Source organism: Orenia marismortui DSM 5156, from assembly GCF_000379025.1.
In the GTDB taxonomy this organism is placed as follows: domain Bacteria; phylum Bacillota; class Halanaerobiia; order Halobacteroidales; family Halobacteroidaceae; genus Orenia; species Orenia marismortui.
Window position 1 is genome coordinate 345,324 of the sequence record NZ_KB900618.1, and the last position, 57,671, is coordinate 402,994.

A 57,671-nucleotide genomic window follows, 5' to 3' on the forward strand; every position below is an offset into this window, starting at 1 on the left:
AGCTCGATAATCATCTAATCCTAAATTACCAGCTACACTTTTAGCAACCTTCTCATTATCTCCTGTTAACATCACTATCTGTTCTATACCAAGCTCTCTTAAACCTTTGATTGCTTCTTTAGCATCTTCTTTGATACTATCAGAGATTAAGATATAACCTAAATATTTATTAGATACAGCTACATGAACTACTGTTCCAGCCTTATCAGGCTTAATATATTCAACCTCTTCTCTTTCCATAAGTTTATGATTCCCTGCTAATACCTCTTTATCATCAACAATTACCTTTAATCCATGACCAGCAATCTCTTGATAATTGCTAAATTGACTATTATCAATTTCACCATCATAAGCCTCTAAAATAGATTTAGCAATTGGGTGATTAGAATTACTTTCAGCTTTAGCTGCGACTTCCAAAAGTTCTTCTTGATCAATGCCCTCTGCTGAAATAATATCTGTCACCTTAAAAGTACCCTCAGTTAAGGTACCAGTCTTATCCATCACTACTGTTTTAACACTATTTAACGCCTCTAAATAATTACCACCTTTAACCAAAACACCTCTTTTTGAAGCTGCTCCAATCCCCCCAAAAAAGCCTAAAGGAATAGAAACCACCAAAGCACAAGGACAAGAAACAACTAAGAATACTAATGCTCGATATAACCAATCACTGAAGCTAGCATCTGTAATAAATAAAGGTGGTAATAAAGCCAAAGCTAAAGCAGAAAATACAACAACTGGTGTATAATAACGAGCAAACTTAGTAATAAAATTCTCCGTAGGAGCCTTTTCACTGGCAGCATTCTCTACCAACTCTAAGATCTTATTAACGGTAGATTCACCAAAGTTTGAACTTACCTTAACGATTAATAAACCTTCCTTATTAATAAATCCACTTAAAAGTTCCTCACCTTCTTTAACCTTACGAGGAACAGATTCTCCTGTTAAAGCAGAAGTATCCACCATAGACTCTCCTTCAATAACCTCACCATCTAAAGGAACCTTCTCCCCAGGTCTAACTACAATTATATCTCCAACCTCAACCTGATTTGGATCAACCTTCTTAACCTCACCATCAAACTTTAAATTAGCATAATCAGGTCTGATATCCATCAAAGACTTAATAGAACGGCGAGAACGATTAACAGCTATATCTTGAAATAACTCTCCAACCTCATAAAATAGCATTACTGCTACCCCTTCAGGAAACTCCTTAATTGCAAAAGCCCCAATAGTGGCGACACTCATTAAGAAATTTTCATCAAAAATCTGCCCTCTAGAAATATTCTTAGCAGATCTAGCTAATACCTTCCCTCCAATAGTTAAATAGGCTATTCCATATAGAGCTAGTTCGCCCCAAAGATTCAACTTTAATAATAAAGCAGCTATAAAGAAGATCGATCCAATCCCTAATCTAATAAATTCAGCTTTCAAATTACCATTATCACCGTGTGAATGACTATTAGACTGATCATGACTACCACTTATCTCTTCTTCAACTCCTACACCAGGCTCTACCTGCTGAATTATTCTTTTAGTTTCTGCAACAGCAGACTCTAGCTGACTAGAATAATGTACTTTTATTTTTAATTTTTGAGCTGCAAAATTTAACTGAGCTTGACTAATCTCTTCTAATTTATTAAGCTTTCTCTCAATTTTAGCTGCACAATCAGCACAACCTAAGCCTTGTAAAACTAATGTCTTTTCATTCTTACTACTTTGACCTTTAATCTTAGCCTTAACTCCTGGTTCTATCTCATCAACTAATTTAGCTATCTTTGTGGCAACCTTATCTATATCACCACTAATTTCAACTTCTAAAGTCTTCATAGCAAAATTCATCTTACTGCCCTTTACCTCTGCTAATTCTCCAACCTGTTTTTCTATCTTATTAGCACAGCTAGCACAGTTTAGTCCTTCTAATATAAATTTTTCTTTACTTAAAGCTCTTGCTTCCATCGCCTAATCACTCCCCCTACAAAAATATCTGAGTAACCACTCATATATTAAATAAAAATATATAACACTCTTCTATATTCTTAATAAAATATCTGAGTGTTTGTTCATATTTATATTATATTCTTATTTGCTTATAATGTCAACTTAATAATATTTAATTTAAATTTTTATATTATGCTTCATTGTAAAATCAAATTGAACAAAATAAAAATAGCCATAGGGCACCAACCTGTAATATAATTAAATCACCACAAAATAACCAGTTACAGGAGGGTGCACACTATGACTTACTTAAATGATACACCAAAATCCCGAAAAAATAAACACCTAAATGCTTATGAACGTGGTCAAATTGCATTATTACATTCCGAAGGAATGAATCCAAATGCTATTGCAAAACGTTTAGGTAGAGCTTCTAATACCATTAGAAACGAACTAAAACGTGGTACAGTTTCTCAAATTAAAGCTAATAAAAAGATTATGGTCTATTACCCTGACACTGGTCAAAGAGTTTATGAATCTAATCGCAAGAATTGTGGTCCTAAATTTAAACTTTTGCAATGTGAAGAGTTCATTGATTATGTTATAGAACAGTTCTACGAAAAAGGACATTCTCTTGATGCTATATGTGGTGCAGCAAAACTTCATAATAAATTTCCAAAGCCAGAGATGGTATCTACTAAAACGCTTTATAACTACGTCAACGCTGGATTATTGACAATTAAAAACATTGATTTACCTTTGAAGCTTAAGCGTTCTTCAAAAAGAAAGCACACTAAAAATAATAAAAAGAAGCTTGGTACAAGTATAGATCAACGCCCTGAAAGTATTAATAATCGTAGTGAGTTTGGTCACTGGGAAATTGACACTATGATAGGCAAAAAGACTAAAAATGAATCAGTTTTACTTACTATGACAGAACGTATGACTCGTAAAGAAATTATTCGTAAAATCCCTGCCAAGACTGCTCAAGCAGTTCAAGATGCTATTTTAAAGCTCGTTAATGAAGCAGGAGATTGTTTTCCAAAAGTATTTAAAAGCTTCACTTGTGATAATGGCTCTGAGTTTGCTCAAATGTCATTTTTAGAGCAAATTAGTGATACTAAAGTATACTTTGCACATCCATATTCATCATGGGAAAGAGGAACTAATGAGCGTCATAATGGTCTTATAAGACGCTTTATCCCTAAAGGTAATAGTCTAAACCAATTCTCTATTGAATCTATTGCTAGAGTCCAAAACTGGTGCAATACTTTACCAAGAAAAATCTTAGATTACCTAACCCCTGATGAAATATTTGAAGATAAATTAAAACAAATTCTTTATGACTAAATAACCAAATTATTACAGTTTGAAAATGTTCAATTTATTATTGCAATTTAAGATTTTTATATTATTATCATATCACTCCCTTAATGAATAAGTACAAAATCATAACAGAAAAAGACTACTTAATAGAAGTAGCCTTTTAAAAGACTTAATTTAAAATTCATTTAATAAATTTAAGTTCATTTGCCTATCCAACATCAACTAGATGTAATCCTTTATCATTTCGAGGTTTTACACTACTACCACTTGTTATTAATACTTCATCACCAAAGTCGCTTTCACCTATATAAGGGCAGACTCTACAATTAAGTCCAATCTTAATATTACTAGGAATTTTAGCCCCTTTTCCTATTACAGTTAAACCTGATTTATATAAATTAGGTTTATCGTGATTAGAAGTTAATTCTTGGCTATAACCAATATATGAATTAGGACCTATTACTACATTTTTATCCACTATCACTTTATTTAGAGTTGCATCCGCTTTTATACGTGTATTATTAAAGATAATTGAGTCTTTTACTTTGGCTCCTTCTTCAATAAACACTCCAGAAGCAATTACTGAATTTTCTACTTCCCCATTAATAATTGAACCATTTGCAATAATACTCTGCTTGGCACTACCACTACCTCCAAATTTAACTGGGGGTTCTTCTTGGCTTCTAGTATGAATCCTCCAATTCTGGTCATATAAATTCAACTCTGGCATAGTAGAAGCTAAAGCTAGATTTGTCTCCCAAAAAGATTGTACTGTTCCTACATCTCTCCAATATCCCTTATATTCATAGCAATAGGAAGGTGCTTTTTCAATCATCTGTGGAATAATATGATGACCAAAATCTGAATTTTCTTGATTACAGTGTTCTTCTAGAATATCGATCAAAGCTGCTGTATTAAATACATAAATACCCATAGAAGCTAGATTATTTGGAGGACTCTCAGGCTTCTCAATGAAATTTCTAATTTCCATATCCTTATCTGTTTCCAAAATTCCAAATCTATTTGCTTCTTCTAGTGGTACAGCTTGAGCTGCAATTGTTAATTCTCCCTTTTTTTCTTTATGGTAGTCTATCATCTGACTATAATCCATTTTATAAACATGGTCTCCAGATAAAATAATGACATATTTAGGATTACTTTCTTTAATATAATTAATATTTTGACAGACAGCATGGGCTGTTCCTTGATACCAACCATATTTTTTGTCCTTGCCTGTATATGGTTGTAATAATTTAATTCCACCTATCTTACGATCTAAATCCCAAGGCTTGCCTATCCCAATATGATCATGTAAAGACATTGGTAAATATTGTGTTAAAACTCCTACATTATAAATCCCAGAATTAACACAATTACTTAAAGCAAAATCTATTAACCTAAATTTACCAGCAAAAGGAACACTTGGTTTAGAACGATGATCTGTTAATAGATCTAACCTTGTACCTCTACCTCCTGCTAAAATTAGTGCTAAGGTCTCCACTATATTCCTCCTTAGAATTTAAACTTTAGATTATCTTATGCTTCAACAAATACATTCTTTAGTCTAATCATAAACATCTTAAAATATTATAGTAATCTATATTTTTATTTAATTTTCTAAAATATAAAAGACAAAATTAATATATGTTTTAGGAATGGTATGTATAGGGAATGGTCGCGACCATTCCCTGCAAAATCATTCCCTGCAAAATGATCACTTCTTATAAAGATGGTCACCTCTATAATTAAATAACCTAGAAATCGTACTGTTTTGTAGTACTTTATTTCAATAAATTTTTTTAAGATTTGGTTATTAGTAAGATCTTCCTATCCCCTAATAACTATCTCCTAACCCCAAAACTGTCGCAATATCTACTTAATTTATCTTTTTTTCTATCAGCAGATAAAAAATTCCCTCTTTTTTATACCTCTAAAAACAAAAGAAGCTAGGCTTATAAAATATTTTATAAGCCTAGCTTCTTTTGATTAAATTTTAGAATTATTATCTAAGACTTACTTATCCATACAACTTAGTAACAGTATCTAAAACCATTTCTGTCATTCTATCTACACCTTCTGCAATCTTTGACTTATCTGCTCTAGTCTTCTTAAATACATGATCTGATACTGTAAGTACTGTAGCTGCTCTTAATCCATATTTAGCTGCAATATTATATAATGCAGCAGTTTCCATTTCCACTGACAATACTCCTAAGCTAGCTAATTTTTTCAACTCTTCAGTATACTCTTCAGACTTGCCATAAAAATAATCAGATGTTGCTATCTGTCCTACATGAACTGGCATCTCTAAATCAATAGCACTATCATATAAATTTTTAATCAACTCAAAATCTGCTGGTGGAGCTAAGCTAATATCTGGATTTATCTGATTAATGGTAGTTCCAATTGTAGCTGTAGACTGAGCAATTATCAAATCTGCTTCTTCCATATCATCTGATAAAGCCCCACAGGTTCCTACCCTAATCAAAGTCTTAGCCCCTAGCATCTTTAGTTCTTCTAAGACAATAGAGATAGATGGTACCCCCATTCCAGTAGTTTGAATTGATACATCTACTCCTTTAAACTTTCCAGTATATCCATACATCTTTCTATAATCTGTATATAATTTTGGATCATCCAAGAACTTTTCTGCCATATATTTAGCACGCTCTGGATTTCCCGGTAATAATACAATATCTGCTACTTGTCCTTTCTCTGCTTCTACATGAATTGGCATAGTGTAAATCCCCCTTATATAGTTTTAATAACATTAATAGCTTAACTAATTTAGGCTATTTTAAACTTATTTTTGCTAAAGACCAGAAAATATATCATTAGACGTCAGACAACTTCCAAATATATAATTCTTGACCCAGAAAAAAATTCCTTCTTTTTATTAAAAATTAAATTAATATCACCCTAAACTTATCTGATTAAATGTTTTTTATGTATAATATAGTTTTTATTTTATCCACTTAGAACAAATTTAATCAATAAGTTTATATTCTTAATAAATAAAGATATCAACTGTGAATTCACAGTTGATATCTTTATTTATTAATCTATAATTTTGTCTAAAGCTAAATAATATATCCTATTATGCTTGATAGAAAATCTAAATATATTACAATTGTAGAATTATTGATTTTCTATTACTTCTAAAAGTTCATCAACATCAGGCAAAGTTCCTATCTCATAAACTTTAGCAAAGATTACCTTACCTTCTTCATCTAATATAATATTTGCTCTTTCAGAAAATCCATCATTTTCTCTAAAAATACCTAATTTTTTAGCAAATCCACCATGAGGCCAAAAATCTTCAGCTAATAAAACTCTCTCTACACCTAATTGCTCACCCCAAGCTTTTTTGCTCGGCATAGCATCAACACTAATGCCTAAAACTTCAGTATTTAACTCCTCAAATTTATCATAATTAGCTTCTAAATCCTTCATTTGAGTTGCACAGACTGATGTAAATGCAAGTGGATGAAAGGAGAGTACTACATTCTTTCCCCTAAGATCACTTAACTTTAACTCTTCATCAGTTGTTATTTTAAAGGCATAATCCTCAATGCTTGTTCCAACTTCTACTAATTGATCCACCTTTACCCCTCCTTAATAATTAAGATATTATTAATTGTTATTAATGGTAATGGTTATTATTATCTTTATTGCTATTATACTAATTTATACCAATTATGTCAAGTAAGTCGATGATATAATCTCTATCTTATTATAATCGAAACTCTAATCTATTATTAATTTAAAAATCATTAAGAGTTAATACCCTAAAAATTATATTCACTAACTTCAGACCTAAACTCAAAAAATTCAATTAAGTAAAAGTAATTAAAATAAAAATTTAATAAACTATTGAAGATGTATTGCCTTCTTTGTCTATCTTAACTATATATCCATCCCTTTCACCTTTACCAAAGGAACTTGTATAGCCTATTAATAAATAACCTCCATCATCAGTTTTAGAAGCATCCATAAACTCATCATGGTCAATCCCCCCATAACGAGAAGACCATTCTTTTTTAGCTTTAGAATTTATCTTGACTACATATCCATCATAATCTCCTTTGCCAGCTGAATTCGTATAGCCAACTAAGAGATATCCTCCATCTTCAGTTGCTATTACAGACCTAAAACCATCATCACTCTTTTTATTACCATAAGAATGAGAAAAGATTTGATTCCCTTGGCTATCTATCTTAACTATATACCCATCATAAACCCAACTTTCAGTAGATCCTATTGATCCTACTAATAGATATCCCCCATCTTCTGTCTGACAGACATCCTGAAACCTTTCGTCTAAATCATCTTCACCATATGTATACTCAGCAAGTTTATTAAGTTTTTCATCTAATTTAACTACTAATCCATCGCCACTACTTTTATCAAAACGACTAGTATATCCAACTAATAAGTAAGAGTTATCACCCTCTACAACTGATTCAAAATAATCATTACTACCAGATTTAGTATCATGATCATAAGTATATTCTAGTTCTTGTTTACCTTTAGCATTAATTTTGACTAAATAGCCATCATTACTACTATCATTAATATAGCCAATTCCTAAATTATCTTTAGTAGATGATTGATACAAATTATATAATTCTTGGTTCTTATAGTTAGAGCCTATTATTTCAGACATTTTATTTCCATTATTCTTGTTAATCTTAACTAAATAAGAATCTTTACTAAGATTATTTTCATTACTCTTATAACCACTTAATAAATAATTTCCATCATCAATAATGGTAGCCCCAAAAAAAGAATCTTCTCCACCAAGATAATAATCATAATTATACCATTCTTCTTTTCCTTGGCGATTTATCTTAACCACATAACCAGCCGGATAAGACCAATCTCTTGTAAAAGAATTACTGTAACCTACAAGTAAATATCCATCTTCTGTTCTAACTACTCTTTCAAAGCCATCATTACTAATTCCACCATAACTTTTCTGCCAAACTTCTATTATCTTAATATCAGCCTCTTGACTAATTTCTTGACCATAATCATCTGAAATTACTACTTTTATAGTATCAGTTGTACTATAAGTTGGTGACAGATAAGTAACTTTACTTCCTTCACCTATAATCTTCCCTTTATTTACTTGCCAATTGTAATTTAATTTGTCCCCATTTAAGTCTCTAGCATTTACACTAAATATAGCCTTGCCTCTTTTTTGATCTTGGTTAATAGCAATTGAACTGAAGTTACTTGATAAATTATCAAGAATTTCAGGAGCATAATCCTTGACATTAACTTCTATACTATCCTCTAACTCTATTCCTTCACTATTTCTAACTCTAAGCTTAATTTTATACTTGCCTTCTTCTTTAGGGCAGATATAATTTACTCTATTAGTTTTTCCAATAATCTCTCCTCCATCAGCTTCCCATGAATAAACTATACCTTTAGTTTCCATATTTGTCTTAGCATAGATCTTAATACTATCACCTGGATGGAGATTATTTCTTTCACGTTCTATTCCTATTTTGAAATCTTTAACAGTAACTTCTTGATTAGCAATTACTTGATGACCCTTACTATCTGATATAAGTACTCGAACCTGATAAATCCCTTCCTTTTCAGGCGGAAGATAAATTATATCCTTCCCCTTTCCTGTAATAATTCCTTGATCTACTACCCATTTATAATTCAGCTGGTCTTGATCAATATCACTAGCTTCAACACTTAACCTTAGTTTTTCACCTAAAGGTACCACATTTTTATCTAGCTTAATTAAGTTAATTACCGGTGCGTGATTAGCTTTTTCTTTTACATTACAACCACCTACTAATATTGATATTATAATAACTAAACATAATAACAATGGCTTCTTCCTTATCATTCTGCCTTTCACCCCTATATCTACATTTGTTTTATATAATTTTTTTAAACTATCTGAAAATTTTAAATTATATTTTTATAAATCATATATATTTTTCTTTAATATTGTGCTAATACCTTTTATTTTGCAAAATAAAGAGATTATAACATCTTATAATCCTATTTTATCAGCACCTTAAATAAGTAATTTCCAATAATATAATCAAAAATCTAATTAATTTCCCTCATCAAAATTTATAAACTCTGTCTATTTTAATCGAAAGCCACAGGCCTTTTAGTTATTATATCAAATTATAGAATTTTTTTCTATAAAGATCATAGCTTTTTAAATTTAAAAAGGTGTCACGAATATTCGTGACACCTGAGAATTATAATTATTTTAAAGTCTATTATGCCTTTTTGTCATCTCTTTAAGTGTAGTTGCCCTCTTTTCTGTTAACATCTCTACTCTATATTTCCAATCCCAGTTACCTCCCAATACTCCCGGAGTATTAAATCTTGCATCACTATCCAAACTAAAGACATCTTGTAAAGGAGCTAAAGATATTATAGCCCTAGATTTCCAAGCCAATTCCATCAAGTCCCAAGAAATATCATCATGTCTATGGCTAAGATGCTGATTTAAATATTGACACAAATCTGCTTTATCCTGCTCAGTAGCATCCTCATTATACCAACCTAAAGTTGTATTGTTATCATGTGTTCCTGTATAAACAACACAATTATCAGTAGTAAACTCATTTGGAGGTAGATTATTATCTTCATTAGCATCAAAAGCAAATTGTAAGATTTCCATACCTGGGAAATCAAAACATTCTTTTAATTCTTCTACATCCTTAGTAATAGTACCTAAATCTTCAACAATAATAGGTAGCTCACCAAGTTCATCTTTAATAGTCTTGAATAGTTCCATACCTGGAGCCTTCTTCCATTCCCCATTAATTGCAGTCTTATCTCCATAAGGAACAGCCCAATAAGCTGCAAATCCTCTAAAATGATCAATTCTAACAATATCTGCAACTTCCAACAAAGCTTCTATTCTCTTAACCCACCAGCTATAGTTAGTCTCTTTTAATTTATCCCAATCATAAAGTGGATTTCCCCATAATTGACCAGTTTCACTAAAGTAATCAGGTGGTACTCCTGCTACTTTAGTAGGCTTCATATCTTCATCAAATAAGAATACCTCTGGATTAGCCCAGGCATCTGCACTATCCATAGCTACAAAGATCGGAATATCCCCAATAATCTTAATTCCTTTATCATTGGCATACTCTTTTACTTTCGTCCATTGTTTAAAGAATATATATTGGATAAATTGTTGAAACTCTATATCTGTAGATAACTCTACTTTATATCTATCCATAGCTTCTTTATTTCTTAGCTTAATATCTTCATCCCATTCATGCCATGGTCTTTCATCAAAGCTAGATTTAACAGCCCTAAATAATGCATAATCTTCTAACCACTCTGAATTATTTTCGCAAAAAGAATTATACTCTCCCTTATCTGCCTTAGCTTTAAATCTGCTAAATGCTTTTTTTAGTAAGGGTAGCTTAAAATCAATTACTTTACCATATTCTACTTTATCTTGATCAAAATCAAGATCATTATCTAAATCTTCTTGACTTAAAAGTTTATCTTCAACTAAGCTTTCTAAGCTAACTAACATATGATTTCCTGCAAAAGCTGAAAAACATTGATATGGTGAATCTCCATAACCTGTCGGTCCTAAAGGACATATTTGCCATAAATTTTGTCCAGCTTCAGCTAGAAAATCTATAAATTGATAAGCCTCATTTCCTAAAGATCCTATACCATATTTTCCTGGTAAAGAAGTTGGATGTAAGAATAAACCACTCTGTCTTTTAAATTTCATTTCATAACTCCTCCTTAATTTTCAATATAAAAGCTAAGCATATATACATAAATATCAATATCCCATTTTAAAATAAAATCAACATGAAATACTATGAATATATTATAAAATTTTCAGGTGATAGGAGTTAGGTCTTAGGGGTTAGTAAGATCTTCCTACCTCCTATTTCCTAACGCCTAACTCCAAAACTATCGTAATTTCTATCTTAAATTTCACTTTATAGTGATAGATAATATAAAAATAATTTAAAATATAACTAATCAACTTTAAACTCTCTTAATCTCTTAGCAGCTACTTCTGGTGATATAGTAGTAACACTCATACCTGTTCCCAATTCAAAGCCTCCGCAAATTGAAAGCCTAGGTATAATTTTTAGATACCAATGATAAAAAGCTTCTTTATCTTTGTTAAAAGGTACTGTATGAATGATAATATTAAAGGATAAATCATTAAAATATCTTTTAAATTTTCTCATTATCTTCCTTAATATTTGAGCCAGAGCTTGAATTTCATTATCCTTAATATTAGCAAAACTGCTTCTATGATCTTTAGGAATAATCCAAGTTTCATAAGCAAAATGAGCAGCATAAGGAATAAAAGATACAAAATTTTCATCTTCACTGATAATTCTTTTATTAACTACTAATTCAGATTCAATTAGATCACAATAAATACAGCTATGATGATCAGTATAATAGCTCTCTACTTTTTTTAATTCTTGCTTGATCTTTGATGGAATGATAGGCGTAGCTATAATCTGCCAATGTGGATGTTCTAAAGAAGCTCCTGATTTTTCACCAGAATTCTTAAAGATTTGTACATATTTTAATTCATTATCACTAGCTAGATCATTATATCTTTGCTTTAAAACTTTTATTAGATCAATAATATGATTTATAGAATAATTAGATAGACTACCTTGATGTTTATTTGATTCTATAACGACTTCTGCAACCCCTAAACCCTTCATCTTTTCAAAAAAGACTTGACTCTGTTCAACAAATTCACCAACTCGGTCTAATATAGGAAATTTATTAGGTACAACTCTAATCTTCCAATGATTTTCACTTTGCTTATCGCTATCAGCTATTGATAAAATTGCTAATGAGTCATCTTCTTTATTCCCATTGCAAAATGGACAAGCTCTGTTAAATTTTTGATTGTTATCAAAATCATTAGGGCGTTTGCCCCTTGAAGTTGCAACAATAACATCTTCTCCTCTTAATAAATCTTTTCTTATTTCAGACACTATTAGCCTCCATTTTATTTGTGCTAACGTTTGCATAAGTAATAAAAATAATTTATTAGCAATTGCTAATAAATTATTTAATATATATTTTAGTTTCAATATATTATATCATTATATCTATTTTTTTTCAATGAATTCACTTTAAAACACTTATAAATTCCAAGTTTTTTATAAAATTTCAGAGATAACTAAACTCCATATATTCTTCTTTCTTTTTCCTGCTGATAATATCTTACCCAGTCATCATCAATAATATCTTCTAATTCATAATTTATCTTATTAGCTAATTGCTCAATTACTACTCCCAATTTAATAGCTTTTTGATCAGTAAATATTTTTCTTAATCCTTCTTTCTCTATTAGCTTATTTAATTTACTCTGACGTTTATTAATCTCCTTTTCTACCTTCTCTCTAAACACAGGAAACCAGATTTCTCTATCTATACCACGTTCTTCAGATAAAGCCTCTAGATTAAAAGCAGTTATATTTCTAGCAACTAACTCCTTCTTAAATAGTTTGTTCTTCTTCTCCTCCGATAATTCAAGATCACAAAAATCTCCTAAGAATAAATAGGGAGCAGAATCTGGATCTCTATTTAAAAAACTTCCCTGCTTACTATTTAAAACTTCAATAATTTCCTCAATACTAAACTCCTTCTTTTTATCTTTATATTGACTAAATTTATTGCTATTATTGAAGTAGATAATCTCTTCTGCATAGCTTTTGATTTTAGGATCATAAGCTACTATAACACCTTCATACTCTTCCAATAATTCAAAGGCTTTATCTGTTAAGATCATATATATATAATCTTTTGCTTCATGTAACATTACTGCATATTTCATCAATCCTCTACGAGGTTTAAATTTACTAATTCTATACAATCTATTTAATAAACCTTCTCCTTTTATAATCTCTATATCTTGAAAAACCTCTTCTACTCTAGATAAGACATCCTCACTAAACTCTATTCTCCAAGTCTTTTTATTATATTTCACCCCTTCTATACTTAACAAAGTTCTAAAAACTTTTTTACCCAATCTTTCCTTAATACAATATTCATCCTCATTTAATTTCCATAGCTTCATACTTATCACCTATCTTCTACATTATATCCATTATATATCATATCTAATTGAAGTTCAGTTATCAACTATTCAACTTATAATTTAATTAATTGGAGTTAGGATATAGGTTCTAGGAGCTCGTTAAACCCTACTTCCTAACACCAAAATTGTCGCAGCATATTCATTGAATTTCACTTTAGACTTGGACACCTGAACTCAAATCCAACATTTTATTTTTTTTACAAAATAAAACATGCAGATTGTAAGCATACTAAATCTATGATATAATCAAATAATAAAAATAAATTATTTTAAAGAAGGTGAATAAATTAAATGACTCAAAAAATAGCATTATTAACTGATAGCACATCTGATATTCCTACAGAACTATTAAAAGAAAAAAACATCCACAGTCTTCCCCTCAAAATAATTTATAGTGACAAACAATATAATGATAGAATAGATATTCAACCTGAGGAAGTCTATAAGAAATTCGATGAAGAAATACCTACTACCTCAATGCCAACTCCTCACGATACAAAAGAAAAGCTCCTAGAACTAAAAGCTCAGGGTTTTACACATGTAATTGCTATTCATATCTCTAGTGGTTTAAGTGGAACTTATAACATGGTAAATATGATAAGCAAACAGATTGATGATATTACTGTCGAAGTAATAGATTCTAAAGCATTATCTATGGGATTGGGTAGATTAGTACTATATGCTGCAGAATTGATTGAACAAGGATTAAATTTTAAAAATATAATCTCTCAAGTAAAGGATAAGATGGAAAATGTAGATGTCTTCTTTGTAGTTAAAAGCTTAAAATATTTAATTGAAGGAGGAAGAATTGGTAAGGTATCAGGAACTATTGGAGAGTTTCTAAACATCAAACCAATTATCTCTATAGACAAAGAAGGAGAATACTATAACTTTAAAAAGACTCGTGGTCGTAAAAGATCTATTAATACATTATATAAATTAATTAAAGAAAAAGTTAAAGAAGGAATAAGTACTGTTGATGTAGTACATGGAGCAGCTTATGAAGAAGCAAAAGAACTACTTGATAAAGTAAAGAATTTAGACAATGTTAAAGATAGTTTCTTTGGACAGATTGGACCTTCTATGGTAGTTCATACAGGTCCAGGATTAATCGGAGTAGTAATCAACAGAATAAATGAATAAAAAAGTTGGGGGATTCCCCAACCTTTTTTATAATTTATTTACAAATCTCTCTATTCTAGTTAACGCTTCATAGATATTATCTAATGAAGAGGCATAAGAACAACGAATAAATCCTTCTCCACTGATTCCAAAAACATTCCCTGGGATTACTACAACCCCTTCTTCTTTTAACAACCTTTCTGCAAATTCTTCTGAACTTAAGCCAGTACTTTTAATCGATGGAAAGACATAAAAAGATCCTTTAGGCTTAAAACATTTTAAACCTAAATCATTAAACCCTTTAACAATCACCCTTCTTCTCTGGTTATATGACTTAACCATCTTCTCTACTTCAACTTCACCATTGCGTAAAGCTTCTAAGGCAGCCTTTTGACTTACAATTGGAGCACATAACATTGAATATTGATGAATCTTCATCATTGCTTTAATTACAGGTTCTGGAGCTGCTGCATAGCCAACTCTCCAACCAGTCATCGCATAGGCTTTAGAAAATCCATTAAATACAATCGTTCTCTCTTTCATTCCAGGCAAAGTGGCAAAACTAGTATGTTCTCCTTCATAAGTTAATCTGCTATAAATCTCATCTGACAATACAATTAGATCATTTTTCTTTACAACTTCAGCAATCTCTAATAAATCATCTTTATCCATAGTAGCACCAGTTGGATTATTTGGATAACATAAGACTAAAACCTTAGTCTTAGCAGTAATTGCCTTTTTCACATCTTCTGCTCTTAACTTAAAGTTATCTTCTTCTTTGGTAGGTATTCTAACCACCTTACCTCCTGCTAAAAGAGTAGATGGTTCATATGAAACATAGGAAGGTTCAGGTAATAACACCTCTTCACCATCCTTCAATAAAGTCCGCAAAGCTAAATCTAAGGCTTCACTAACACCAACAGTTACTAAAATCTCATTATCTGGATTATAATTCAAATGATAATCTTTACTTAATAAGTTAGCTATCTCCCTTCTAAGCTGTAGCAAACCATAATTGGAAGTATACATAGTATCTCCCTGCTCTAATGAATAAAAAGCAGCTTCTCTAATATGCCATGGTGTAACAAAATCGGGTTCCCCTACCCCTAAAGAGATCACATCCTCTACACCTGATGCTAAATCGAAGAACTTTCTAATCCCTGAAGGCGGAATTGATTTTACTTTTGGTGATATTATCTCAGACCAATTCATGGTGATACCACTAACCTTTCTGATGCTTTACTCCCCTCTTTAAAGATTACCCCATCCTTCTTATAAGTCTTTAACATAAAATGAGTACCAGTACTCTGTACATGGTCAATAGTTGCTAATTTTTCAGCTACAAATAAAGCCACTTCTTTCATTGTTCTACCTTCAACTTTAACAGATAAATCATAACCACCTGACATTAAATAAACTGAACTTACTTCAGGAAATTTATAGATTCTTTTAGCTACTGAATCAAAGCCAAAATCCCTTTCTGGTGTAACTTTAACATCTATTAAGGCAGATACAAGCTCTTTATCTGTCTTATCCCAATCAATTAGAGTAGAGTACTTAACAATAATATTCTCTTTTTCTAATTGAACAATTTCCTTTTTTAACTCATTAACATCCATATCAAGCATAGTAGCCATCTTTTCTGGAGCTAGCTTACTATTAGATTGTAATAACTCTAAAATATCTTCTCTCATTTTAACATCTCCTTCTCTACTACTTCTTCTTTATTAAATATACTCATCTAAAGAATATCTAAAACTATCTTAATTCATAACTTTTATTTAATAAAATTTATTGTTAATAATTCATTATATTTGATTAATCTCCTCTTTTATAGCTAAAAATTACGTAACTATCTTCTATTCTAGCATAGAATAACAAGCCTAATCTACAATCATAATTTATAGTTCCTTATTGATTACTTATTAATTTCAACTTATTAGTGAATTATTATAATCTACCTTAGATCTAAACTCTTATGAAATATATTGGATCAAGCAAAAAATATCATTAGCATTAGTTTAGCATAAATTGATACTAAATACAATATGACTATTGGACTAAATTCTTATTTTATCTTAACAATAAAATTATAATTTCTCAACTAATAATATCTTCTTCTACTAAAATATTTATTAATTAAAACAGGAAATTAGAAAATAAAAATGAAATGATATTATAAATAGAATATTATTTTTTAGACACTTATTATTTTTTAGGAGGAGAGATTATGAGAAAAAAATATCTGATTTATTTATTTTTATGTTTGTTAGTAGCTAGTGTTACTGCCTTTGCTCAAAGTTTCTTAGTCATCAAATTTGATAAAACTAAACTTATGACTAAACCCCAAGGGCAAACTATAACAGAATTAGCTAAAGGAACTAAAGTTAAAATACTAGAATCTAAGGGGAATTGGAGTAAAATACAGCTAGAAGGATGGGTCTTAAAGGATTCAATTACAGATAATAGACCTCCAAAAAAAGAAAATTTAGTTAAAGAAAAGAATAAGAATAAAGCAAATAAAGATAGTAAAAATAAGAAGAAAGATACTAAAGTAACTAATAGTAGCTTTATCTATGGAAATGTTACACTAACTAGATCTTTTGGCTATACTAGAGTTAAGGGAAAAATAACTAATTACTCTGGTAAATATTTAGACCACGCTAAATTTAAAATAACCTTATATGATTCTAATAATAATCTAATTGGAACTGGATATACTACAATGAAAGAACTAAAACCTAATAAAACATATTCTTTTGCTACTTCTATTAGTTGTAATCCAGTTGAAGTTGAAAATTATAATATAGAGTTTCAAGAATAAAAATATAGCCCTTTAATACTAAAAAGATGTGTAGTTTTTTCTACACATCTTTTCTTTTTTCTATTTGATTTTTAATAATTTATCTATTTTCTTTAAATTATTATATTCAATAATATCCTTAACCTGTTCAACATAATCCTCTCTACGCTCAGAATAATTAATCAATCCTGCTGCTAACTTTAGGCTATCTAAATTCTGATTATTATTTCTTAAAGTAGATCTAATATCCCATAGTTTCTCATAAGCATAATGACTATTTAAATTATTTAGATAGCTAGCAATCGCTTCTTCAATAGTATCAAATTTTCTAATCTTATAAGTAGCATTTGCCGGTCTTGCTTTAGGAACTACTCCCGCAACATTTTCACTAAAAGTCCACTCACCAAAAATATTATTGGCCACCTTTGTAAAACGAGATGTTCCCCAGCCAGATTCACAAGCTGCTTGTGATAACACGAGGGATAAAGGAATAATATCTACTTTATAAAGCAATTCATCTAATTCATCTTTCACCGAATTGGCCTCTACATTATACTTATCAATCATCAGATTTAGCCATTGATTATCTTCTTTTTGCAATTTGCGATCAATATTATACTGTTTGACCAAAGAATTCAATTTAGCTCTATCCTTTAATATCTCTTGATTAGCATGATATGCTCCAATTAACATAATACTTAAAAATAACTCTTTTCGCTTTTTAGCATCTCTAATCTGATTAATATCTTCAGGAAACTTTTTTACTGCTATCTGTGGAACATCGATAATATCTTTATTTAAATCATAATCATATTCTAAAAATATCTTCTCCCAGTCCTTATAGCTTTTATAAGATATACTCTTAAATTCATTATTGCTACCACTAGCAGAAATACTTCCTTCTGTAAAATTATTTTCACTTTGATGCTCTCTAATAATATAAACTTCTAAACCAACAAGAGTAAGCAATATAAATAATATAAGTATTTTAAAAAACTTTCTTTTATTTATCATACTTTATCTACTCCTTGCTTTAAATAATCTAGAATAATTACTCAACTACTTATTAGTAACTATTCTAAATTAATTATACCATAGCCATCAAGCATTTTAAACTTATTATCTAGCTAGGATAGTGTCAAGTTTCTGTAGGTAAAAGTTTAAAACTCCTCTTTTGATAATTAAAGCAATGACTTTACTGCTTTAAACAGTCTAGTTCTTACTCCTTTATTTATACTTGGGATATTATTGCTTGGTTCAGCAAATTTCTTTTTCAAATTATTTTTCACTACTTTTGATTCTATTTCCACTATTTTTTCTTCTTTTTGCTCTTTTCTTGCTTTCTCTAGAATAATTTCTTTTAATTCGTATTCTGTTCCTCCATTAAATTTAAAAGACCTTAATCTTGCCATCTGATCTACTCCTACTTCAGACCAACCCATTGGTCTTGAACTTAATCTATCTGATAATATATGACTAACATGACCTTCAGCACTACAACCAATAGCATTTTCATCTTTATAATAGTTTACTATTCCAGCCCAGTTATTATAAATATAGCTTCTACTTTGTCTTATCGCTTTCTTCTTAGATTCCTTTTCAGCTTGAGATATCAATTCACTAAATATCTCTTTTATCTGTACTTTATCTAAATTATTTATTCCTTGCCAAAGATCAAATCTAAGCTTTTGGGCATGTCCTGTAGCCTTTAAAACATACTTATTTAAATGATATCTATCTAGTATCTGCTTACTTTTAGGCAACCACTTTAAACCCTCTTTAATCCAAAGTGCCCCATCTCCTGCAATATAAATCTGCTTTATGCTATCAAAGTCGTAATTATCCTCTATATAGTCCATAATTTCTAGCCACAAGTCTTCCGACTTGTTATACATACCTGAAAAGGAATAACTGTTCTTTAACTTATTTCTACCATTTTCTTTAATAATTCCTTCATGAACATAAACTAATCTTGGTACAGCATTCTTCCCGTTTTGCAAAGAAACATGGTCTTCATCAGCTTCTATATATAAATAATCAATCTTTCTTTTTGCTTTCGGATTACTTAATTTATCGTTTTCTATTTTACCTAATTTTCTTATTTTATTCATAACTGTTTGACCTGTTATAGTTAAATTATTCACTACTTCCTCTCCTACTTTGGCGTAAGATTTATCAATTGATAAATCTACTATCTTTGCTTCTAAGCCAGTATCTATCCTTTGATACTTATCTATACCTAATTTTTTATCTGCTAAATGTTCATACTCTTTATTGAACTTAGATTTATAATACCTTCTCTCAAATTCAACTTCACCAAACTCTGTTATCAATTTTCTCTTCTTTTTTCTTACTATCTTCCAATTCTTTTTACGCTCAGGACTTTCCTTAATTACTTCATCTATTACTTCTATAATATACTTACACAATTCTTTACCTAATTCATCAAAGTCTTTTCTTAGAGTATTTATAAAGTCTGAAATATCTTCTTTATCACTCAATAGAATATTTTTTTAAAAATTCTTCTGAATTATCCTTAATTTTTTCTCCAAACTGCTGTATAATTGTATCCATAGGGACTCCTCCTTTTTGTGTTTGGTTTGGGTTACTTAACACTTTATCAAAAGAGGAGTCCCTTTTTCTAATTTTTTGATTAAATTTACCTACACTTATTTTACACTAAGTCTAGCTAGCAGTAATAATCAATTACTTCCATTGCGCTTGAATATACAATACCACTGCAATATTAAGAAATGACAAGTTACTTTATTTACTCGTTACTCATCACTTATTACTAAAGTATATCATTATATAATTAAATATTTTTTCTGCAATAACAAAGGGATTGCTTAAAGCTCTCCCTTGCTAAAAAAATTAAGTTTTAAAGGCTTGGAGTCTTAACATTCAATACAACAAATTCTTCTTCTTGATCGGCTTTAAGAGACATCTTAGTATTTGGTGGACAGATAATAATATCTTTAGCTTCAACTACTGACTCTTCATCACCAATCTGTAATGTACCCTTTCCTTCTACAATATAGAAAAATACATCAACTGGCACAGAATGTTCTGGAACTACATCTCCAGGACTTAACACCAAATTCATTATTTGAGCATTATCATGCTTTAGTAACTTCTTAGCTACTACACCTCTTTTATTCTTACTTCCTTCAACCTGATCCATCTTAATAATTTCCATTACAATCTCCTCCTTAATTTGTTGTTAATCATTAGTTATTTATCTCAAAAGTAGTCTCAATCTCGATATCAGGATTTAAGGTATTCATCACAAAACATCTACGATGAGACTCTTTTAAAGCCTCTTCTAATTTATCTTCCTCAACATCTGCTTTAATCTCATAATACATAGTATATTAGCTAACAGCTAGTAGCTACTAGCTATTAGCCAATAACTAGTTTGCTCCAGCTTGAATCTCATAATTCTTATCATTTAAATATCTTTCCAATCCAATACTACTAATAATTATCAAAGGAATAGATACTATCAGTCTAATCATAGAAAATTTAAGGCCTAAAAAAGAAATTTCAAATAAGGTCATAGGCACTCTTGCAACAGCTGCTGCACCTAAATAAGTAAAGATTATTGCTAACCTAGCCCCTTTATTATATAGACTATAAGCAACTGGAAAAGCTACATATAATCCGCCGACAGCAGTACCTGACAATAAAATTGCCCAAATAAAAGCCAAAACCCCTGACTCTTGACCTAAATGTCGTTCAATAGTTTCTCTATCAACCCATACTTCAAACAATCCTATTAATAAAAATACTAGAGGGACAAATTTAATCATTGTTAAGGCAAAATCAGCAAAATTATTATAAATTTCTATACCTGTATTATAATTAAATTTAAAACTAAATAGAATAAAAATACTAAATAATATTAGTAGCCAATATTTCTTAATTACCTTCATATTAACTTCACCTCTCCATATACCATAGCTACTATTGCTGAAACAATCAAAGCTATTACCAGACCAACTAAATTTCTAGTAATTGCTACCTTATGACCAAAAAACTCCTTTTCAATTGGATAAGTTAAAATTCCTACCATCATCATTGTAGTTGTAAAAGAAGCCAAAACTGTATAACTGACCCCTTTATCCAATAAAACCCCTGCCAAAGGGAAAGCTATAAACCCTGGCATAAAAGATATACTACCCACTAAAATAGCAAAGACTAAACTCAATAAATAATTACCATTTCCTAAATAATTAATAATTAATTCATCAGAAATAAAATAAAGCGAGATAGCTACCAAGATTATCATATTTAAAAAAACTGCCAAATTCTTTGTTAATTTTTTGAAACCCAACTTCAACCCCTTAATGGTCTTATCTCTATCAAGCAAAAACAAGATAGCTATTATAAAGATAGATATTTGATATAACATTTTAACACCACCTTATTAATTTTTAACTCCACACCATAGTAAATTCATTAATTCCTCTTTTGTTTGATCAAAATTATAGTTTTCATTAAGTACAACCTTGCTAGCCATACCTCGAATAGTATAGAAGATTGCATTTGCTATCAAACTAGAATTTACATCTCTAATCTCTTTCTTCTTTTTAGCACTTTCAATCATTTCAGCCAATAATTCTGGTAGCTCATTGATAAAGTCATCAACTGCTTTTAAGCTATGCTTCCTGGGCAGTTGACTTTCCTGAACCAAAACTGAAGTTGTAGCAGGATTAGTCTCTAATTCTTGAAAATGTTCTTCTAAAAAAAGATTTAATTTCTCTTTAAAAGAAATGGCTTCAACTTTTAATCTCTTTAAAATATCCAACCTTTTATCAAATTCAACTTTAAAAATATAATTTAATATCTCCTCTTTATTAGAAAAATAATTATATACAGTACCTACAGCTATCTCTGCTTGCTCAGCAATTATTTGTACTTTAGTATTGTAATAGCCTTCTTCTGCAATAATTTCAATAGCAGTTCTTCTAATTAATTCTCTTTTATTCATTCTTATCACCTCAATTTAAGTATTATCTAATAATAGATCTCCAATTCTAAAATGAAACTTAATGAGTATAGTGCAAGATTTTGGCCGCCAGCTACTAGCTTTTAGCCTCTAGCTGTTAGTATTATTTTTATAAGCTTTAAGCAGCAGCTAATAGCCAATAGCCAGTAGTTAAATTTATTGTGATATTTCTCCTATAATAACAGACTTAAATATAGATATCTATATTTAAGTCTGTTATTACCAATCAAAGCAGAATGAATGAACGATCATTCACTTCGCTTTAAATAATATCACTCTTATCAACTAATTTCTGTGACTTTTATCACAGAAATTAGTTGATAAATTATATTAATCTATACTAAAACTTAATTCTTGATTCTTATTCTCTACAATCGGGACATTCTTCCTGACTTAATCTCTTCCTTCTTCTATGACCTGGCGAGAACTTCTTCCCACATTTACCACAACTATATTTGGCTAAACGATAATCTCCACCTTCAAATTTGATAGCTTTTCCTTCAATTAAAGCCTCAGCTACTTTAGAACGAGCTGTAGTTAAAACACGCTGAAAGGTAGGACGAGAAACCTCCATTCTTTCTGCAGCTTCACTTTGATTTAGTCCTTCTAAATCTTTTAAGCGAATTGCTTCCACCTCTTCAATAGTTAAAGTAACTTTAATCAAGTCCCTTTTAGGAACACCAGCTGGTTTAAAAAAGTTAATTTTTGGGATATATTCTACTCTTCTTTCTTTAGTTGGTCTAACCATATTTATCACCTCAACGTTTAGAATAATATACTTTAAATAAAGATAAAATTTAATTCTATCAATCTTATTATATATAATATCAAGCCCAGTGTAAAAAATATATTAAAAAGGGCTATCATAAAAGATAGCCCTTTTTTGATTAATCTTCCTTTAAACTTTTAAGATTATCTTCAATAATTTTTAATTCTTCCTTTAAAGCTTTTGCTTCTGCTTCTAAATAATTAATCTCATCTTCTCCTCTAACTACTCTCATTCTTCTACCTTCAGGATATCCTCTACCAAATCTTGTAGATCTACCTCCTCTAAAACCATAAGCTCTATTTCTACCTAAGAATCCCTGATTAGCACACCCATGACGATCATAACCAACACAATAACCAAGACCTCTACCAGTCATTGATCCTAAACCTTCAGGACCGCTTCCATCTCCTCTAGGCATTTACATCAACTCCTTTTTTATTTTTGAACATATGCTCATTACACTTATATTATATTCTTTTTATGAACATATGTCAATAACAAAACTATGTTTTTTAATAATTTCTATTTTTTATTTGCTAACTTTAAAATCACAGGTATAGAAATTAATAATAATAAGGGCATAATTCTATACATTGTATTCAGTCCATATAAATCAGCCCCTTGTCCAATAATTAAAGTAGCTAAAGCTGTACTTATAAAACTAATTGTCTTATAAAATCCATTGATAATTACTATCGGTTTTGAGTCGGCCTCTTGAACTAATGTAAGTATTACAGGATTAATTGAATAAATAAAGAATCCCAAAATAACAAGAAATATAAAGAGATATATTCCAGATGATAAAGTAAACCCTAACATAGCAATTGAAGTACAGATTAAAGAAATCAAAATCATCTTCGAACGTCCAATTTTATCAGATATTGATCCCCCTAGATAAGTACCTATTGCTCCAGAGATTTGTACAATAGTTAATGCCCCACCTGCTAACCACAAGGATACCCCTTTAGTAGCCTTTAAATAAGTAGGTAAAAACAATGTTAAGGATATCTTAATTAAACTCCAAAAAAACCTGATAATGCCTATCTTTAGGATAAAAGAAAAATGCCCTTCTATAAGTGAAAATAATGATGATTTATCTTCTTCCCCTTCTTCTTTGTTGAATATATTATCTAGCTTAATATTTTTAATCTTGCTATAAAAAAACAAAGCACAAACTAATCCTACAGAAATTAACCTATAACTTCCCTCTAATCCCCAAACTGATATAACACTTAGTATTACTAAAGGTCCCAAAGAACGAGCAGCCTCTCCTCCTAATTGATAAATACTTATGCCCCTACCTACTTTATCTCCACTCAACTCTTTAATTATTGGTGGAGTAAAAATGTGAAAGATTGCTGAAGTAATGCCAGTAATAAAAAGTAAAAATAATAACATCATATATGAAGAAAGTACACCTAATAAACTCATTAAAATAATCATAGTCATAGGAGCTACTATAATAAGATAATTTATATATCTTCTATCAATGTTATTAATAAATGAAGCAATAACTAAACTAAATATAGAAGGTAACTTCCTAATAATATTTAGTAAGCTAACTTGAAAATAACTCAAATCAAAGCGATCTATCAGTAAAGGTAATACTGGTGATAAAAATGACCCAAATATATCATGTAATAAATGAAGCAAAGCAACCGTAATAACCTCTCTTAAATAAAACCTTTCAACTTTATTATTTTTCATTAAATAAATCTCCTTCTCCAATATACTCAGATAAAATTAAAACTTCTCTACTTGAATAGAGAAGCTTGCTAATTCCAGTGTCATGAAATTCAACTATAAATTTAAATCTGATGCTATATGGGTATATTGCGATACTTTTAGGTGATAGGTCATAGGGGTTGGGCGTTAGTTTTTCCTAATACCTATCGCCTATCTCCTAGCGCCGAAACTGTCGCAATATCTATCTTAAGTTTCACTTTAAATTAACAGATCTATCTTCACCTTTAAATACTATTATAACAATTTAATTTTAGACAAATCTACTTTCCTTTCATCATCAAACAATTCTTCAGCTACATGAACCCTCTCCACTTTGCCAATAAACATTTCATGAGATCCAGTCAAGATAGAATCTACTACTCTACATTCAATATTAACAGGAAAATCAACTAAAAGTGGAACATTAACCTCTATTCCATCTTTCACTTCTAAATTCAAATTTTTAATTTTATTCTCATCTCTACCACTATGACTACCTAGATAATAATATTCTTTTTCTAACTCTTTGGGAACCAAATTAACTACAAAAACTCCTGTTTCCTTAACTATACTATAAGAGTAACGGGAAGGAACAATCCCCACCATAAGCATTGGTGGATCATAACTACAATTACCTGCATATGCTACAGCTAAAGCATTATCTTTTCCTTTTTGATCACGACAAGATACTATTAAATTAGGTCTAGGCTGTATACAATTCTTCAAAGTTTCTAACTCTTTTTTCATTATTTCTCCTCCAATATATTAAAAGATAAATTCTTTCCCAACTTGTCCTACTTTCACTTTATCCCTAAACTTCTCAGTCATTGCCTTCATAGCTTTAAATCCAGTACAATGTAAAGGTACAATCAATTCAAAATCTAAGTGATCTAAATAGTCAACAATCTCATTAATTCGCTTTTGACTAACATTAATTAAATGCATCCCACCAAGAATAGCATGAATCTTTTGACCATTAGTAACTCTTTTAATCTGCTCTAAAGTATTAATTACTCCAGCATGGGTACAAGCTAATAAAACTACTAAACCCCGATCAGTTTCAATAAATACTGCCTGCTCATCACTAAAGTCATCCTGTTCAACCTTTCCTAAGAACTCTTTTCTAAAACTTTTAGAAATTATTTCTCTATTATTTCTTCTTTTAATCTCACCAGTTAACCATAATCCTTCAACAATCTCTGTAGCCTCTTCAATAGAATTAAAATTTTTAATCTCTTCTCTGTTTATATTTAAACCTCGTAAGACTAAATCATCTCCCTTTTTGGAGTATTTAACCCTAAATGATTCTGGATGAGCATAAACTTCAAGTTCAGGATTTAAAGTTAAAATATCTTTTAATCCATTTCCATGATCATAATGACCATGACTTAATATAACCCCATCTATATCAGAAACTTCAATACCTAAAGCCTTGATGTTATGCATTAAAGCTAAACCTTGACCTGTATCAAATAAATAATTTTTCCCTTGATAACTAATTAAAAAGGAAAGTCCGTGTTCAGCTAATAAATTCTCTTTTGCTACCCTATTCTCTACTAAAATCTTAACCTTGATACTCTCTGAACTCAATCTAATCGCTCCTTTTGCTTTTTAAATCTAAATACTAAATCCCCTTCATTAACATCTAGTATTCGAGCAACCAAATTACATTTTGCTTTTAATAAGAAGAAGATAGGTGCTGAAACTGATGATAATCCTTCTAAATTTCCTTGACCTTTACTAATTATTATATCTGCTTGTTGATAAGCTAACCTAAATTCTTGAGTAGTATTATTAAGTATTGTACCTGGTGTTTTACAACCACTAGATATTAATTTACTTATCTGATCAAGACCAATCTCTTTGGCTTCTTTAATGCTTACATCATTTAAAACAGGTACTTCTCGAGTAGCATAAGTAATCTCAACCCCAAACTTATTTAACTCCTTTATTAATAATTTATCAAAGATAGCTTCCCCAGCATTATCGCCAATAATTAAGACCTTAGCCTCAGACTTTAATTTTTCTTTGAATAATTCAAAATCACTTTGAACAAATCCATTTTCTAAGGCATCTTCAATCTGATCTTTGATATTAACCTTAGAAAAAAGCCCAGCATCAATAGAATTACCTGTAGCAGCCATAATTAAAGCTCCTTGCAAAGAATCTGTAGCATCTTTAATTATTTTCTTTACTTTAGGATATAAGTTTAAAGCTAGTTTCATATGTTCTTCTTTAAATTTCTGATATGGATCAGCTACCCCAGTCTTCTCCTTAATAATCTGATGTACCTTCCCCACAATAGCAGGTGCTTTCTCCTTAGAATCAAGCTTAGGTATTAGTTGGGCATATTCATTCAAAATTTCTCTAATTAGAGCTTCATCTTCTGTTGCCATTCTACTTCCTTCTAAGGTTTGTCTAAAAATACAAGGTAAGCAATCCAATCTTAACTCCATAATTTACTCCTCTCAAAATTTAAATTACTCTATCAATAAATAAAACCCCTTTAAGATGATCAATCTCATGTTGAAAAGCTCGGGATAACAAGCCTTTACCTTCTAATTCAATTTTTTCTCCAAACCTATTTAAAGCTCTTACCTTAACTTTATAATTTCTCTCTACTTTTCCGGTTTGATTAGGGATACTTAAACAACCTTCTTGATCTATAAAAGTCTTCTTTGATTTCTCAATAATTTTAGGATTGATTAATTCAATTATTCCTTGCCCAATATCAATAACAACTATTTGCTTACTAATTCCCACCTGAGGAGCAGCTAATCCTACTCCATCTGCTTGATACATTTTTTGCCATTCTATATAATAAATCTCTAATCTTGCCGTTAACCTCTATTATCTCTTTAGCTTCAGTTCTTAAAACTGGATCTCCTAATTTTCTGATTTTCAAAGATATCATTTTTAATAACCCTCCTCATTTTATTCATTAGATATCATTTTCCAAATTTGTGGCTTTTCTCGCTGTAAAGAAAAAGGTTTAAAATCTTTATTAACAAAAGACTGTTTAGTACTTCCTGCCACTAATAATTCTTCACCTTTTTTAATTTCATAAGCAAAAGTAATTGTAACTCTCCTTAATTCTTTAATAAAAACCTTAATAAGAACTAAGTCATCATAATAAGTCCTTTGCCTATAAGAACAATTAACATCTATAACTGGTAATAAAACCCCAAGTTCCTCTAATTCTTGACAACTAATACCTTGCTTTCGTAAATACTCGTTTCTTGCTGATTCAAACCATTTGATATAATTAGAATGATGAACTATTCCCATTTGATCAGTTTCATAATACTGTACCCTATGCTGATATTGATAAGATTTCATAATAAACCTCCTATCCTCTTTCTTACTAAAAACTAAAATCATCTCCTTTATTAATCCTATATTAAAGATAAAAATAAAAATAATGGCGTAAATTTACGCCATTATTTTTATTTAACAATCTGTCTAGCTATCTTCTTAAACTCTTGACTAACTTTAGATTCAGGCTCTGTTAAAATTATTGAAGATCCCTGATCACTGCCTTCCCTGATTTTAGGAAGTAATGGTAATTCTCCTAACAACTTTGTACCTAAGTTATCAGCTATTCTTCCTCCCCCATTTTTACCAAAAATATATTCTTTCTTCCCACACTCTAAACACTCATAGTAAGACATATTTTCTATAACACCAATAATATTAGTATCAAGTTGTTTAGCCATATTCCCTACCCTAACCGCTACATTAGCTGCCGCCGCTTGAGGAGTAGTCACTACCATAACATCAGCATCAGATATTTGTTGCATTATATTTAAAGTCATATCACCAGTTCCTGGAGGTAAATCAAATAATAGATAATCTAGTTCACCCCATATTACCTCTTGCATAAATTGCTTTAATACTCCTAATAACATAGGCCCACGCCAAATAATTGCTTTATCTTCTGTTACCATAGAACCCATGGACATAACCTTAATCCCTTCAACTTGAGGAGGAATTATCTCTTCCTCATTTCTTCCCCGAGGTTTCTCTTTTAAACCCATAATTCTAGGTATACTAAAACCATAAATATCAGCATCTATTACTCCAACCTTTTTACCTAATTTATTCAAAGCAAAAGCAAGATTAGCAGTAACTGTAGATTTCCCTACTCCACCTTTACCACTTGTAATCGCTATCATCTTTTCTTGAATTAGACCATGTTCAAGTTCAAACCAGCCTTTTTCCTTTGATTTATATAATTTATCCATTATATCCCTCTCTCTACTTTATTATAGAAATTATGCACAGTTAGCAAAAAATCAGAAGTATCACTTAATGGAGATATTAAGACAGTAGGTAGATAGTAAGCAATAACTAGTGACAGGTAACAAATTAATTAATTTACTTACTACTTACTGATTATTTGTTACTTGTTGCTTGTTACTAAATTATCCTAATATCCCCTTATCTCTATGTCTTCACAAAAAAGTTATAGAACTATGTTTTTCTCTTTAAATTATAAACTGTACACTGTCAATTGTTAATTATTCTTTATTAATGATCACAATCATGGTCTTCATGGTCATGCTCACAAATATCTTCTTCAGTATCTAAACTATCTTTAAGATATAGATTTATTACATCATCTATTAATCCACTAGCTCCACTAACTACTTCAATATTATTAGCATCAAAAATATCTTTAGCTCTTCTTCCCATACCTCCTGCTAAAATCACATCTACATTATGCTCTTGATTAAGAAATCTTGGCAAAAATCCAGGTTCATGACCTGGGTTATCTATCTTTTCTTTAGCTTTAATCTCTCCACCTTCACTTTTAACAATGGTAAATTGACTACATCTCCCAAAATGAGCAGAAACCTGATCTCCCTCTGTAGGTATTGCTAATATTTTCATAATTAACACTCTCCTTTAGTTAATAATATTTGAACTATCTCAATGAAACATTTTGAAACAAAGATACTTTTAGCCACGCACCCTGAAGGAAGAGGTTTTCCTCTTGAGGAAGTAGTCCAGAGCTGAATTAACACTGATAAAAACAGATAAATTATAGACTAATCTAGACTTTAAGAACTATATTTTATAGCTATTAATTTCTACTTGCTTTTATCTTCAAGTTGCTTTAATTTAAATCCCCATAAATTTTTGATTCGTGGCTATTAGTGTTAATTCGTGATTAAATCTGATTTTAAATCACTTGAATTTATTACTTGAAAGTAATATTTTTAATTATCAATTATAAATTCTAAATTATCCATTATATTTCCAATTGCAGCACTAACGGGACTCTTAGCAGCATACTCTACTATTAATTTTCCTTGTCTCATTGCATCTACAATTTTAGGGGAAAAGGGAATTTTTCCGATTACAGATATATCTTTTCTCCTGCAATATTCTTCTATTTCAGCAGTCAAAGCTAAATTCAAATCATATTTATTAATTGCTACCATAGCTGCTATCTTAAAATGCTTAACTACTTTTAGTACTCGCTTTAAATCAGCAAGACCAGATTTAGTAGGTTCAGTAACAATTAATACATAATCAACACCATTAATTGAAGCAATTACTGGACATCCTACCCCTGGTGATCCATCAATTAAGAGCAACTCTTTATTCTCAACTTTTGCTATCTCTTCTGCATTCTCTTTTACTTTACTTACTAACTTACCCGAATTTTCAGCTCCTACCTTTAGCTTAGCATGAGTCATTGGAGCAAATTTAGTTTTAGACCTATATAAATCCCCAGTCTCTTCTAGCTTTAGTTCAAAAGCCTGAGTAGGGCATTTAGCTACACACAACCCACATCCTTCACAACGCATTTCATCTACTTCAAACTTAGATGTTATAGCTTTAAAATTACATAATTCTTTACATAAACCACAATCAACACATTTATCATTATCTTTAACAGCTACTTTTGCCCCTTTAAAAATATCTGCTTTAATCACTTCAGGCTTCATTAACAGATGCATATTAGGAGCATCTACATCACAATCAGCTAAGACTAAATTAGAAGCTAAAGCTGCTAAATTAGCAGTTACTGTCGTCTTACCTGTCCCACCTTTTCCACTGATAACTGTTAATTTTTTCATTTAATCACCTGCTCAATTTGAGCAAAAACTTCTTTAAATTTCTCTTTCCATTCAGGCATCTCTTCTACAAAAGAAATTCCTTCTGAATATAGTTCAGCAATTTCTCGCTTAAAAGGAATCTTAAGTAAAATATCACTATTCTCATCAATAGCATATTCTTCAATTAACTTATCAGCTTCCTCTTCTGAACGATTAATTATAATTCCATAAGGTTTAGCTAATTCTTTAACGACTTCTACTGCCATTTTTAAATCATGTAACCCAAAAGGTGTTGGTTCTGTTACTAAAATACAATAGTCAGCATCAGTAATTGCTGCTATTGTCGGGCAAGTAGTTCCTGGAGGAGCATCCATAATTACAGTTTTGTTTTGAGAAATATTTTGATTTAAAGCCTCAATTACAGGTACTGCTGAAGCTTCACCAATATTTAGCTCCCCTTGCCAAAACTCCATTCCATTAACTGATTTATCAACTTTAATTTTACCTGCTTCTTTATCCTTTTCGCTAATTGCATCTTCAGGACAAATATACTTACATCCTCCACAACTATGGCACATCTCTTCAATAACAAGAACTTCTTCTGACAATAATACTAAAGCATTGTATTCACAAAAATCAACACATTTGCGACAGGCAGTACATCTATTTTGCTCAACTATTGGTACTTTTCTTAATACTTGTTGATAATCTCGCCCAAAATCAGGCTTAATAAAGATATACGAATTAGGTTCTTCTACATCTGCATCAAAAAATTGAACATTATCTAATGATAAAGCTAAATTAGTAGAAACAGTAGTTTTACCTGTACCACCTTTTCCACTCAATACAGTAAGCTTCATTTTATTCACCTACATTCCATGATGTCCTGCATTAGTAGGCGCAGCTACCTCTTTTAATTCTTTATTTTTATATTTAATAATTGCTTCTTCAATTGTTTTTTCTTTAATAGGGTATACTTTAATACTAGCCTTATCTAAAACATCAAAGGCTTTTGGTCCAACATTAGCAGTAATTATCCCTTCAACACCTTGATCTACTATGGTTTGAGCAGCTTGAATGCCTGCCCCTCCAGAAGCATTTTTAGCTACATTATCAATAAAATCAACTTTATCATGATTTAAATCAATTATTGCAAAATAAGGTGCTCTTCCAAATCTAGGATCAACTTTAACACTTAAAGCACTATTATTACTAGCTGTTACTGCAATCTTCATTTAAGTTCCTCCCCTTTATTTTTAACATTAGTTCATAACTTGATTTATAATTATTATATCTTCATTTCGAACATATGTCAATAACTTTTTGGTCATATGTCTATTTCTTACATCTTCCCCACTTACTAAAAGTTATTCATTCTCAGAACATTTTGCACAATAACCTTTGATAGATACATAAGAATCAAAACATTCAAAACCCTTGTCTATTCTTAATTTTTGACTGAGATTGTCTACTAGTAAACCTTGAACATCTATAATTGCTCCACATTTTTTACAGATCAGATGATGATGCTTTTCTTTCTCCTGAAAAATAAATTCATATTTAAATATATCACCTATGTTTATTTTAGAAATAACTCCATTATTTTTAAACAAATCCAAACTACGATAGACTGTTGCAATTCCTATACTCTCATAATCACTTTTTACTAAATTATATATATCCTCTGCTGATAAATGTTTGTCTCTATTTTTAATTAGTACCGCTAAAATATGTTTTCTCTGAACTGTTAAAGTATTATTCAGCTCTTGAGCTATTGAATTAATTAATTCTTCCACATAATTACTCATAAGCAATTCACCACCTTATTTTATATGATTATTATAACTATATTATGAGCATATGTCAATAACTATTTTGCTGATATCTCCTTTTGAAATTTTTTACTAATATTGGAGAAATAAAAAATATTAGTAGATCTTAATAATTATTATAAGTAATATAAAACAAAGGCTTACAACCTTAAGGTTGTAAGCCTAAATAAAATAATTATATTGTAAAAAAGAAGACTAGATACAAATTATATACTTACTAAAAATATTCTACTCATTATTCTTCCATTGCTTTAAATTCTCCTTACGTGCTTTACTCTTAGCTTCTGGGCTTCTATCCCAATTATAATCATAAACTGCTCCTTCCCATTCGCCATACATTGGATTTGGGAGCAAAATGAATTCTCCTCCAAATTTACTCTTATATTGATCTACAACATCAAAGCGCTCTTGTATCCTTTTATCTGCAAAAGCATTTTTAAAATCATTTAAATTATCGCCCATCAAGAGAATAATACGATGATTTTGATCTACTACCTTCCTTCTAGGCTCTTTATCTGATGTATCTGTTCTAGTCAATACATGTTCTGAATCTGCCTGAGGAAATTTCAAGTCTTTCAAATTCTTAACAGTAGCCTCTTCTAAGTGAGACTTACGATTAGTTATATAAAATACATCCCCTCCATTATCAACTACATAATTCAAGAAATCTATTGCTCCAGGCAATGCCTTTGCTTGAGCAGAATTAACCCAGTCATCCCAACCTTTAGGGTAAGATATATTCTTTCCTACCAAATATGCTTCATAGGGACTGTTATCTAATACTGTCTCATCAACATCAACAATAACTGCTCTCTTCTCCCTGGAAGTATTATTTTTTAAATCATTATCAAATATCAATTTAGCCATATTAAAGGCTTGATAAGACAAAGCTCTCATCTCTGCTGCTGTCTGATACCAGAGAGTTCCCATAACTAACTGTTCATTTAAGTCTTTAAGCTTATATTCTGCTGGATTATTCTCCTTTGGAATTTCTTCTTGCTGTTGAGTACATCCACCAAAAACAGCTATAGTTATTCCTACTAAGAATAAAATTAAGTATTTGCTAGTAAATCTTCTTTTCATAATCTCCTCCTTTTTTTAAACTAAAATTAATAATAGTATGTGATTATATTTCATAAATAATACAATAGCAAAAATCTATATTAATAATTAAAAATATCTTAGCTCAATTGTTTTATCCCCTACAAATATTAAGACCTCTTCACTATAGTGAAGAGGTCTTAATTTATAAACTTACAATCTAAGTACTTATTCTATTTATTCATCTTCTATCATCTTTATATGTTTAGCCAACTTTTGGTCTTCCCTTTTAATATGCTCTATTAACCAACCAGTAACCATCTTATTTAATTTCATTAATGAGCTAGTATTCATAGTTTCATTATAATTATCTATAACATCTTGAACTGCTTTTTCAAAGTTATGATGTATTCGCTTATGATTTTCATAGTCAGGATAATTATATTTCCGTTGAATTTCTTCTTCATCTCTAAAGTGCTTGTCAATATAATCAACTAAAAAGTCTAATACTTCTTTAATCTCGCCTTCTCCATTTTGATTTTTATATGCCTCTAATAAGTAATTTGCTTTCTCAAAAATACCTTGATGCTGTGTATCTATCTTCTCAACTCCAACTTCATATTTCCTGTTCCATTTAGTTCCATTATTTTCACCTTGACTCTGTTCAATATTAAAATCATCAACAATTGACTTTAAATCTACAGCTTTCTCTTCTAAATCTTGAGAAGAATTGTTTATTTCTTCTGACATATCTTCTATATCATTTGATGCAGACATTAAATCTTCACTGCTTTTCACTAAATCTTGTGCAGCATAAGCTATCTGCTCAATCTGAGCAGCTGTCTCTTCACTTGCTTCTTCTATTAAACTAAAGACTTGATTTGTCTCTTCAGTAATTTTTTGACCTTCAGCAGTCTTCTCTTCTACCTCTTTAATAGATTTAATAACTTTTTTAGAATTATCTCTAGTATTTTCGATTAAATCCTTAACATTAGAAGTAGCTTTAGCTGTCTCCTCAGCCAATTCTCTAATCTCATCTGCTACCACTGTAAAACCATGTCCATGTTCTCCAGCTCGAGCTGCTTCAATTGCTGCATTTAAAGCTAATAAATTTGTCTGATCAGCAATATTATTGATTAACTCTGCTATTTGTCCAATTTCTTGTGTATTTTCATTTAAATCTTCAATCAAAGTAACTGCTCCTTGAACCTCTTGACTAATACTTCTCATCTTATCTACAGTTTCTAACATATTTTCTCTACCAATATTAGCCTGTGAAGTAGATTCATCGGCAAAGCTTGTCACTTCTTCACTACTAGCTGAAACTTCTTCAATACTAGCTGATATATCTTCAATTAATCTATTAGTTGTTTCTATAGCAGCATTTCCTTCTTCAGTACTAGCAGATAATATCTCACTATATAATAATAGGTTTTCTGAATCCTCTGATACTCTAGTGATTAAATTATTTTGTTGCTGGACTAAGTTATTCAGAGCTTCAAAGATTCCACTAAATTCACCTTTAACATCTAGAGGTAATCTTATAGATAAGTCTCCTCCAGTCACCTTAACAAGTGCTGAATTGACTTTTTCTAAATTTACTCTAATCTGCCTAACTATCCCCAACATAAAAATACCAATAATTAATATCGCAACTACTATAAAAATAGAAGAAAAGGTTAATAAGCTTCCTTTTAATTGAATTAAGTTAGAACTATTTATCTCCCCGGCTTGAAATTTAGTAAATTTCAAATTTATTAACATATTAATACTAAGCAAAGCAATAACTAAGCCCAAAACTAATGTCAGCAAAACCTTATTTCTGAGATTAATCTTATTAATTAGCTTCATCTTATCCCTCCCATAATTAACTCAATGTAACAATTAACATACTTTATAAATTACTAATTAAAAATCTAAGCTTTAAGTATATTTGATATTCTAATTAGCTATCATCTCCTTATCATCATAATCTGAAAAGATTTTTACTTTATGAAATTTTCTTATAACTCTACTAGAATAATTCATTAAATTAAAATAATCATTATTATAACTAAAATCCCTGCTTCCCAGAAAAATTAGGTGCTGATAGATAAAATAAGTTCATACAACAAATTGATATTAGAAATAAATAAATCTCCTATCTTTGAATAGTTGGGTTATTATATTTTTCTATAACTTTAGACAATTTTCCTCTTTTTAATAGACAATAATATTTAAATTGACCATAATTAAAAAGATAAAACTATTTTTAGAAATATCCAATCTTAGAATTAAATCTAAATCTATCGTTATAAACAAAAAAAGTGATAGTTTAGAAATCAGGAGATAGGTAAATCCTAAAGCCTACCTCTTAAACCTAATACCAAAAAATAGTAATAAGAAATTCAAAAATATCTTTTACTTATCAACTGAGCTAATATATAATTTAATAAACTATAAACCAGAATAAGAAGGGGAGATTAAAAATTATTATAGATAAATCAATTAAAGAATTTAGTCAACTCATCAGTAGTACAAAAAATCCTGTTCCAGCAGGAGGATCAACAATTGCTACCACAGCTTTATTGGGAGCTGCTTTACTTAAACTTGCTTATCAGGTCAGCAATATAGCAACTATAGAAGAAGAAAGATTAAACAAGATAGAAGAAAATCTTCTCAATTATATTGATAAAGATGTTATCGCCTTTAAAATTAATCAAAATAAAAAATTCAAAGATCCTGAATCTCTTAAAGAAATAATAGATATACCTTTACATATAGCTCAAGACTCTAAAATAGCTCTTAGTATGGGCCTTGCAATAAGAGAAGAAATAAAAGAGAGTGTAAAAGCAGATTATCATATCTCTATCTTAAACCTAAAGACCAGTATTAAAGGAGCAATAAAGATTATTGAATCCAATTATCAATTCTTTGACAATAATAACTATCTACATCAAGTACAAAATAAGATTAAAAATATCAAAAAATTTATTACAACTGAAAATTTAAAAATTTAAGAATCTATAATATTTTAATTTAGATATTATATCCACAATAATATTTTATAAACAATTTTAGGTGATTGAATTATTTTATATAAAACTTAACTTGTATCAATTTAATTTTAAGAGAAATAATAGTAATATAAAATAAAAGAGGAGGTGAAAAATTGTCTATTAGAAGCAATAGTAATAGATTGCTTAACCCAATGGCTAAACAAGCTTTAGATAAGTTTAAATTAGAAGTGGCTGAAAACCTTAATATATCTGATGATTATAAATCTGGCTATTGGGGAAATTTAACTTCTCGCGAATGTGGATCTGTTGGTGGTGAAATGGTTAAGCGTATGATAAATAAATATGAGAATAATACGACTAATGGGCAAAAGATTACCTCAGCTAAATAAAAAAATCCCCAACTGTTAGAATGCTTCCAAACTATCATCTGCTAATGATTAAGTTATTACTATTAACTAAAATAGATATTTAAAGGAGGAATTTAAAATGTCTATCAGAAACAATAGTAATAAATTATTAAATCCCATGGCCAAACAGGCTTTAGACAAGTTTAAATTAGAAGTGGCTGAAAACCTTAATATCTCTGATGATTATAAATCTGGCTATTGGGGAAATTTAACTTCTCGCGAATGTGGATCTGTTGGTGGTGAAATGGTTAAGCGTATGATAAATGAATATGAGAATAATCTAGCGAATAAACAATAAATTAAATAATAAAAACCCTAGCATTGCTAGGGTTTTTATTATTTAATTTATCCTAATTCTGTGGCTCTCTTTCTAAAAAGTCAACGATAAATTTAATAACAGGGAAGCTTTTAATTTTATCTTCTAAATTATTATTATCAATACTCTCTTTTATCTCCGAAATTTTTCCTTTATCAACTAAGCTTTCAGCTTTATCTTTAATTTCATAACTTTCAGAAGAAACATTCTTTAAAGCTTCTAAATAAAAAGATTTAATCTCTATTTTATCCTCATCTTTTTCTTTGATTATTTCGGTATTATATAGAATCTCTAAACTAGAAATAAAATTTCTTTTATTGCCCATCTTTTCTAGCCTCCCTCCTAGTATAGCTATAAATATTTTATCAACATATATAATTCTTCGCAAAAGAAATTAATGGGATTGAAATTAATATCTAATTTAATAAAAATCAAAACTCTAAGTTTTTATAAAATATTCAATTTAGAAGCAATTAACTTTTTCAATAAGTCATTATTAGCAGCTAAGTGATTAGTTGAAGTAAATTTAATTTTAGAATATCTTTCTTCAGCTTTAGAAATTAAATTAGGAATATCTTTTTTTACATGTTTTCCTGCAAATATAAATAAAGGTATAATAATTATCTCTTTAACTTCTAAACTTATTAACTCATCTACAGCTTTCCAAAAATCTGGCTTTGAAAATTGTAGATTTGCACCCTTTACAGGAATATCTAAACTCTCTTCTAATTGACTACTTAAATCAACTAGTTCCTGATTAGCTGTAGGTGATTTACTACCATGACTCAATAATACTATTCCTTTTTTCATTTTAAGCAACCACCTTTCTTTGTAATAATAATACTTTATAATTTAATTATAGATTAATATAAAGAAACTAGAAATCAATAAAATTCAAACATAAGTCATTTCTATCAACTTATAATAAGCACTCTATTAAAAAACTTTCAGTACAAATGACAATAAGGTTATTTTAAAATATTTTCCTTAACTTCCTTTAGTGCTTTATAATTTGCTGCTATAGTCTTATCCAAATCCCTATCATTATGAGCTAAAGAAATAAAATTAGCTTCAAATTGAGAAGGGGGTAGATAAATTCCTTCTTCTAACATCCTATTAAAATAAATAGCAAAAGCATCTGTGTTGGAACTTTGGGCGCTCTTATAGTCTTTTACTTGACCTGGTCCAAAAAATATAGTAAACATTGATCCTACTCTAGAAAAAGTAGCATCTATATTCAATTCCTTTATATTAGCTTTAAACCCTTCTTCTAAAATTTCTGCTTTCTGTTCTAAATAATCATAAGTATTAGCCCTTTGTAATAATCTCAAGGTAGTAATTCCTGCTGTCATAGCTAAAGGATTACCTGATAAAGTACCAGCTTGATAAACTCCTCCTTCTGGAGCAACGCAATTCATAATCTCTGCTTTTCCTCCATAAGCACCTACTGGCAATCCACCACCAATAATCTTACCTAAAGTAGTTAAATCAGGCTCTACACCATAAATTTCTTGGACCCCACCATAAGCCAATCTAAATCCAGTCATTACCTCATCAAAAATCAACAAAGATCCATACTTATCTGTTACCTCTCTTAGCCTCTCTAGATAACCTACTTTAGGAGCAATAACTCCCATATTACCTGTAACAGGCTCTAAAATAACAGCAGCTATCTCATCACCATAATTTTCAAAAACCTTCTCAAGAATATCTAAATCATTATAAGGAACTACTATAGTTTCATTAGCAATCTGATCAGGTATTCCTGGACTACCTGCAATTCCTAAGGTAGTCAGCCCAGAACCAGCCTCCACTAATAGGCTGTCACCATGGCCATGGTAACAACCTTCCATTTTTACTATCTTATCTCTACCAGTATATCCTCTAGCCAAACGCAAAGCACTCATAGTAGCTTCTGTTCCTGAATTAACCATCCTTACTTTATCAATGGAATCGATAGCATCTACCACCATAGCTGCCAAGGTAGTTTCTAATTCAGTTGGTGCTCCAAAACTAGTACCTTTCATTAATTGTCGTTGCAAAGCTTCAATTACTATTGGATCATTATAACCTAAGATCATTGGCCCCCAAGATCCAACATAATCTATATATTCATTACCATCTACATCATAAATTAAAGAACCTTTTCCTCTCTCAATAAAGATAGGATCATTATTAACAGCCTTAAAAGCTCTAGCTGGACTATTAACCCCACCTGGAATAAATTTTTTCGCTTCTGAAAAAAGATCTACAGACTTTGACATACTATACCTCCAAATTTTAAAAATAATCTATCATTCTTCTTAGAAACTCATTCATCTTCTGCAAAACATTTCAGGCCTGTCTTTTTTTTAATTCTTCTATACTATATAAAGTAATGTTATCTATTAAGAGCTTTTATTATTAAATTTAATAATAAAACATCACTATTCTAACTCTTAATAATCATTTATCCACTTGGCTGCATCTTTGGCCCAGTATGTAATTATAATCTCTGCTCCTGCTCGTTTAATACTAGTTAACATCTCTAAAACTATTGCCTTTTCATTAACCCAATCCTTCTCAGCAGCAGCCTTAATCATTGCATACTCCCCACTAACATTATAAGCGGCAATAGGAGTAATAAAGTTATCCTTAGCCCTTCTAATGATATCTAGATAAGCTAAAGCTGGTTTGACCATTATAATATCGGCACTTTCATCTAAATCTAACTTCATTTCACGTAAAGCTTCATCACTATTAGCAGGATCCATCTGATAAGATTTACGATCTCCTTGTTTAGGTGCCGAATGAGCTGCATCACGAAATGGTCCATAAAAAGCCGAAGCATATTTAGCAGAATAAGACATAATTGCTACATCATCATAGCAAGCTTGATCTAATTTCTCTCTAATAGCAATAACTCGCCCATCCATCATATCTGAAGGTGCTACCATATCTGCTCCTGCCTTAGCATGGGATAAAGCCACTTTAGCTAAATTTTCAAGAGTTGGATCATTTAATAAACAACCATCTTCAAGAGTTCCACAATGTCCATGGCTAGTATATTGGCATAAACAAACATCTGTGATCAACAATAGTTCTGGATATTCCTCTTTAATCTTACGGCATGCTTGTTGTACAATTCCACCTTCTGACCAAGCACTAGAACCTATCTCATCTTTATGGTCTGGAATCCCAAATAATAATATACCTCCAATGCCCAATTTTACAACCTCTTCTACCTCTATCATTAACTGATCTAGAGAAAAATGATAATTCCCTGGCATAGAAGGTATCTCTTCTTTAATATCTTCTCCTCCAATTACAAAAAGTGGATAGATAAAATCTTCTTTATTTAATTTTGTTTCTCGTACTAAATTTCTAATTCCTGCTGTAGTTCTTAATCGACGTGGTCTATGTATTAAATCCATATCTTTACCTCCTTAATCATCTTTCACTACTTACTAACCTTCCTATCTCTTTATCTGTCAAATAGCAGGCTGGATCATATGCCCAAAATTATCATGAGCAGATTCAGCCTGTGGCCTAAAATCCCCATATTGATTAGCATCTTGATGATAACCTAATCTATCACCATAAAAATCCCCAATACCCAATAATTTAGAAAGTTCTATCATAATAGTTACCGCCTTTAGCCATTAATAATTAATGATAAATCCAGGTAATAATTAAATAGGGATTTCAAAATTTCTATATATCAATTATCAAACTTGTGCTTTTTAGAATAATAAGTTTTTATTGCAGCTAACAATCCTTCTATTGTATATTCTTTAGCAATGATCTCAATATTTAAATTATATTCTCTAGCTGTCTGAGTTGTAACCGGACCAATACAGGCTACTTTGACATCTGAGACTAACTCTTCATAGTCTTCTCCTAAATATTTAATGAAGTTATGTACTGTTGAGGAACTGGTAAAGGTCAACAGATCAACTTCACCCTCTGATAATCTTCTTGTTAAATTCTCATTTCCTGAACCTGGAATAGTACGGTAAGCTACAACATTATTAACTTTTGCACCTAAATCTTTCAACCCCTCTATTAGTACCTCTCTGGCAATATCTGCTCTAGGCAATAAGAAGCGTTTATTACTTAGATCTTCTCCTTCAAATCCAGATAAGATGCTCTCACTTACATAAGAATCAGGAATATAATCTACTCGCAAACCATAAGACTCTACTTCAGCTGCAGTCTTAGGTCCTATAGCAGAAATCTTGACACCTGCTAAAGCCCTAACATCTTTTCCTAACTCAAACAAACGTTTCATAACCGCTTTAACCCCATTAATACTAGTAAAAATAATCCAATCATAAGTTGAAAGTTGCTCTAAACTATGATCTAGATTTGTATAATCAACCGGTGGAGCTATCTCAATTGCTGGTGCTTTTATTACTTCTGCTCCTTCTTTTAATAAAGCTTGATAAAATCCTTTGGCCTGCTTAGTTGGTCTAGTTACTACAATTTTTTTAGAAAATAAAGCTTTATTCTCAAACCAATTTAAGTCTTCTCTTAGATTTACCACCTCTCCTACAACTATAATTGCTGGTGGTTTAAAGTTATCATTCTCTACTTTCTCAACTATATTCTCCAAAGTTCCAACTAAAGTCTTTTGTTCAGGCCTTGTCCCCCACCTTATTAGTGCAACTGGAGTTTTAGGATTACGCCCACCTGCAATCAGTTCAGGAACAATTTTGGACAAATTCCCCACGCCCATCAATATTACCAAATTACCTACACTTGTAGCTAATTGCTGCCAATCAACACTAGGCTCATCCTTATTAGGATCTTCATGCCCAGTAACAAAAGCTACTGAAGAGTTATAATCTCGATGAGTTAAAGGGATCCCAGCATAAGCCGGTACAGCTATTGGCGAAGTAATTCCAGGTACTACTTCAAAATCTACCCCTGCCTTAACTAATTCTTCTCCCTCTTCTCCACCCCGCCCATAAATAAAGGGGTCTCCTCCTTTTAAGCGAGTAACTATCTTTCCTTTTTTAGCTTCTTCAATTAATAATTGATTAATTTGATCCTGAGTTTTATAGTGGTGTTTGGCTTTTTTTCCTACATAAAATAATTCAGCTGATTCTTGTCTATACTCTAATAAGCTTGGGTTGGCTAATCTATCATATAAGATTACATCGGCTTCTTTTATTGCTTCCAACCCTTTAACCGTAATCAACCCTTCATCCCCAGGTCCTGCTCCAACTAAAAATACTTTTCCTGACATTATCCTGCCCCCTTAATCTCGGCTAAAATCTCTGAAGCTCCCTGTTCAACCAACTCTTTTGCTAATTTAACTCCTAATTCTTTGGCTTCACTTCTTAAACCTCTAACTTTAGCTCTAAGTAATCTACTTCCATCTACACTTGCTACCATACCATCTACTACTAGACTATCACCTTCAAGATCTGCATAAGCTCCTATTGGCACCTTGCAACTGCCTTCTAAATAACCTAAAAAAGCCCGTTCAGCTCTAATAGCATCAAAAGTATCTCTATCATTTATCTTCTTAATAACCTCCTTAATACTGTAATTATCCCTCTTAACTTCCAAAGCTAAAGCCCCCTGTCCAACTGCAGGTAAAGATATTTCCGGATCTAAGTATTGGGTGATTTTATCCTCCCAACCCATTCTCTCTAAACCAGCAGCAGCTAAAATAATCCCATCTAAATCTTCACTAGATAACTTCTTAATCCTAGTATCAATATTTCCTCTAATCGCTACCACTTCTAAATCAGGTCGATAATTCAACAGTTGTGCTCTTCTTCTTAAACTCCCTGTCCCAATTTTAGCTCCTTTTGCCAATTGATCTAAAGTCTGATCTTCCTTTGAGATTAAAACATCCAAGGGATTAGCTCGCTTAGGAGTAGCTACAATCTCAAACTGATCTGCTATCTGACTTGGAACATCCTTTAAACTATGTATGGCTAAATCAATATTTCCTTTCAATAAAGCTAACTCTATTTCTTTAATAAATAATCCTTTGCCACCAATATCTATTAATGCTCTGTCGGTAATTCTATCACCTTTGGTACTCATCTTCTTTAAATTAAATTGATAATCGGGGAAATTATTTTTCAATTCATCTGCTACAAGTTGGCTTTGGGCTATAGCCAATTGGCTCTTTCTAGTACCTATACTTATTTCCAAAATCTATTCCTCCTTATTAAAATCATATCCAACTACATAAAATAAAATCTATCTTATCTATATCAGTTTCTCTGAAGTTATTAATTATTATCCTATAAAATCATTCTATAACTTAAAGACTAATTTCTCAAATAAAATATATAAATTCATCCTTGAGAATATTAAAATCCAAGTATTGAAGCATAGTATTCTGATCATTTTACTCTGTTTTATAGTATAAATTAATTATTTGCTATTATATTAAGCAGCCTTTAAAATATAATAATTCTTCTTTCTCACTAAAATATACTAATATAAACCCTAGCTATTAATCTCAATCTAAAAATAGCTTTTTAGCGATATTATCACCTAAGATAGATTTAACTTCATCTAAAGCAGCTTCTTTATCTTGAGTGAATTGTTCTATTAATCTTAAATCAGCTAAACTTCTAAAAATCTTTCTTCTTTCTTCTTTATCATCAATCTCTTTTAAGATTATAGGCCTAATTCTTTTCAACATAGCTAAAAAAGTGCTATATTCTAAACCAAATTCCTCTTCTAAGTTTCTTCTAATCTCTTTTGATAAAGCAGGTAAACTTCCTCCAGTAGAAATAGTTAATAATAAATCTCCCCGCTTGATTATAGAAGGCAAAGTGAAAGTGGATTCTTCTAAACTATCTGCTACATTAATTAAAATATTATTTTCATCTGCTAACTGATAAATTCTATTATTGACCCTTCTATTATCTGTTAAAGCAAAAACTAAAAATACTCCTCTTAAATCTTCATCTTTAAAATTTCTTGAATAATAAGTTATACTATAATCATTAATCATAGCCTCTAATTCAGGTGTTAACTCAGGGCTAACTATAGTAATTTCTGATCCTGTTCTAACTAACCTTCTAATCTTTCGACAAGCGACTTGCCCCCCACCAATAACTAATACTTTCTTTCCTATTAATTTTAAATTTATCGGATAAGTATTCATTGCTCACCCTTCTTTGATATAATTTTATTTATTCAAAAAGCTTTTGGATAATACTTAACTTCTCTTTACTATTTTCATTTTGAGCCAATTCTTTAATTTTAATAGTTGGTAAATGTAATAGCTTATTAGTTAAGCGATTAGCTAATTCTTCAACAACTAATCTTTCATCACTACTCTCTAATTTATGTAGAGCTCTGCTTAACTCTTCTTCCTTGATAGTATCAGCTCTTCTTCTCAAGTCTTTGATTAATGGAATAGCTTGCTGTTGATTTATCCACTCTTCTAAGCTAGCTATTTCATTTTTTATTATAGCCTCTACTTTCTTTAATTCTTCTTTGCGTTTGGCTAAATTATCCTCTACCACTTCTTCTAAATCATCTATATCATAAAGATGAACCCCAGGTATTTTGGCTACTCTAGGATCAATATCCCTAGGCAGAGCAATATCAATTAAAAATAATGGGCCTCTTTTAGTATCCATTACTTGCTTAACTAAATTATAATGTAAAACATAATGAGGAGCAGCTGTAGAAGCAATAATAATATCCACCTTATTAACCCATTCATCTAATTGATTCCATCTAACAACCTTAGCACAGAATTTGTTAGCTAACTCTTCTCCACGACTATAAGTTCTATTAGCTACCATAACACCTGTAACTCCATTATCAACCAAAGATTTTAAAGCTAATTCACTCATCTTCCCTGCTCCTAAAATTAATACAGTTTCTCCAGATAATGAGCCAAATATCTTTTTGGTTAACTCTACAGCTACATAACTTATTGAAGTAGCACCATAACTTATCTTAGTCTCTGTTCTTACTTGCTTTGCAACTCTAAAAGCATCGGTAAATATTTTATATAAATAACTATCTATTAAACCTAAATCTCTAGATCTGTAAAATGCTCTTTTTACCTGCCCTAATATCTGAACCTCACCTATTACTAAAGAATCAATTCCACTAGCTACTCTATACAGGTGTGTTATTGCTTCTATTTCATTATAAATATATATATAGTTCTTTAAAGTCTCTACACTCAAATTAGAAATCAAATTAAATATTTCAAAAGCTATCTTATTATCTGCTGAATTTTCAACTTCAAGATAAAGTTCTGTTCTATTACAGGTAGATAGCACTATTGCCCCTTCTACCTTGGGACTAAGTTTTATTCTTTCTAGAATTTCTTGCTGTTGCTTCTTAGTTAAAGATAACTTCTCTCTAAGCTCCAAAGGAGCAGTTCTATAATTCAAGCCAATAACTATTAAGTCCACAACACTTCCTCCCACCATTAAAGCATTGTTAATAATTTTATCAATTTAAGATGCTCTAATTACTAAATAAATATTCTGCTTATTTAAAAATACTAATAACTTTCTTATTCTTGAATAATTTATAAAATCCTTGATTATTATATAATTATTCATCAAATTTATTCTTAATATCATAAAAACCTCTAATGTTTAAACATTAGAGGTTTTTATGATATTGCCTATTTAAAAGCTATTAATTATTCTCCAAAGCCACTTTCAATTAATTCTACTATAGCATCTACTGCAGCTTGTTCATCACTACCATCAGCCTTGATTGTAACTTCTGAGCTCTTACTAATTCCTAAACTCATAATCCCCATAATACTTTTAGCATTAACTTCTTGACCATCTTTAATAATATTTACATCAGATTCAAATTTACTAGCATTTTGTACAATCATTGAAGCTGGTCTTGCATGAATACCAGTTTCATTTTTAATAACAACAGACTTTTCTACCATAATTAACCCTCCTATGTATTAACTATTATTAATTAAATTTTCAAACATACCATACTGCCTGGATAGGTTAAAATAGACCTATTCAAGCAGTATCTTATTTACTTAACCTCTACTGATAAAATCTTATCTTCTCCTGAAGTAACATTTTGATTATCTAATATTTTTAATTCTTTAATATCATCCATATTAGTAATAAGAACTGGAGTAATAGTTGAAGTTGCATTTTCTTTAATATAATCCAAATCAACTTTAATAATTTCATCTCCAACCTTTACTTTATCTCCTTCTTCAGCTAATTTCTCAAACCCTTCACCCTGAAGTTCTACAGTATTGATACCAATATGAATTAAAATTTCAGCACCTTCTTTAGTTTCGATACCTACAGCATGTTTAGTAGGAAATATCTGTTTAATCACTCCATCTACTGGAGATACTAAAACTCCCTCAGTTGGTTCTATAGCTAATCCATCTCCAACCATTTTCTGAGAAAATACTTCATCTGGAACCTCAGCCAATTTAACTACCTTTCCAGTTAATGGGGCTGCTAATTCAACACTTTTTTTCTTTTTAAAAATACCAAACATTGAAAACACTCCTTTTTATATACTTATAAGCTTATTTTACCTTAGAATTAAATAATATATTATTTAATTCTAATATTAAAATTATATTAAATTCTTTTTTAGTCTTTCCAAATGCATAGCTAAATAACCCTTTTCATCTTCAGGTACTTTTAATTCTAGTTCTTCATAAATCATCAAAGATAATTTATCTGCCACCTGATAAGAAAAATTCAAATCATTCTTTATTTTTTCTAATAGAGGGTTCTGATTAGTTTTATTCTCTTCTATTCTTTCTAAAGCAAATCTTAAGTGAGTAACAAGTCGAGCGTAATTTAAACTCTCACTAGTCAATTCAATATCTAACTCTTTTTCAATAACATTAATCATCTTTTTAATCAATGAAGTATATTTAACTGCTCTAGACCTACCCCTATTACTTCTTGCTCCATGTATATGAAAAGTAATAAATCCAACCTCACTTTCAGGTATTGGAACTCCTGAACGTTCTTCAATCATCTTAGCTGCTCTCTTAGCTAAATTATATTCTTTATAATATAAAGTTTTGGTTTCTGGTAAAAAAGGATTGACAATATCCATTCCTTCTTTAATACGCTTTAAAGCAAAAGCAATATGATCAGCCAAAGCTATATGAATATGTTTATCCAACTCCTCATTTAACTCATTACTTACCATAGCTATTATCTCTGTGGTCAAACCAATTATCTCTTCATTAACATTTTCTACTAACTGTTGATACTGCTCTTTCTTTTCTTCATTAACAGGAATAAATTCTTTCTCTATATTACATTTATCAGAAGATAGAATATCTCCTTGGTTTTTAGCAAATCCTAAGCCTTTTCCCAACAGAATAACTTCATTAGTTTGATTATAATTATTTTTTTTGATTGCCAATACAACATTATTATTAAAAACTTTCTTTATCTCATAAATTTGATTAGAACCTTCTTTTAAAGTCACTATTTAACTTCCCCCTATTTAATAGGAATCTGAGATAACAAAATTAATTTGTTATTTCAGAGATAAACATTATAAAACTTTATTATAAATATATGTAGATTTTTCAAAAATCATATTAAATTTATTATTACACTAGAAGAATAAATTTATAACTTAATCAGAAAAAGATATAACTTCCCGACAGATATTATAAAAATATAGAGATTTATATCTCTTTCTAAAAAATACTTATTCACAAACAGCTATACTTATAATACAAAAATAGCATAAAATAAATTTATAAATCTAATAACATTGTATATTCTTAACTAAAAGTTGTCAAACTATCATTTATAAAATGAATTTAAACAAAATATTTTTATTATAACTTAACTTTTAATAATTCATTTTCCCCTAATTTAACTTCCCCATCACTAAGTCTGTCAATCCCTTTTATATCATCCATATTAGTAATCAAAATAGGAGTAATAATTGAAGTTGCATTTTCTTCAATATAATCTAAATCAAATTTAATCAATTTATCGCCAACTTTTACTTTACTACCTACTTCCGCTAATTTTTCAAAACCTTCTCCACTTAATTCCACAGTATTAATACCTATATGCATTAAGATTTCAACACCTTCATCAGTTTCAATACCTACAGCATGCTTGGTTGGAAAAATTTGTTTAATAGTTCCCTTTACAGGAGATACTAAAACACCATCAGTTGGTTCTATAGCTACTCCATCTCCAACCATCTTATTAGAAAAAACTTCATCTGGTACTTTACTTAAATCTAAAACCTTCCCAGTTAATGGAGAAGTTAAAGTAACAGCTTTATCTTTTTTGAAGAGTCCAAACATATATAACACTCCTTTTTATTTTAAAGTTTACATTATTAAACAGATTAAATTTAAAATAATAAGAAGCTATTGGTCTTAGACCAATAACTTCTTAAATAAAAATCAAAGCATCAATTTTAAAGTAACTTTTTAATTTGATCCTTGATTCCTTCAGATTTTGGACCAAAGATAGCTTGAACTGCACCGCCACCTGGTTTCATAACACCAGAAGCACCTAGTTCTTTTAATCTATTATCATCAACTTTAGAAGGATCAACAGTTGATACTCTTAAACGAGTAATACATGCATCAATTTCTTCAACATTTTCCGCTCCACCTAAAGCTTCTAAAATAGCTTCAGCTCTTGAATCTGCTTCTAGCTCTTCAGTTTCAGTTTCTTCATCTCCTCTACCTGGTGTAGCTAAGTCCCATTTTCTAATAGCAAAACGGAATCCAAAGTAGTAAATAACTGCGAAAACTAATCCAACTAGAATAGCTATCCACCATGGTGTCATTCCTGGTAATACACCAAAGGAAATAAAGTCAATAAGTCCACCAGAGAAAGTCATACCAATTCTAACACCTAGCATATTCATTAACATAAATGAAAATCCTGCAAATATTACATGAATACCATATAATATTGGTGCCACAAATAAGAATGAAAATTCAATTGGTTCTGTAATACCTGTTAAGAAAGATGTTAACGCTGCTGAGAATAAAATACCTCCAACAACTTTTCTTCTAGAAGGTTTAGCTTCATGATACATTGCTAATGCTGCAGCTGGTAATCCAAACATCATGAATGGGAACTTACCAGTCATAAATTTACCTGCACCTTGATAAGTGTCTGAACTAAAGTTAGCAACACCATCTTTTAACATAGCAAACCAAATTGCTTGGTCTCCTCTTACAACTTCTCCTGCTTTATTCACATATTCACCAAATTCAAACCAGAATGGTGAATAGAAAATATGATGTAATCCAAATGGAATTAATGCTCTTTCGATAACTCCAAAAATGAATGTTGAAACATTTGTATTAGTTTCATTTGCTAAATGAGATAATTGGAATAAACCTTCTTGAATTGGACTCCAAATAGTTGGTAAAATTAATCCTACTACAAAAGAAACTGCTGCTGTTGCAATAGGAACGAATCTTTTACCTGCAAAGAAACCCAAAAAGTCTGGCAATTCAATATCAAAGAACTTATTGTACATAATTGCTGCGATTATACCAGCAATAAGACCTCCAAATACCCCTGTTTGCATTGTAGGAATACCTACTACATTTGCAAAACCTGGATTATTAGCTACCATTTCTGGAGTTACTCCAGCAACAATACCCATAGTTTTATTAAGTATCAAGAAAGAAACAACAGCTGCTAATGCTGCAACACCATCACCACCAGCAAGTCCAATAGCAGAACCTACTGCAAATAATAATGCTAAGTTACTAAAAATTACTCCACCTGCATCAGACATCAATGGAATACCTAAACTTGTACCAAATGCCAATAACAATCCAGCTGCTGGCAAGATTGCCACAGGTGTCATTAAAGCCTTACCGATTTTTTGCAATTGTTTGAATGCTTTCATTCTTAAGAATCCCCCTTTTGTTGTTTAAAAATTAATTAAAATCATTTATAATATAAATGATTTTTAAACCTAACAAAGGATTCTTATTAAACTTATTTTCTTATGCCTTTTTAGATCATACTAAATAATGAGAAAAACTAATAATTCATGTTAGCTAACACTTTAGTCTTATAAGATAATATTTAATTAAATTTGCTCCTTCTAGCTTGATTTTTAAAACCAAACAATCAACTTATTCATTTTATATAATGTGTTAATTTCACATCTTTAATTATAATTTGTTGGTTTTAATTCAAAAATACTACATTGCAATGTGTATTATTTGTTATTAAATCTTAAAATAAACAAAAAAGCTAGAAAGAAATATAAATTTCTATTATACAAAAAATAGTATAGAAACCCACATTTCTTCCTAGCTAATGCCTGCTAATGTCAGTTACACGCTAGATTGTATTATCTTCGGTTCAATTAAATTATATACTTTTATATATAAGTTGTCAATTATTTTTTGAAATTTGTATAATATATGCTTATTCTATTATTAATTCAAACTATAATAAACTATAATATTGATTATAAATAAGTAAGCGCATTATGCGCTTACTTATTTATAATCCTAATTTTTTACTAATAACTTTAGCTGTGATTTCACTAACTTTAGTTTCAAAATCACCTAGTTTTTTATCTTTTGATGATAAAATAACAGCACCTAAAATATCACCTTGCTTAATAATTGGTGAAATAAGTACTGACCCTAATTTATCATCTTTGCTTCTAAAATTCGTACAAATATCTTCATCTTTAGCTTCTTCTATAATTATAGACTTTCTAGACTTCATAGCTTCTTTAACCTTATTACCTACAATTTTATCAGTATACTCATTAAAATGTGATGAGCTATCTATAATTCTATCTGTATCTGATATCATAACATTACAGTTGGTTGTTTCTACCAAAGTATCTATATATCCTTCTAAATTTCTTAATTCTCTTACTGGACTATACTTCTTTAATATAACTGTATCATTCTGATCAACATAAATCTCTAAGGTGTTCCCATTATCAATCTTCATTTCAGTTCTAATTTCTTTTGGGATTACTACTCTACCTAAATTATCGATTTTACGGACTATTCCTGTTGCTCTCATTGGTATTACACCTCCTAGTGTTTTATCATACTATTAGTATATTGCTCTTATTTCAATAATATGCTAATCATGATATATTTATTAAAAGACACCAAACTTAATCAAACAAAGCAGCTAATAAATTTAATATACTATATCACAGTATAAAACTGCCAATAAGTAAATTTCATAAAGAAAATCAGATATATAATTTCAAACAATTTATTGTAGCCATTAATAGAAACTATGATATCTATAAAGAAAAATATGAAATTTACTCAAGTTATAATAGTTAAGGATTAATAGTTTTTAGGCTAATAAATTATTATTCCCCTAATTCTTATCTGTACTAAGTCTTAAATTTCTATAGTCTTACTAATTTAATAAAGTTATTTTTACTTTGCTAGATCTCCTCCTTTAATTATTACCGCTTTGAATTCAGTAATAATAGATTGAACTCAAATTATTATTAATTTTTCTAAACTTTAATTTATTACTTTATTTATATAATCTCCTTATTGACTAATCTTATTCAAAATTAACTTAATTATTCAATTCTATTTTAAATACAGGTAAGCATTGCTAGTATTTTATAGAACAAAATAAAGAATAATAAATAATAATTACTTTTTAAGGAGCTGATATAAATAATGAAAAATAACAGTAATAATAATTTAATTCATGAACTTATTCAACAAAAAATAAATACACAGGAATATATTAGAGCATTATTTGATCAGCTAAAAAATATTAATGAATAACTTTTATCATTATCAAAGTATAAGAAGCCCTTTTTAGGGGGCTTCTTAATAAAAATTAAATTCTTCTATTCTCTTCTACTTGTGCATCCAACAACTCTTGGTCAATAGTACTAAATTCAGGTTTAAGATCTATATATCCTTTCTCAACTAAAATATCACTTAATTCTGCTATACTCTCTTTCTTTTCTGGGGGCAGACTATTAATAAACCTCCAAATTTCTCTCTCAGAAGCCTTATATTCAAACTTTACTCCTCCGTATTTTAAAAAATGTTCAACATTATCAGCCATCTTATCTCTCCTTTAATATTGATGCTTTAATTTATTGGTCATACTCTATATTATTGTAACCAAAATAAATTTTTTTATTGAAAGCTTTGTTAGAAGATTAGAGGTCACTCTCACCCATTTCTTTTTCATATTCAATATAATATTGGAGATTTCTCAAAATAGAATCTATTAATTGCTCATCCTCTAACTCCTCTAAGGTAAAATCTTCATTTGGATCATTCACATAACTAATCTGCTGCTCTGAAATTAAATTATCAACCTTATCTACCATTGTTTCCACCCTAATCTCATTAAAAATATCTGGGTGTGTTTTGATTCTTTTTATCAATTCCTGCTTAAAATCCATCTAAACAACCTCCTTTATGTATTAGATAATCTAGTACGAGAAATTCACTATATAAAGTTAATAATATTATTACTATCTTTCTTATAGAATATGTATTTTACTTTTAATTTTTCTATATTCTATATAATGAATTTAACCAAAACATAATCCCAAAATAAAAAGCCTACTCAGTTGAGTAGACTTTTTAGTAACTTTTTAGTATTTATTTTTTCTTTTTAATTAAAACAATTCCTAGTTTTCCACTTCCATCAATTCTAGATAAGTCAAGATTTAATGAAGAGTTTGAATCTAACTTAATATAGTATATTCCTTTTGGATTAATTTTTTGCTTTGCAAATTTAGGCATTCTCTGCAATTCAAAAGAATTATACTTATAAAGCTTATTATCTATCTCATTTATGGTATCAGTTATGTTTGTTGTCATCCAATTCATATAAATTTTACTAAATTCTTGATCAGTATAGTCTTCAATTACTGCTATAGGATCTTTTGAACTATTCATAATTCTATCTAAAAGTTCAGTTCCATATTGTTCTAGAACATAACTAGCAAATAATGAAGATGCCCCAGAAAAAGCTAAACTACCATCATGAGTTAATAAATCTACTTTTTGAGTATTGTTCAAATAACCATAGTCTTTATCATACACCCACCCATTACCTTTTTCAGTAGACCATCCTTCTTTCTCATAATCAATATAACCGCAAACTCTTGGAGCTAATTGTGCTAAACCTTGATCAATCCAAGCATCATTAAATATTCGACCTACCTTTGCTTTATCTGTAAAGAACAACAAATGTTGATATTGATGTGCAGCAGCAGTTAATAATGTATTGATGCTTCTATCAGAGTTTAGATAAAACATTCTCTCTTCGTTACCTTGATCATGATATAAATCAGCTGGATTAAAGTATCCTGTTACTGGTACGTCTTTAAAATCAGTTAACAATACTACAACTTTAGATTGAGCAATATCTTTGGTTAACTTAGGATAGATAACATTATCAAATTCTGCTACTAATTGTTCTACCTTTTCAGTAGCAACAGTCTTATTATTATCAACAAAAACATAAATATGTTGACCAACTGCTTCCAAAGTAGCATTTACATTAGCTTTTTTAAGGTCTTTAGAAACTACAAATTCTTTTTCATCTCCCAAAGTATATACCTTATTAGCAATCAATTCATCTCCATATTCCTTAACAAGATCAATACCTCTAGCTCTAGCATCATATTCAATCTTAGCTAATCTATCTAACTCATTATTTAAATTAAACTCTGGAGTTTCACTTGAGAAATCTAAATAAGAAAGTGCTAAAATTAATTCTTCATCAGCTTTTATATTTTTAATAGCTGCTTTTACTTTTCCAATATCATTCTGCTTATCTACAAACAGCTGTTTAATTTGTCCACCTAAAATATATAATGGGACCTCTACTCCATCTTCTTTTAAAGATATATCTTTTACTAACTTCTGATATCCTTCTCTAATAACTTCAACTTTATAATCTCCAGTATTTAAATCTTCAAAACTTAACTTTTGTCCTTCTTTTCTAGCTATTACTTTATCTTCTTTCTTTAATATAACTTTAGCCTTTAATGGATTATTATTAACATCAAATAAACTCAACTCCAAATCTGCTTTAATTACTTCAACTTTCTCTTGAGAATCTTTTGCTTGATCCTTTTCTTCAGTAGCTTCTTCTTTAACAACTGGAATTTTATCTAATTTGATCTCTTTAATCTCATTACTTGATTTTAGTACAATAGACTCTGTATAATCCTTATACCCTTCTGCAGTAGCTCTTAATTCATATTCCCCAGTAGGCAATTCTGTAAATTGAAGATTTTCACCTACTAATGTTTTACTCTCACCACTTCTAGAAATTGTTACTTCTGCTTTAACATTAGACTTAACAGTTAATGTTGATAGTTCATCTTCTTTACACCCTACCAAAATAAATAAGAGAGATAAGACTACACTTAACAACACTATTCTTTTTCTTAAAAAATTCATTGATTTTCCCCCTTTATAATTTTAATTTATTGTAAAGATTAGTAACCTAAATACCTTTTAATTAACTACTCTGGTACTTATTTGATACTAATACTTTTATATTCTTTATTGCTATAATTAATCCCTTCATAATTTAGTATAACTTAATAGATTTAGGATGGCAAATAAAAAATTCAAACTACAATTATATGTAGTTTTGAATCGCTTTGAGTATGAAACAACATTTTTAGGTACTAGAAATTAGGTTATAGATATTAGGTCATAAGTAACAAGAGTTTGCTTATAAGTTGATAGTGATTAATAACATCTAATGGTTGATAACTAAAATGTCTTACCATCTATACAATCCAGCATTTTTGACTATAGAAAAATTAACTTTACTGTTACTTATATATGTTACTGCCGATAAAAAAATATTTACTTTAATAAATTATAATAGAAAATTTAAAATTATAGCTTAAATTTATATTTGAGGGAGGAGCAGGAGCAAAAGCCCCTCTTAATGACTTTTATCTAAGAAATCAAACAGACTAACAACATTATCATTAGAATTTCTTAAAGATAAATCAATATCTTCTTTTGATAAAAAGTTAATCACCTGATTTCTTCCTTCTTTATACCTTGATTTAATTGTATTTTCAAAAAGATCGTCAAAGACACTCTTAATCATAAGCATCTCTAAGCTATTAAAACCTTTATTATCTTCTTCTTCTTTTTGAAATATATCAATCATATCATGAGCAATTTGAAGACAATAATCAGCATCAATTAATCCCTGAGCTCTTTGATCTTGACTGAGTCTCATTATATTAATTCCCCCCTCAATATTATTATCTCTAAATCTTATCTTTTTTATTTTCTATATAACAATATATTAAATATTTATAGTTCAATAATTTTAATCTATTTTTACTCAAATGGCTAATGTAAATATTTTACTTTAACATTTTCTTCTTTATTGTATATTATGTATTGAAAAAGCAAGAAAAGATAAATGAATTTTATTTTTTGCTTTGTACCTAATTTTCAAATTAACTCTAGTGCTTATATTAAATTTGAAGGAGGGATATATAATGGGAATGTATGATGATAATGCTATGCTTTTCATCTTCTTAATTCTTATCTTGTTACTTTTTAGTGGCGATATGGGAATAAAATACTAACTAAATTTTTAACTTATCTAAAAGGAGGTATTTAAGATGGGTATGTATGAGGACAATACTATGCTTTTTATCTTCTTAATTCTTATCTTATTACTTTTTAGTGGTGATATGGGAGTAAAATACTAATTAAATTATCTTAATAAGGAGGAATACATAATGGGTATGTATGATGATAATGCTATGCTTTTTATCTTCTTAATTCTTATCTTGTTACTTTTTAGTGGTGATATGGGAGTAAAGTACTAAATTAAAATTTAATAAGGGAGGAAATCAAATGGGATTATATGGTGGTGGTAATTTGCTTTGGCTTATTATATTAATTATTTTACCATTATTATTTGGTGGTACAACAGAACTTAAACCTGGATTAAAACCAGGTATCAAATATTAAGATAAAAAGCTGGTCCGCTGACCAGCTTTTTTACATTATTAGTCTTCTATTTTTTCAAACATATCTTTGCTTACACCACATAATGGACATTCCCAATCCTCTGGAATATCTTCAAAAGCAGTACCTGCTTCAATGCCACTATCTGGATCTCCTTTTTCAGGATCATAAACATAACCACATACTGTACATTCATATTTAGCCATAAAATAATCTCCTCCTTAATATTTATCTTACACTTTTATTGTAATCATTTCCTTGAGATTTTATAAGTGAATTTTTATTTATCTTATTTATGTAAAATAATGATATAAGTTTTACAAAATCAATCTATTAGAAATGATTACTAATAGTAGTTATATTATAACTCATATGCTTGTTAATGTCAACAGTAATTGCTGCTTCTATATCATTCGATATTTTCCTTAATAGAAATCATATATCTATATTTCACCATCATAGATTTCATCAATTGCAGTATTTACAATTTTTAAAGCATCTTTAAAAGAGCTTTTATATTTTATCTTCATTTTCTCAAAATGAGTAGCACCTTTTTCAGTTATACGATAATAACGAATCGACCTTTTATCAGGTTCATCCCACCAAGCCTCTAAGTAACCTTCATCTTCCATTTCACGCAATAATGGATAAACCATACCCCGAGATGGCTTCCAGCGAGTTCCCATTTGTTCATTGATAGTATCGAGAATCTTCTGACCATACATCCTCCCATGTTTTTCCACTAAATGTAAAATGTAAATAGATGTAAAAGCAGTTGTACTTATTTTAGCAGGAAACTGACGATTCAATTTTCCTTTATAGTCCAATTTTTCTCCCCCTTTTTTAGCTTATTATATTCATAATTGACTTATTTATAAATGACTTATATTATTATTTAGGTAATTTTTACTTGAATTCCTGCAAAAATTTTATATAGGCATTTGATTTTTAATAAATTTTTTTATAAAATTAATACTGTTGCTATAAAAAGAGAATACATAAGGAGGATTTATATGTGGGTTAAAAGAAGAATTTCAAGTTATCGGTTCTCTAAAATAAATAATTATGCTGATGCGCTTGAAAAAACAGTTAATATACTAAAGAAGAAATTTGGTGATAACAAAGTTTTTTTATCAGAGGAGAACGACAAATCAGGTAAAAAGCATATCTTTATCAAGGCTAATTTGAAAAAAGAAGAAAGCAATAAGTTCAATACAATTTATGATGATATTACTACCATGTTCTTCGCTGGAAAAA

60 protein-coding genes and 1 pseudogene (2 of these 61 cut by a window edge) are annotated in these 57,671 nt (G+C 29.8%); 7 read left to right on the plus strand and 54 right to left on the minus strand.

Features of this window, described 5'->3' with window-relative positions; translation table 11 throughout:
* Positions 1-1,959, minus strand: the 5' portion of a protein-coding gene (locus OREMA_RS0107640; RefSeq protein WP_018248679.1) for a heavy metal translocating P-type ATPase. Its footprint begins 402 nt before the window's first position; the window shows 1,959 of its 2,361 coding nt (coding positions 1-1,959); the start codon lies at positions 1,957-1,959; its stop codon lies beyond the left edge, outside the window.
* 282 nt (positions 1,960-2,241) lie between these two features.
* On the opposite strand from OREMA_RS0107640, the gene OREMA_RS0107645 reads away from it, so the two are divergent.
* Entirely contained in the window at positions 2,242-3,291 is a 1,050-nt protein-coding gene (locus OREMA_RS0107645; protein WP_018248379.1) for an IS30 family transposase, read from the plus strand.
* Between the two features lie 184 nt (positions 3,292-3,475).
* On the opposite strand, the gene OREMA_RS0107650 is transcribed toward OREMA_RS0107645, so the two are convergent.
* The 7 genes from OREMA_RS0107650 to OREMA_RS0107680 form a co-directional block, all read right to left on the minus strand.
* On the minus strand, positions 3,476-4,768 hold the full coding sequence (locus OREMA_RS0107650) for a glucose-1-phosphate adenylyltransferase (protein ID WP_018248680.1): 1,293 nt from the start codon (positions 4,766-4,768) through the stop codon (positions 3,476-3,478).
* A gap of 516 nt (positions 4,769-5,284) precedes the next feature.
* Positions 5,285-6,004, minus strand: a complete 720-nt coding sequence (locus OREMA_RS0107655; RefSeq protein ID WP_018248681.1) for a DeoD-type purine-nucleoside phosphorylase — start codon at positions 6,002-6,004, stop codon at positions 5,285-5,287.
* Positions 6,005-6,405: 401 nt separating this feature from the next.
* A complete protein-coding gene (locus OREMA_RS0107660; protein ID WP_018248682.1) occupies positions 6,406-6,870 on the minus strand; it encodes a redoxin domain-containing protein in 465 nt (154 codons plus the stop codon).
* A 259-nt stretch (positions 6,871-7,129) separates the two neighbouring features.
* Positions 7,130-9,139: a PKD domain-containing protein gene (locus OREMA_RS0107665; protein WP_018248683.1), complete on the minus strand. Its 2,010-nt coding sequence runs from the start codon at positions 9,137-9,139 to the stop codon at positions 7,130-7,132.
* A 378-nt stretch (positions 9,140-9,517) separates the two neighbouring features.
* Positions 9,518-11,017, minus strand: a complete 1,500-nt coding sequence (gene malQ, locus OREMA_RS0107670; RefSeq protein ID WP_018248684.1) for a 4-alpha-glucanotransferase — start codon at positions 11,015-11,017, stop codon at positions 9,518-9,520.
* Between the two features lie 256 nt (positions 11,018-11,273).
* The gene (gene galT / locus OREMA_RS0107675; RefSeq protein ID WP_018248685.1) at positions 11,274-12,266 is read right to left on the minus strand and encodes a galactose-1-phosphate uridylyltransferase; all 993 of its coding nucleotides are present in this window, start codon (positions 12,264-12,266) and stop codon (positions 11,274-11,276) included.
* A gap of 188 nt (positions 12,267-12,454) precedes the next feature.
* Positions 12,455-13,354: a hypothetical protein gene (locus tag OREMA_RS0107680; RefSeq protein WP_018248686.1), complete on the minus strand. Its 900-nt coding sequence runs from the start codon at positions 13,352-13,354 to the stop codon at positions 12,455-12,457.
* 312 nt (positions 13,355-13,666) lie between these two features.
* Between OREMA_RS0107680 and OREMA_RS0107685 the strand changes: the two genes are divergently transcribed.
* Positions 13,667-14,518, plus strand: a complete 852-nt coding sequence (locus OREMA_RS0107685; protein WP_018248687.1) for a DegV family protein — start codon at positions 13,667-13,669, stop codon at positions 14,516-14,518.
* A 27-nt stretch (positions 14,519-14,545) separates the two neighbouring features.
* On the opposite strand, the gene OREMA_RS0107690 is transcribed toward OREMA_RS0107685, so the two are convergent.
* Both OREMA_RS0107690 and OREMA_RS0107695 read right to left on the minus strand, forming a co-directional pair.
* Positions 14,546-15,709 carry an aminotransferase class I/II-fold pyridoxal phosphate-dependent enzyme gene (locus tag OREMA_RS0107690; RefSeq protein ID WP_018248688.1) on the minus strand — a complete coding sequence of 388 codons (1,164 nt, stop codon included), beginning with the start codon at positions 15,707-15,709 and terminating at the stop codon, positions 14,546-14,548.
* On the minus strand, positions 15,706-16,191 hold the full coding sequence (locus OREMA_RS0107695) for an Lrp/AsnC family transcriptional regulator (protein WP_018248689.1): 486 nt from the start codon (positions 16,189-16,191) through the stop codon (positions 15,706-15,708). The genes OREMA_RS0107690 and OREMA_RS0107695 overlap by 4 nt, the downstream gene beginning before the upstream one ends.
* Positions 16,192-16,727: 536 nt before the next feature.
* Here OREMA_RS0107695 and OREMA_RS0107700 point away from each other — a divergent pair.
* Positions 16,728-17,321, plus strand: a complete 594-nt coding sequence (locus tag OREMA_RS0107700) for an FxLYD domain-containing protein (RefSeq protein WP_018248690.1) — start codon at positions 16,728-16,730, stop codon at positions 17,319-17,321.
* A gap of 60 nt (positions 17,322-17,381) precedes the next feature.
* Here the strand turns inward: OREMA_RS0107700 and OREMA_RS18320 are convergent, their stop codons facing one another.
* The 23 genes and pseudogenes from OREMA_RS18320 to OREMA_RS17405 form a co-directional block, all read right to left on the minus strand.
* Entirely contained in the window at positions 17,382-18,314 is a 933-nt protein-coding gene (locus OREMA_RS18320; RefSeq protein WP_018248691.1) for a glucosaminidase domain-containing protein, read from the minus strand.
* 167 nt (positions 18,315-18,481) lie between these two features.
* On the minus strand, positions 18,482-19,801 hold the full coding sequence (locus OREMA_RS0107710) for an ISLre2 family transposase (protein ID WP_018248692.1): 1,320 nt from the start codon (positions 19,799-19,801) through the stop codon (positions 18,482-18,484).
* 380 nt (positions 19,802-20,181) lie between these two features.
* Complete coding sequence (locus tag OREMA_RS0107720; protein WP_018248693.1) at positions 20,182-20,499, minus strand: cupin domain-containing protein; 318 nt, start codon at positions 20,497-20,499, stop codon at positions 20,182-20,184.
* Between the two features lie 31 nt (positions 20,500-20,530).
* Entirely contained in the window at positions 20,531-20,668 is a 138-nt protein-coding gene (locus OREMA_RS18655) for an OsmC family protein (protein WP_018248694.1), read from the minus strand.
* A 45-nt stretch (positions 20,669-20,713) separates the two neighbouring features.
* Positions 20,714-21,235 carry a permease gene (locus tag OREMA_RS0107730; RefSeq protein WP_018248695.1) on the minus strand — a complete coding sequence of 174 codons (522 nt, stop codon included), beginning with the start codon at positions 21,233-21,235 and terminating at the stop codon, positions 20,714-20,716.
* Complete coding sequence (locus OREMA_RS0107735) at positions 21,232-21,714, minus strand: permease (protein WP_018248696.1); 483 nt, start codon at positions 21,712-21,714, stop codon at positions 21,232-21,234. The genes OREMA_RS0107730 and OREMA_RS0107735 overlap by 4 nt, the downstream gene beginning before the upstream one ends.
* Positions 21,715-21,729: 15 nt before the next feature.
* The gene (locus OREMA_RS0107740) at positions 21,730-22,293 is read right to left on the minus strand and encodes a TetR/AcrR family transcriptional regulator (protein WP_018248697.1); all 564 of its coding nucleotides are present in this window, start codon (positions 22,291-22,293) and stop codon (positions 21,730-21,732) included.
* A 379-nt stretch (positions 22,294-22,672) separates the two neighbouring features.
* On the minus strand, positions 22,673-23,059 hold the full coding sequence (locus OREMA_RS0107745) for a DUF134 domain-containing protein (RefSeq protein WP_018248698.1): 387 nt from the start codon (positions 23,057-23,059) through the stop codon (positions 22,673-22,675).
* 139 nt (positions 23,060-23,198) lie between these two features.
* Positions 23,199-23,498: a DUF5320 domain-containing protein gene (locus OREMA_RS0107750; RefSeq protein WP_018248699.1), complete on the minus strand. Its 300-nt coding sequence runs from the start codon at positions 23,496-23,498 to the stop codon at positions 23,199-23,201.
* 104 nt (positions 23,499-23,602) lie between these two features.
* The gene (locus OREMA_RS0107755; protein WP_018248700.1) at positions 23,603-24,787 is read right to left on the minus strand and encodes an MFS transporter; all 1,185 of its coding nucleotides are present in this window, start codon (positions 24,785-24,787) and stop codon (positions 23,603-23,605) included.
* A gap of 273 nt (positions 24,788-25,060) precedes the next feature.
* Entirely contained in the window at positions 25,061-25,552 is a 492-nt protein-coding gene (locus OREMA_RS0107760; protein ID WP_018248701.1) for a flavin reductase family protein, read from the minus strand.
* A gap of 18 nt (positions 25,553-25,570) precedes the next feature.
* Complete coding sequence (locus OREMA_RS0107765; RefSeq protein WP_018248702.1) at positions 25,571-26,395, minus strand: MBL fold metallo-hydrolase; 825 nt, start codon at positions 26,393-26,395, stop codon at positions 25,571-25,573.
* Positions 26,392-27,261: a damage-control phosphatase ARMT1 family protein gene (locus OREMA_RS0107770; RefSeq protein ID WP_018248703.1), complete on the minus strand. Its 870-nt coding sequence runs from the start codon at positions 27,259-27,261 to the stop codon at positions 26,392-26,394. Before OREMA_RS0107770 ends, OREMA_RS0107765 begins: the two co-directional genes overlap by 4 nt.
* Before the next feature lie 19 nt (positions 27,262-27,280).
* Positions 27,281-27,719, minus strand: a pseudogene (gene def, locus OREMA_RS17395) (peptide deformylase).
* Positions 27,720-27,739: 20 nt separating this feature from the next.
* Positions 27,740-28,144 (minus strand): acyl-CoA thioesterase, encoded by a 405-nt coding sequence (locus OREMA_RS0107780; protein ID WP_018248706.1) that lies wholly within the window; start codon positions 28,142-28,144, stop codon positions 27,740-27,742.
* Between the two features lie 107 nt (positions 28,145-28,251).
* Positions 28,252-29,049 (minus strand): Mrp/NBP35 family ATP-binding protein, encoded by a 798-nt coding sequence (locus OREMA_RS17400; protein ID WP_018248707.1) that lies wholly within the window; start codon positions 29,047-29,049, stop codon positions 28,252-28,254.
* A gap of 286 nt (positions 29,050-29,335) precedes the next feature.
* A complete protein-coding gene (locus OREMA_RS0107790; protein ID WP_018248708.1) occupies positions 29,336-29,698 on the minus strand; it encodes a NifB/NifX family molybdenum-iron cluster-binding protein in 363 nt (120 codons plus the stop codon).
* 329 nt (positions 29,699-30,027) lie between these two features.
* Positions 30,028-30,894, minus strand: a complete 867-nt coding sequence (locus OREMA_RS0107795; RefSeq protein ID WP_018248709.1) for an ATP-binding protein — start codon at positions 30,892-30,894, stop codon at positions 30,028-30,030.
* Positions 30,891-31,733 (minus strand): ATP-binding protein, encoded by an 843-nt coding sequence (locus OREMA_RS0107800; RefSeq protein WP_018248710.1) that lies wholly within the window; start codon positions 31,731-31,733, stop codon positions 30,891-30,893. The genes OREMA_RS0107795 and OREMA_RS0107800 overlap by 4 nt, the downstream gene beginning before the upstream one ends.
* A 9-nt stretch (positions 31,734-31,742) precedes the next feature.
* Positions 31,743-32,108, minus strand: coding sequence for a NifB/NifX family molybdenum-iron cluster-binding protein (locus OREMA_RS0107805; protein WP_018248711.1), 366 nt, complete (start codon positions 32,106-32,108; stop codon positions 31,743-31,745).
* Between the two features lie 132 nt (positions 32,109-32,240).
* A complete protein-coding gene (locus tag OREMA_RS0107810) occupies positions 32,241-32,681 on the minus strand; it encodes a Fur family transcriptional regulator (protein WP_018248712.1) in 441 nt (146 codons plus the stop codon).
* Between the two features lie 252 nt (positions 32,682-32,933).
* The gene (locus tag OREMA_RS0107815) at positions 32,934-33,788 is read right to left on the minus strand and encodes a 5'-nucleotidase, lipoprotein e(P4) family (RefSeq protein WP_018248713.1); all 855 of its coding nucleotides are present in this window, start codon (positions 33,786-33,788) and stop codon (positions 32,934-32,936) included.
* Positions 33,789-33,983: 195 nt separating this feature from the next.
* Positions 33,984-35,597: a bacteriohemerythrin gene (locus tag OREMA_RS17405; protein ID WP_018248714.1), complete on the minus strand. Its 1,614-nt coding sequence runs from the start codon at positions 35,595-35,597 to the stop codon at positions 33,984-33,986.
* A gap of 635 nt (positions 35,598-36,232) precedes the next feature.
* Between OREMA_RS17405 and OREMA_RS0107830 the strand changes: the two genes are divergently transcribed.
* From OREMA_RS0107830 to OREMA_RS0107840, 3 genes are all read left to right on the plus strand, one after another.
* Positions 36,233-36,745 (plus strand): cyclodeaminase/cyclohydrolase family protein, encoded by a 513-nt coding sequence (locus OREMA_RS0107830; protein WP_276324742.1) that lies wholly within the window; start codon positions 36,233-36,235, stop codon positions 36,743-36,745.
* Positions 36,746-36,897: 152 nt separating this feature from the next.
* Positions 36,898-37,134, plus strand: coding sequence for an alpha/beta-type small acid-soluble spore protein (locus tag OREMA_RS0107835; protein ID WP_018248716.1), 237 nt, complete (start codon positions 36,898-36,900; stop codon positions 37,132-37,134).
* A gap of 97 nt (positions 37,135-37,231) precedes the next feature.
* Positions 37,232-37,450, plus strand: a complete 219-nt coding sequence (locus tag OREMA_RS0107840; RefSeq protein ID WP_018248717.1) for an alpha/beta-type small acid-soluble spore protein — start codon at positions 37,232-37,234, stop codon at positions 37,448-37,450.
* Between the two features lie 52 nt (positions 37,451-37,502).
* Here OREMA_RS0107840 and OREMA_RS0107845 read toward each other — a convergent pair whose 3' ends face one another.
* The 21 genes from OREMA_RS0107845 to OREMA_RS0107975 form a co-directional block, all read right to left on the minus strand.
* Complete coding sequence (locus tag OREMA_RS0107845; RefSeq protein WP_018248718.1) at positions 37,503-37,793, minus strand: hypothetical protein; 291 nt, start codon at positions 37,791-37,793, stop codon at positions 37,503-37,505.
* A gap of 122 nt (positions 37,794-37,915) precedes the next feature.
* Positions 37,916-38,278 carry a sirohydrochlorin chelatase gene (locus tag OREMA_RS0107850; protein ID WP_018248719.1) on the minus strand — a complete coding sequence of 121 codons (363 nt, stop codon included), beginning with the start codon at positions 38,276-38,278 and terminating at the stop codon, positions 37,916-37,918.
* Positions 38,279-38,436: 158 nt separating this feature from the next.
* Positions 38,437-39,732, minus strand: a complete 1,296-nt coding sequence (hemL, locus tag OREMA_RS0107855; protein WP_018248720.1) for a glutamate-1-semialdehyde 2,1-aminomutase — start codon at positions 39,730-39,732, stop codon at positions 38,437-38,439.
* A 174-nt stretch (positions 39,733-39,906) separates the two neighbouring features.
* Complete coding sequence (gene hemB / locus OREMA_RS0107860; RefSeq protein ID WP_018248721.1) at positions 39,907-40,881, minus strand: porphobilinogen synthase; 975 nt, start codon at positions 40,879-40,881, stop codon at positions 39,907-39,909.
* A gap of 57 nt (positions 40,882-40,938) precedes the next feature.
* Positions 40,939-41,088, minus strand: a complete 150-nt coding sequence (locus tag OREMA_RS18830; RefSeq protein ID WP_018248722.1) for a hypothetical protein — start codon at positions 41,086-41,088, stop codon at positions 40,939-40,941.
* A gap of 80 nt (positions 41,089-41,168) precedes the next feature.
* Positions 41,169-42,698, minus strand: a complete 1,530-nt coding sequence (gene cobA, locus OREMA_RS0107870) for a uroporphyrinogen-III C-methyltransferase (protein ID WP_018248723.1) — start codon at positions 42,696-42,698, stop codon at positions 41,169-41,171.
* The gene (hemC, locus tag OREMA_RS0107875; RefSeq protein WP_018248724.1) at positions 42,698-43,621 is read right to left on the minus strand and encodes a hydroxymethylbilane synthase; all 924 of its coding nucleotides are present in this window, start codon (positions 43,619-43,621) and stop codon (positions 42,698-42,700) included. Before hemC ends, cobA begins: the two co-directional genes overlap by 1 nt.
* Positions 43,622-43,934: 313 nt before the next feature.
* Positions 43,935-44,588, minus strand: coding sequence for a precorrin-2 dehydrogenase/sirohydrochlorin ferrochelatase family protein (locus OREMA_RS0107880; protein ID WP_018248725.1), 654 nt, complete (start codon positions 44,586-44,588; stop codon positions 43,935-43,937).
* A 28-nt stretch (positions 44,589-44,616) separates the two neighbouring features.
* Positions 44,617-45,861, minus strand: a complete 1,245-nt coding sequence (hemA, locus tag OREMA_RS17410; protein ID WP_018248726.1) for a glutamyl-tRNA reductase — start codon at positions 45,859-45,861, stop codon at positions 44,617-44,619.
* A gap of 236 nt (positions 45,862-46,097) precedes the next feature.
* Positions 46,098-46,361 (minus strand): phosphocarrier protein HPr, encoded by a 264-nt coding sequence (locus OREMA_RS0107895; RefSeq protein WP_018248728.1) that lies wholly within the window; start codon positions 46,359-46,361, stop codon positions 46,098-46,100.
* A gap of 98 nt (positions 46,362-46,459) precedes the next feature.
* The gene (locus OREMA_RS0107900) at positions 46,460-46,945 is read right to left on the minus strand and encodes a PTS sugar transporter subunit IIA (RefSeq protein ID WP_018248729.1); all 486 of its coding nucleotides are present in this window, start codon (positions 46,943-46,945) and stop codon (positions 46,460-46,462) included.
* Between the two features lie 81 nt (positions 46,946-47,026).
* On the minus strand, positions 47,027-47,902 hold the full coding sequence (gene glcT / locus OREMA_RS0107905; RefSeq protein WP_018248730.1) for a glucose PTS transporter transcription antiterminator GlcT: 876 nt from the start codon (positions 47,900-47,902) through the stop codon (positions 47,027-47,029).
* Between the two features lie 361 nt (positions 47,903-48,263).
* Positions 48,264-48,746: a PTS sugar transporter subunit IIA gene (locus OREMA_RS0107910; RefSeq protein WP_018248731.1), complete on the minus strand. Its 483-nt coding sequence runs from the start codon at positions 48,744-48,746 to the stop codon at positions 48,264-48,266.
* Positions 48,747-48,862: 116 nt separating this feature from the next.
* Positions 48,863-50,323, minus strand: coding sequence for a glucose-specific PTS transporter subunit IIBC (gene ptsG / locus OREMA_RS0107915; protein WP_018248732.1), 1,461 nt, complete (start codon positions 50,321-50,323; stop codon positions 48,863-48,865).
* A 608-nt stretch (positions 50,324-50,931) separates the two neighbouring features.
* Positions 50,932-51,471: a stage V sporulation T C-terminal domain-containing protein gene (locus OREMA_RS0107920; RefSeq protein WP_018248733.1), complete on the minus strand. Its 540-nt coding sequence runs from the start codon at positions 51,469-51,471 to the stop codon at positions 50,932-50,934.
* A 795-nt stretch (positions 51,472-52,266) separates the two neighbouring features.
* Positions 52,267-52,500, minus strand: coding sequence for a hypothetical protein (locus OREMA_RS0107930; protein ID WP_018248735.1), 234 nt, complete (start codon positions 52,498-52,500; stop codon positions 52,267-52,269).
* Positions 52,501-52,597: 97 nt separating this feature from the next.
* Positions 52,598-52,846, minus strand: a complete 249-nt coding sequence (locus tag OREMA_RS0107935; RefSeq protein WP_018248736.1) for a hypothetical protein — start codon at positions 52,844-52,846, stop codon at positions 52,598-52,600.
* A gap of 202 nt (positions 52,847-53,048) precedes the next feature.
* A complete protein-coding gene (locus OREMA_RS0107940) occupies positions 53,049-54,863 on the minus strand; it encodes a peptidase associated/transthyretin-like domain-containing protein (RefSeq protein ID WP_018248737.1) in 1,815 nt (604 codons plus the stop codon).
* Positions 54,864-55,362: 499 nt separating this feature from the next.
* A complete protein-coding gene (locus OREMA_RS0107945) occupies positions 55,363-55,668 on the minus strand; it encodes a hypothetical protein (protein WP_018248738.1) in 306 nt (101 codons plus the stop codon).
* Positions 55,669-56,455: 787 nt separating this feature from the next.
* The gene (gene rd / locus OREMA_RS0107970; protein ID WP_018248743.1) at positions 56,456-56,620 is read right to left on the minus strand and encodes a rubredoxin; all 165 of its coding nucleotides are present in this window, start codon (positions 56,618-56,620) and stop codon (positions 56,456-56,458) included.
* Positions 56,621-56,857: 237 nt separating this feature from the next.
* Positions 56,858-57,241, minus strand: coding sequence for a PadR family transcriptional regulator (locus OREMA_RS0107975; protein WP_018248744.1), 384 nt, complete (start codon positions 57,239-57,241; stop codon positions 56,858-56,860).
* 186 nt (positions 57,242-57,427) lie between these two features.
* Here OREMA_RS0107975 and OREMA_RS0107980 point away from each other — a divergent pair, with 186 nt between their 5' ends.
* On the plus strand, positions 57,428-57,671 hold the 5' portion of the coding sequence (locus OREMA_RS0107980) for a hypothetical protein (protein ID WP_018248745.1). It continues 23 nt past the right edge of the window; 244 of the gene's 267 nt are visible here — the first part of the coding sequence; the start codon lies at positions 57,428-57,430; its stop codon lies beyond the right edge, outside the window.

Bases quoted from the DNA above. Each gene is read 5' to 3' on its own strand.
- OREMA_RS0107880 (WP_018248725.1), bottom strand. From the start codon at position 44,588: ATGAATACTTATCCGATAAATTTAAAATTAATAGGAAAGAAAGTATTA.
- OREMA_RS0107910 (WP_018248731.1), bottom strand. From the start codon at position 48,746: ATGTTTGGACTCTTCAAAAAAGATAAAGCTGTTACTTTAACTTCTCCA.
- OREMA_RS17405 (WP_018248714.1), bottom strand. From the start codon at position 35,597: ATGAAGCTAATTAATAAGATTAATCTCAGAAATAAGGTTTTGCTGACA.
- OREMA_RS0107940 (WP_018248737.1), bottom strand. From the start codon at position 54,863: ATGAATTTTTTAAGAAAAAGAATAGTGTTGTTAAGTGTAGTCTTATCT.
- OREMA_RS0107760 (WP_018248701.1), bottom strand. From the start codon at position 25,552: ATGAAAAAAGAGTTAGAAACTTTGAAGAATTGTATACAGCCTAGACCT.
- OREMA_RS0107800 (WP_018248710.1), bottom strand. From the start codon at position 31,733: ATGAAGCTTACTGTATTGAGTGGAAAAGGTGGTACAGGTAAAACTACT.
- OREMA_RS0107685 (WP_018248687.1), top strand. From the start codon at position 13,667: ATGACTCAAAAAATAGCATTATTAACTGATAGCACATCTGATATTCCT.
- OREMA_RS0107655 (WP_018248681.1), bottom strand. From the start codon at position 6,004: ATGCCAATTCATGTAGAAGCAGAGAAAGGACAAGTAGCAGATATTGTA.
- OREMA_RS0107720 (WP_018248693.1), bottom strand. From the start codon at position 20,499: ATGGAAATTATTAAGATGGATCAGGTTGAAGGAAGTAAGAATAAAAGA.
- OREMA_RS0107815 (WP_018248713.1), bottom strand. From the start codon at position 33,788: ATGAAAAGAAGATTTACTAGCAAATACTTAATTTTATTCTTAGTAGGA.
- malQ (WP_018248684.1), bottom strand. From the start codon at position 11,017: ATGAAATTTAAAAGACAGAGTGGTTTATTCTTACATCCAACTTCTTTA.
- OREMA_RS0107695 (WP_018248689.1), bottom strand. From the start codon at position 16,191: ATGAGAGAAGATATTTTAGAGTTATTACAATCTAATAGTAAGCTAGCT.
- OREMA_RS0107845 (WP_018248718.1), bottom strand. From the start codon at position 37,793: ATGGGCAATAAAAGAAATTTTATTTCTAGTTTAGAGATTCTATATAAT.
- OREMA_RS0107740 (WP_018248697.1), bottom strand. From the start codon at position 22,293: ATGAATAAAAGAGAATTAATTAGAAGAACTGCTATTGAAATTATTGCA.
- OREMA_RS0107805 (WP_018248711.1), bottom strand. From the start codon at position 32,108: ATGAAGATTGCAGTAACAGCTAGTAATAATAGTGCTTTAAGTGTTAAA.
- OREMA_RS0107920 (WP_018248733.1), bottom strand. From the start codon at position 51,471: ATGAGAGCAACAGGAATAGTCCGTAAAATCGATAATTTAGGTAGAGTA.
- OREMA_RS0107795 (WP_018248709.1), bottom strand. From the start codon at position 30,894: ATGAAAAAATTAACAGTTATCAGTGGAAAAGGTGGGACAGGTAAGACG.
- rd (WP_018248743.1), bottom strand. From the start codon at position 56,620: ATGGCTAAATATGAATGTACAGTATGTGGTTATGTTTATGATCCTGAA.
- hemB (WP_018248721.1), bottom strand. From the start codon at position 40,881: ATGGATTTAATACATAGACCACGTCGATTAAGAACTACAGCAGGAATT.
- OREMA_RS0107900 (WP_018248729.1), bottom strand. From the start codon at position 46,945: ATGTTTGGTATTTTTAAAAAGAAAAAAAGTGTTGAATTAGCAGCCCCA.
- OREMA_RS0107745 (WP_018248698.1), bottom strand. From the start codon at position 23,059: ATGGTTAGACCAACTAAAGAAAGAAGAGTAGAATATATCCCAAAAATT.
- OREMA_RS0107690 (WP_018248688.1), bottom strand. From the start codon at position 15,709: ATGAATTGGTCTGAGATAATATCACCAAAAGTAAAATCAATTCCGCCT.
- OREMA_RS18830 (WP_018248722.1), bottom strand. From the start codon at position 41,088: ATGATAGAACTTTCTAAATTATTGGGTATTGGGGATTTTTATGGTGAT.
- cobA (WP_018248723.1), bottom strand. From the start codon at position 42,698: ATGTCAGGAAAAGTATTTTTAGTTGGAGCAGGACCTGGGGATGAAGGG.
- OREMA_RS0107680 (WP_018248686.1), bottom strand. From the start codon at position 13,354: ATGAAGCTATGGAAATTAAATGAGGATGAATATTGTATTAAGGAAAGA.
- OREMA_RS18655 (WP_018248694.1), bottom strand. From the start codon at position 20,668: ATGTATTATGAGATTAAAGCAGATGTTGAGGAAGATAAATTAGAAGAG.
- OREMA_RS0107750 (WP_018248699.1), bottom strand. From the start codon at position 23,498: ATGCCTAGAGGAGATGGAAGCGGTCCTGAAGGTTTAGGATCAATGACT.
- OREMA_RS0107735 (WP_018248696.1), bottom strand. From the start codon at position 21,714: ATGTTATATCAAATATCTATCTTTATAATAGCTATCTTGTTTTTGCTT.
- OREMA_RS17400 (WP_018248707.1), bottom strand. From the start codon at position 29,049: ATGGATAAATTATATAAATCAAAGGAAAAAGGCTGGTTTGAACTTGAA.
- OREMA_RS0107935 (WP_018248736.1), bottom strand. From the start codon at position 52,846: ATGGATTTTAAGCAGGAATTGATAAAAAGAATCAAAACACACCCAGAT.
- hemL (WP_018248720.1), bottom strand. From the start codon at position 39,732: ATGTCAAAGTCTGTAGATCTTTTTTCAGAAGCGAAAAAATTTATTCCA.
- OREMA_RS0107895 (WP_018248728.1), bottom strand. From the start codon at position 46,361: ATGGTAGAAAAGTCTGTTGTTATTAAAAATGAAACTGGTATTCATGCA.
- OREMA_RS0107945 (WP_018248738.1), bottom strand. From the start codon at position 55,668: ATGAGACTCAGTCAAGATCAAAGAGCTCAGGGATTAATTGATGCTGAT.
- OREMA_RS18320 (WP_018248691.1), bottom strand. From the start codon at position 18,314: ATGATAAATAAAAGAAAGTTTTTTAAAATACTTATATTATTTATATTG.
- OREMA_RS0107770 (WP_018248703.1), bottom strand. From the start codon at position 27,261: ATGGAGTTAAGATTGGATTGCTTACCTTGTATTTTTAGACAAACCTTA.
- OREMA_RS0107700 (WP_018248690.1), top strand. From the start codon at position 16,728: ATGAGAAAAAAATATCTGATTTATTTATTTTTATGTTTGTTAGTAGCT.
- OREMA_RS0107840 (WP_018248717.1), top strand. From the start codon at position 37,232: ATGTCTATCAGAAACAATAGTAATAAATTATTAAATCCCATGGCCAAA.
- OREMA_RS0107730 (WP_018248695.1), bottom strand. From the start codon at position 21,235: ATGAAGGTAATTAAGAAATATTGGCTACTAATATTATTTAGTATTTTT.
- OREMA_RS0107645 (WP_018248379.1), top strand. From the start codon at position 2,242: ATGACTTACTTAAATGATACACCAAAATCCCGAAAAAATAAACACCTA.
- OREMA_RS0107850 (WP_018248719.1), bottom strand. From the start codon at position 38,278: ATGAAAAAAGGAATAGTATTATTGAGTCATGGTAGTAAATCACCTACA.
- ptsG (WP_018248732.1), bottom strand. From the start codon at position 50,323: ATGAAAGCATTCAAACAATTGCAAAAAATCGGTAAGGCTTTAATGACA.
- OREMA_RS0107790 (WP_018248708.1), bottom strand. From the start codon at position 29,698: ATGAAAATATTAGCAATACCTACAGAGGGAGATCAGGTTTCTGCTCAT.
- OREMA_RS0107930 (WP_018248735.1), bottom strand. From the start codon at position 52,500: ATGGCTGATAATGTTGAACATTTTTTAAAATACGGAGGAGTAAAGTTT.
- OREMA_RS0107755 (WP_018248700.1), bottom strand. From the start codon at position 24,787: ATGAAAAATAATAAAGTTGAAAGGTTTTATTTAAGAGAGGTTATTACG.
- OREMA_RS0107665 (WP_018248683.1), bottom strand. From the start codon at position 9,139: ATGATAAGGAAGAAGCCATTGTTATTATGTTTAGTTATTATAATATCA.
- OREMA_RS0107780 (WP_018248706.1), bottom strand. From the start codon at position 28,144: ATGAAATCTTATCAATATCAGCATAGGGTACAGTATTATGAAACTGAT.
- OREMA_RS0107810 (WP_018248712.1), bottom strand. From the start codon at position 32,681: ATGAGTAATTATGTGGAAGAATTAATTAATTCAATAGCTCAAGAGCTG.